This window comes from Mycobacterium sp., from assembly GCF_036490025.1.
Classification (GTDB): Bacteria; Actinomycetota; Actinomycetes; order Mycobacteriales; family Mycobacteriaceae; genus Mycobacterium.
Genome location: NZ_DASXEP010000128.1, coordinates 55,738 through 101,494, shown reverse-complemented (window position 1 = coordinate 101,494; position 45,757 = coordinate 55,738). Strand labels below are relative to the sequence as shown.

The following is a 45,757-nucleotide window of genomic DNA, read 5'->3' as shown; positions in this document are numbered from 1 at the left end:
CGGTTGATCTGGTCGTACACCATCGCCACTCCGCCGGCACGGACCGTGACGCCGTCGCGGTCGTGCACGACCTTGGCCGCGATGCTCTTGGCGTAGTTCTGCGCGTTGTTCTCGCCGCCTTCGAGGTTTGCCACGATCAGCCCCGATTTGCCGTCCTTACTCACCAGGTCGGCGGCCAGCTGCGACGGGCCGGCAGTGGGTCGGTTCCAGGCCGATACCACGTTGTAAACCCCGGGCGAGGCGCGCACCTGCGTGACGATGTCGGAGGCAGCGCGGCGGGCTTGACCGCTTTGCGCGCCGTCCGGGGCGGTCACCATGATCACCAACTGCTGATCGCTCTGTCCGAACTTGTCGGCCAACAGCTTGATGGCCTGCGCCGACTCGGCGGCCGGATCTTGAAAGCCGCCGGCGGACAGGCTTTTTGCGACCGGAAGCCCGAAGATTGCGGCGGCCACCAGAACCAGCACGGCCGCCGCGAGAATACGCCGAGGCCCCGCGATGGCCAGGCGCGCAATCCGCTGCAGCATGGATGTCCTTCCGCTGTGCTACCGCTGGTAACTTACCAGCGGTAAGTTACAGACGCAACGTTGCGATGCATGATCGGCGCCTCACCAATAAGTACGAGTCCGGAACCCGCAATGGTTCAGCGCAGCAGCCAGCAACCAGGACATTTTGCGAGCTTATGCGGTTGGACGTCTGCCCAATAGGCCAGTTCCAACCATCCGGACATAGCATCCGGACCAGGCGGCCCTACTCGGCGGTAACAATTGCCACGATTTTCCGAACCGTGACTCAATAATTCCTTAAACGCGACCCATACGCTCATGAACATGTGGATCGACGACTCCAGTGCCGACGTGATCAAAGCTGATTTCGAGGCTCTCTACCACGGCGACGTCTTGGTAGAGGGTGAGTGCTCGGAGCAGTTCGACGATTGGCAGCCGCTTCCTAACGCGAGCTAAGCCACGCCAGCGCGCTCATCGACAATGAGCGTGCCGGTGCCGAAGTTGTATCGCCCCAATCGCCTCGTCGGCATTGCCTCATTGGCCCAGCCCCCGCCACCGCGGGGGCTTTTTCGCGGAGCGCCCCGCCCGACTACCGTGGCGCCATCCGAATCGCGCCGTCGAGCCGGATGACCTCGCCGTTGAGCATCGGGTTCTCGATGATGTGCACGGCCAGGGCGCCGTACTCGTCGGGGTTGCCCAGCCGGCTAGGGTGCGGTACCTGCTTGCCAAGCGACTCCCGGGCCGGCTCGGGGAGGCCGGCCAGCAGCGGCGTGTCGAACAGACCGGGAGCGATCGTCACGACGCGGATGGCTTTACTGGCCAGATCACGCGCGATCGGCAGCGTCATGCCGACGACGCCGCCCTTCGACGCCGAGTACGCGGCCTGACCGATCTGGCCGTCGAAGGCCGCCACCGACGCGGTGTTGATGATGACGCCGCGCTCTTCGCCGATCAGGTCGGTTTGAGCGATGCGCTCGGCACCCAGCCGCAACACGTTGAATGTGCCGATCAAGTTGATGTCCACAACCTTGCGGAACGCGTCGAGCGGGAACACGCCGTCCTTGCTCAGCACTCGGACGGCGTTACCGGTACCGGCGCAGTTCACCACAATTCGCAGTGGGCCCAGCGATTCGGCGATGTCCAGCGCCGCGGTCACCGCTATCTCGTCGGTGACGTCGGCCGGCGCGAAACGCGCGCGGTCGCCCAGCTCGCGGACCACCTCTTCGCCTCTGAGGTCGAGCACGACCACCTGCGCGCCAACATCGAGCAGCCGCCGGGTAGTGGCCAGGCCCAGACCGGACGCCCCTCCGGTCACGAGTGCTACCGCATCGGTGATCTCCACGCATATTCCTTTCGGTCCGGTCGGGCCTCTCCCCTGCGGCGAGCCGACCTACTGGTTGGCGGACTATACCCAGTCGTTCAGAACGGCTTCGGTGTCGGCTCCCGGCTGTTTGGCCGGGCGCGGCTCATCCGGAGTCGACCGGGAGAACCGCGGCGCCGGCAGCGGCTGCAGCCCGCCGCCGGCCCGGTGGAAAGTGTTCCGCTCGGTGATGTGCGCCTCGGTCTCGACCTCGCCGAACGCCAGCACGGGCGTCACGCAGGCGTCGGAGTCGGCGAACACCTTGGCCCAGTGGTCGCGGTCGCGGCTGGCGAACACCTCGGCGAACTTCGCCCGCAGCTCGGGCCAGCGGCTGCGGTCGTTCTGCTCCGGCAAGTCCGCGCCGTCCAGGCCGAGACCGGCCAGCATCGCCGCGTAGAACTGTGACTCGATGGCGCCCACCGAAACATAGCGGCCATCGGCGCACTCATAGGTGTCGTAGTAGGGCGCTCCGGTGTCGAGCATGTTGGTGCCACGCTCGTCGGTCCACATCCCCATTGCGCGCATGCCCCACATCATCTGCACCAGCACCGAGGACCCGTCGATCATCGCCGCGTCGACGACCTGGCCCTTACCGGACGTCTGCCGCTCGAACAGCGCCGAAAGGATCCCGAGCAGCAGGAACATCGATCCGCCGCCGAAGTCGCCGACCAGGTTCAGCGGCGGCACCGGGCGCTCGTTGGCCCGGCCGATGGCATGCAGCACGCCGTTGAGCGATATGTAGTTGATGTCGTGACCGGCCTGCTGACTGCGTGGGCCGGTCTGCCCCCATCCGGTCATCCGGCCGTAGATCAGGCGATCGTTGACCTGGGCGCAGTCTTCCGGCCCGAGCCCCAGCCGTTCGGTGACGCCCGGCCGGTAGCCCTCGATCAGCACGTCGGCCTTGGCGACGAGCTTGAGCACCAGCGAACGGCCCTCATCGGACTTCAAGTCGGCGACGACGAACCGGCGGTTGCGCAGCATCGGGTCGGTGCCGCTGGCGCCGGGCCGGTCGACGCGCACGACGTCGGCACCGAGATCACCGAGAATCATCGCGGCGTGCGGGCCCGGCCCGATTCCGGCGAGCTCGATGACTCGCAACCCTGTCAGCGGTCCCGCCATTGCAACCGACCTCCTTGTCGACACCCCTTCAGCGTGGCGATCGCAAGCGCGCCAAAGCCGGGCGCAGCGGGTCGACACTGATTCAATTGGCATCTTTGCAGTCGACCTCGCGGGCGCTGCACCCCGGTGGCTTACAGTCGAGCCCTTGACGTCCTCCTCTGGCTGAAGCCAGAGGATTCCAACCCACCCTCACTACCTATGCGGCAGGAGAGAAGAGTTGAGGTTCACGGTTCGTAGACCAGCCAGCGCCGAGGTCTCCCCGTGCTGTCACCGCCCGTCCGGCGGCGATGTTGCGTGCTGCGTTGAGGTCGGCGTTGCACGGTCCGGTAGTGCAGGCTTCGCACTCGAACACCGCTTGGCTCTTGCGGTTTCCGGGAGCGACATGCCCGCACACCGAGCAACGTTGCGACGTGTAGGCGGCCGGGATCTGTTCGGCGCGCGCCGCGGTCAACTGTGCGCACTGCTCGTTGTAGCCCGGCGCGCGACGGCCCGGCTGCCAATGCTGTTGCTGCTCGACCGCCAGATTCCACACATACCGGGCATGGCGGCAATGCTCAGCCAGCCCCGCCGTCTGCTCAGCAGTCGGAAGCAACCGATATCGCGACACACCGAAAACCTAGCCCCCACCACCAACACCACCCAGAAAGGAGAAGCGGCGTTTCCTACCCCGGCAAAAGCCAAGGGCTTCCACGCCGCAACAAACCCATGACCGCAATCGACTTTGGAATCGACACCCTGGTACCCGTCGACGGGCTTGCCGTCAGCCTCGATGATGGCGTGCTGTCGGTGACGATCGATCGTCCGGAGAGCCTGAACTCACTGACGTTGCCGGTGTTGGTCGGGATCGCCGACGCGATGGAGCAGGCAGCCGACGACCCGCGGGTGAAAGTCGTGCGGCTGGGCGGCTCCGGCCGCGGCTTCTGCTCCGGAGCCGGGATGAGTGCCGACGACGTGGCCGGTGCCGGCCCCGGCGACGAGCTCATCCTGGCGGCCAACCGGGTGGTCCGGGCGATCACCGCCCTGCCGCGCCCGGTCGTTGCCGTCGTTCACGGACCGGCGGCCGGCGTCGGTGTCTCGTTGGCTTTGGCCTGCGACCTGGTATTGGCTTCGGACACAGCGTTTTTCATGCTCGCCTTCACCAAGATCGGCCTGATGCCGGACGGGGGCGCCTCGGCGCTGATCGCCGCTGCGATCGGCCGGATCGGTGCGATGCGGATGGCATTGCTGGCCGAGCGGCTGCCCGCCGCCGAAGCCCTGGCTTCCGGCTTGATCAGCGCCGTCTACCCGGCCGACGACTTCCAGGCCGAGGTCGACAAGGTGGTGTCCGGACTGCTGACCGGTCCGGCGGTGGCGTTCGCCAAGACCAAGCACGCGATCAACGCGGCCACACTGACCGAGTTGGAGCCGACCCTGCAGCGCGAACTGGAGGGTCAGTCCGTTCTGTTGAAGTCACACGACTTCCGCGAGGGCGCAACGGCTTTCCAGCAGCGTCGGGCACCCAACTTCACCGACAGCTGAACTCACACTTTTTTCAGGCTCACAACCCGAACAGCGGCGGCAGCGCGAGCAGCACGACCAGGGTCCACACGAAGTGGGTCAGGATCGGCGCGAGCACCCCGCCGGTGGCGCGGCGCTCGAGTGCGCACACGGTGCCGAGGACGATCGCGGCGAAGGCGAGCATCGGATTTCCGCTGGCCAGCGTCGCGATCACGTAGATCACGGTCGAAATCAGCCATGGATAGTGCCGGCCCAGCGCGGTATACAGTGCGCCGCGGTAGAACATCTCCTCGGCGATGCCGCCCAGCAGCGCGACGGCCATGGTCAGCCGCCACGATCCCTGGTCGGTGTACTGCAGCACGCGCGTGATCAGCTCGGAGAGCGCCGGGATCGTTCTGGCGATCAACCCGCCGACAACGAAGACGCCGCCGAGCAGTAGCCCGATGACCGTGCCGCTGACCACCGGGCGCTGATTGCGGCCGCGCCAGCGGGCACCGCCGAGGTGCAACGGTCCCGAGACGAACGCTCCCAGCGCCCAGACCCCGGCCAGCGCCAACGACCACCAGTAGAAAGCCGGTTCGCCGGGATGCCGACGCAGCGCCAGACCCAGCGCCGCCGCGCCGAGTACCAGCACAATCGCGACGACGATCCGCCTGCGTCGCACGACAGCGGGCGGTTCATTGTGCGGCACAGCGACATTGACGATCCCGCGACGGACCTCTTCCAGAGCGCTGGGCTGGGGACTCACGTCAGTCATGGGCGCCGCTCCTCCTCATCGCTTCGCTACTGCATCGTCGCCGGCGCGGGTCATTCGAAGTGCACCTTCGGTGTCAGAGTGATCAGCAGGTCGAGGCCGGTCCGCAGCGCACCGGCTATCGGGCCGGGGACGACGTCCACCAAACCCAGGCCGGGTCGCGCGATCGACGGGGTAATCATGCCCGCGAGCCGTCGCAGCCGCAGCACATCACCCCCTGCCCAGGCCGGATCGCTGTCGGCCAGATGGTGCGGATCGGCCAGCTCGTCGACCGGGCGGGTCCGGCGGGTGGACACCGCGCGGGTTATCGCTTCCTCGATCGAAAGCAGGCCGCCCAGCGGATCAGCGACGAGATCCCGCAGGCCGGTGCCGCTGGCTCGCATCGGGTAATCCAGCGACTCAACCAGGTCCGCGGCCAACCCGTCGGGCACCGGTAGCGCGACCGCGGTGACCCAGGAGGCCACCGCGGTGTCGACCCCCCACACCGGCAGACCCGTGTGCCACTTGCCCGAGACACGCGCATAGGTCTTCAACAGCTCGCGGTACGACGTCGTATCCGGTCCGGCGATGTCGTAGGCGCCCGGTGGAACGATACCGGCATCGGCCGCCGCGACGAGGTAGTGCAGCACGTCGCGGATGGAGATCGGATCGATCCGGTTGTCCATCCACTTCGGGATCGGGATCACCGGGAACCGATCGCCCACGTAGCGCATCATCTCGAACGACGTCGAGCCCGCGCCGAAGATCACTGCGGCACCCAGCCACACCAGGTCCGGACCGCCGTCTACGGTCAGCGCCCTGGCCACCTCCGCGCGACTGGTCAGGTGTTCGGACAACGCGCCGTCGCCGGGGTCTGCCGGCACGAAGCCGCCGAGATAGACGATGCGACGCACACCGGCGTCCTTGGCGGCGGATACAACGTTGCCCGCGGCGGCGCGGTCGGCATCGCGAAAGTCGGGCTGGCCGATCGCATGGATCAAGTAGTAGACGACGTCTATGCGGCTGGCCCCGGTCAGCGCCGCGCGCACCGATTCGGCGTCGGAGGCATCCAGCTTCACCGTTGTGACGTCGTCAAACCACCCCAGGCGGGCAAGCCGCGCCGGGTCGCGGGTCGCGGCCAGCACCTCATGGCCGGCTTCAAGAAGCGCTGTGACGAGCCGCGATCCCACGTAGCCGGTCGCGCCCGTCACCAGTATCCGCACACCCCTCAACGTAGACGGAACGTGTGCGCCTCAAACCGGTAACCGGCTCCCCCAATCAAGTCAGTTAAACAGATGTCGAATTAGCAGTGATTGCAGCGGTATTGAACCAAGGCCGAACGAGATCCGTATTCCCAGTGTGGGAAACCTGACGCCTGACGCGCATCCGATGACAGCTGATGTCAAACTGACCGACATCACGAGGGGAACCCCATCGGTTGCGTCGGTGGCCGTCGAGTTTCCGCCGCACCGACACAACCAAGACGAAGTGATCGGGGCATTGGCCGACTTCGCCGGGCCAGAGTTTCGACGGTTTGCCGCCACCAGCGGAGTTGACACACGCCAACTTGCGCTGCCCCTGTCACGATACCGCCAGCTCAGCGGTTTCACCGAAGCGAACGATGCGTACCTCGACATCGCACTCGAGCTCGGTGAACGGGCATTGTTGTCGGCATTCGCTGCAGCCGAAATCGAGCCGTCCGAGGTCGATATCGTGTTTTCGACGACGGTCACCGGGCTCACCGTTCCGTCCCTGGAAGCGCGGCTGGCGAATCGGCTGGGTCTTCGACGCGATGTCAAGCGCGTTCCGCTGTTCGGCCTGGGCTGCGTCGCCGGCGCCGCCGGAATGGCGCGAGTGCACGACTATCTGCGGGCCTTCCCCGATCAGGTAGCGGCCCTGCTCGCGGTCGAACTGTGCTCGTTGACCATTCAACGCGAGGACCGTTCGATCGCGAATCTGGTCGCCTCCAGCCTATTTGGTGATGGTGCAGCCGCCGTCATCGCGACTGGAGCCGACCGGCCGGCGACCGGACCGAAGCTACTCGCCACGCGCAGCTGCACCTACCCGGACACCGAAGAAGTGCTGGGCTGGGACATCGGCAGCGACGGGTTCCGGATCGTCCTGTCCGTCGAGATCGCCACCGTCGTCGAGAAATATCTGGGTGAAGACGTCCGCAACTTCCTCGACGACTACGGTCTGAATACGGCGGACATCTCGAGATGGGTCTTGCACGCGGCCGGCCCAAAGGTGATCGACGCGGTCGAAAATGTGCTCGACCTGCCCGCAGACGCGTTCGATCTCACGCGAAAGTCATTGCGCGACAATGGAAACCTGTCATCTGTTTCCGTGCTGGACATACTCCGGGACACTATGACCGACCCACCGCCACCGGGTTCTCTCGGACTGATGATCGCCATGGGCCCGGGCTTCTCCGCCGAGCTCGTGCTGCTCAGCTGGTAGGCCATGTACTACCTGCTGATCCTGGCCGTCGCGATTGAACGGCTGATAGAACTGGTGGTGGCCAAACGCAATGCGCGATGGTCTTTCAGCCACGGCGGCAAGGAATTTGGGCACGAGCACTATCCGGTAATGGTCAGTCTCCACACGGCGTTGCTACTGGGCTGTGTCATCGAGGTGTGGGCACTGGACCGGCCCTTTATCGGCTGGCTCGGTTGGCCGATGCTCGCCGTGGTGGCGGCCAGCCAAGCGCTGCGCTGGTGGTGTGTGGCCACATTGGGCCGACGCTGGAACACGTTGGTCATCGTGCTGCCGGAAGCCCCGTTGGTACGACGCGGCCCGTACCGGTGGCTGCACCACCCCAACTATGTTGCCGTAGTGGCCGAGGGGCTGGCTCTACCCCTGGTGCATACCGCGTGGTTGACCGCGATCGGTTTTACATTGGCCAACTGGCTGCTGCTGACGGTGCGGATCAGGGTTGAGAACTCGGCGCTGGGCTACGCAGAGCGCAACGATGCTGAGGAGCGGCGCCCATGACCTATGACGCCGACCTGCTGATCGTCGGGGGCGGCCCGGCCGGGCTCGCTTCGGCGATAAATGCTCGCCAACAAGGGCTTTCGGTGATCGTGGCAGAGCCGCGAGACAATCCGATCGACAAGGCGTGCGGCGAGGGCCTGATGCCGGGCGGCTTGGCCGAACTGGTGTCGCTGGGCGTCGACCCTGCCGGGATGCCATTGCGGGGTATCGCCTATTTGAACGAACACCGCCGAGCCGAAGCCGCGTTCCGCAGCGGCCCCGGCCGCGGTGTGCGACGAACCACCTTGCATGCCGCGCTCGCATCACGCGCCAAAGAACAAGACACCGAATGGATCTCGACGCGCATCAGCAGCGTCGACCAGGATGCCCACGGTGTCACGGCAGCCGGGATCCGCGCGAGATGGCTGATCGCCGCGGACGGATTGCATTCAGCGGTCCGCCGTGCCGTCGGAATCAACGCCATGCCTGGAACACCCCGGCGATACGGGATGCGCTGGCACTACCAGGTGCCGGCGTGGTCGGAGTTCGTCGAAGTGCACTGGTCACGATGGGGTGAAGCGTATGTGACGCCGGTCGAGCCAGATCTTGTCGGCGTGGCGATCCTGTCCCGTGAGCGCCCGGAATTTGCCTGGTTCCCGCGGCTGGCACACCATTTGCAAGGTGCCAGCCGCGGACGGGCACGAGGCTGCGGACCCATGCGGCAGGTGGTGTCCCGCCGCGTGGCAGGACGGGTGCTGTTGGTGGGGGATGCGGCCGGATACGAGGACGCGCTCACCGGTGAGGGCGTCAGCCTGGCCGTAAAGCAGGCCGCCGCCGCGGTGAGCGCCATCACCAACGACACGCCCTCGTCATACGAAACGGCCTGGCAAAGGATCACCCGCGACTACCGGCTGCTCACCCGTGGACTGGTACTCACAACTGTTGCCGCCCCGGCACGCCGCGCCATCGTGCCCGCCTGCACACTGCTACCCGCGGTCTTCGAGCGAGCGGTGCACATACTGGCGCGCTGAGTCCCCGGCCTGCCCGGAAGCCCCGACACACTAACCCTGCGCGCTGCGCCGGCTATCCAATATGCTGTAGTTTGCTTCCAATAGTCGGATTGAACCAACGACGCGGCTCAATCGTGACCCAGCACATGGACACGATCGCCAAGCGCGCGTCGTCAGCCCCGGTCGGCAGGGGGTGAAAGGCAATATGGCGCTTACTCCATCCCTCGCGGCCGTGGCAGTCGAATTCCCGCCGTATCAGGTCGGTCAGCAAGAAGCGTTGTCCGGCCTGACCGGCTTCGGTGGCCCGCAATTCGAACGTTTCGGCGCCAGCGCGGGTGTGCAGAAGCGCCGCATTGCGTTGCCGTTGGCGGAATACGGCACGTTGAGCGGTTTCACCGAAGCCAACAACACCTTCATCGAGGTCGCCCTGACGCTGGGCGAGCGCGCGATAGTGGCGGCCCTGGATGCCGCCAACGTCAAGCCCGCCGACGTCGATGTCGTCTTCTCCACGACGGTGACGGGTCTGGCGGTGCCCACCCTGGAGGCCCGGCTGGCGACGCGGCTCGGCTTGCGGCCCGACGTCAAGCGGGTACCGCTGTTCGGTCTCGGTTGTGTCGCCGGTGCGGCCGGCGTTGCTCGCATGCACGACTATCTGCTCGCGTTCCCCGACCACGTGTCGGTGCTGCTGGCCGTCGAACTGTGTTCTTTGACGCTGCAGCGCGACGACTCCTCGATGGCCAACCTGGTGGCCGCCAGCCTGTTTGGTGACGGGGCGGCGGCCGTGGTCGGCAAGGGTTCGGCTCGCGTACCGGCCGGGCCCAGGGTGTTGGCCACCCGTAGCCGGATCTACCCGGATACCGAGGACGTGATGGGCTGGGACATCGGCACCAGCGGCTTCAAGATCAAGCTGTCTACCGAAGTCGCGACCGTCGCCGAGAAGTATGTGGGCGACGACGTCCGAAAGTTCCTGAGCGAGCACGGGTTGACCCCCGACGACATCTCCACGTGGGTCTGCCACCCCGGCGGTCCCAAGGTGATCGAGGCGATCGAGAACACCCTGGATCTGCCGTCGAATGCCATGGACCATACCCGGAAGTCATTGCGTGACAACGGGAATCTTTCGTCAGTATCGGTGCTGGACGTGCTGCGGGCGAACATGGCCGATCCACCGGCACCGGGATCGTTCGGGCTGATGATCGCCATGGGTCCGGCGTTCTGCTCGGAACTCGTCCTGCTCGGCTGGTAGCCGGTGTATTACCTGCTGATCCTGGCGATCGGCATCGAGCGAATAGCCGAGCTGATCGTCTCCAAGCGCAATGCCCGGTGGTCTTTCGCCCACGGCGGCAAGGAATTCGGCCACAACCACTACCCGGTAATGGTCGCCATCCACACGGCGTTGCTGCTCGGCTGCGTCGTCGAGGTGTGGGCGTTGCACCGACCGTTCCTGCCGTGGCTGGGCTGGCCGATGCTCGTCCTGGTCGCCCTGAGCCAGGTTCTGCGGTGGTGGTGCGTGAGGACGCTGGGGACCCGGTGGAACACATTGGTAATCGTGGCCCCGGAAGCGCCGTTGGTGCGACGGGGCCCTTACCGGTGGCTGCATCACCCGAATTACGTGGCGGTCGTCGCCGAAGGCGTCGCGCTGCCGCTGGTGCACACCGCCTGGCTGACCGCTGCCTGCTTCACGGTGGCCAACGCGCTGTTGCTCTCGGTGCGAATCCGGGTGGAAAACGCGGCGCTGGGCTACGCGTGAGTGCCTACGACGCCGATCTGTTGGTTGTCGGCGGCGGTCCCGGTGGGCTCGCCACCGCGTTACACGCTCGCCGGCAAGGACTTTCGGTGATCGTGGCCGAGCCGCGGGCGACGCCGGTCGACAAGGCCTGCGGTGAGGGTCTGATGCCCGGCGGCCTGGCCGAGCTGACCTCGCTCGGTGTCGACCCGGCGGGTCTGCCGTTCCGCGGCGTCGCCTATCTGGATGAGCACCGACGTGCCGAAGCATGTTTTCGCGTCAGCCCGGGCCGCGGCATACGACGCACCACGTTGCACGCCGCGCTGGCCGCACGCGCCAAAGAGCAAGACACCGAATGGGTTTCGACGCGTGTCAGCAGCGTCGAACAAGACGCGACCGGGGTCACGGCCGCCGGTGTGCGCGCGAGATGGCTGGTGGCAGCCGATGGATTGCACTCGTCGGTGCGTTCGGCTGTCGGAATCAGCGCGTTGGCCGGAACGCCGCGGCGTTACGGTGTGCGGTGGCACTTTTCGGTACCCCCATGGTCTGAGTTCGTCGAGGTGTACTGGTCGCCGTGGGGTGAGGCCTACGTGACGCCGGTCGAGCCAGACTTGGTCGGCGTAGCCGTGCTGTCCCGTCATCGGCCCGACCTCGCCTGGTTCCCGCGCCTGGCACAGCAACTGGGCGATGCCGGCCGCGGTCGGGCGCGCGGCTGCGGCCCACTGCGACAAGTGGTTTCGCGTCGCGTCGCCGGACGCGTGCTGTTGGTCGGCGACGCCGCCGGATACGAGGATGCCCTGACCGGCGAAGGCATCAGCCTCGCCGTCAAGCAAGCCAGCGCAGCGGTGGCCGCCATCGTCGACAACGATCCATTGTCGTACGAGGCGGCATGGCGCCGGATCACCCGCGACTACCGACTGCTCACCCGGGGGCTGGTGTTGGCGACGGCGTCACGCGCGGGCCGGCGCGTCGTCGTCCCGGCGGCCGGCCTAGTTCCACGTGTTTTCGGCCGCGCGGTGAACACACTGGCGCGTTGAAGTGCAGGCCTGCGATCACGAGTGTGGTTGTGCTCCAGCGGGTTTCTCTGCGGCTCCAACGTATTCGCCCAAATATCGGCCGCCGAGCCAGTTTCGGGCATCGGTCAGCTCGATGGTGAAGTCGGAGAGGTTGCGTTTGTGGAATGAGCGGCGTGAAGCGAACAGGTTCATGCTGGTCGTGTACTCGAGCCCGGCCACGGCCGGCCGCTGGGACGCCCCGTGCTTCGGCAACGGCCGGTAACCGACATCTTCAAGAAGTCTGGAAAGTTCGGTGGGTCTGGGGAAGCGGCGGAAGTCGTGGTTTGACTTGTACAGGCCGGACACGAACGACGGGCCGACGCTGACAAAGGCTAACCAGGTGTACAGATTCCGGTCTGGCGCCACATAGAACACCCGCCCGCCAGGCTTGAGCGCACGATGGACATTGGCCAGCACCGCCCGGTGCTCCCCACAGTGGTCGAATATTCCGTGCATGTAGACCACATCGAACTGTTCGCTGGGTAGCACGTTCCGATCGCGGATGTCCCCGACATGGAATCGAACATTCGCGATGTCGGCGAAGGATCGCCGTGCTGCCCGGATGGCTTTGTAGTCGACGTCGAAGCCATCGATTTCCCACTCCCGTAGCCGGGGGTCCAGCTCGAGCAAACCATGGATGGCCCTACCACTGCCGCAGCCGGCCACCGCCATGCGCGGACGATCAGTTCCCGCAAACTGGGGTAAATAGTCGCGCAGGAATCGCCAAGCGGCGCAATCGATTTTGCCGACCAGCTGTTCGGTGAACCGCCAGTGCGCGCTGGCCTGAGCTTGGGCGAAGTAGCGCACACCGCGTTCGATCGTGCCGTTGTGGACTCTGGTGAGGAGCTTGTCCAGCCAGGAATAGCCGTAATCTGGCTCGCCGTCGGCTTGGTTGCGCCGCTCGCGATGTAGGAAGTCGAAGTATGTCCGCTCTTCGACGTCGAGCGGCGCGGTCCACGAGTTCGCCCCGGCTAAGACACGCTCGCGGATCCACGAGTCGACGACCCGGCTGTACACCTCGGTCTCGAAGAGCATGAGCTGGTGTCCACCGCCCGGCATCACAAAGAGGTCTTTGGGCCCGCCGATCCGCTCGAAGCAGGCCCGGACATGGTTGGAGCCGACGATCTCGTCGTTCTCGCCGCAGGCAATCAGGACGGGCTTGGCATTGGCCGCGGCGGGCTGCGTCGGTCGGTAGTTGAAGACGGAGTGGTAGCTCTTGAAGCCATACGACCACACATAGAGCGGGTCAGCCAGCTTCTCGGGCAACAGATCTGGGTCTTCTTGATAGGCAGCTTTGAAGTCGATGAACCGGCGCAGCGGTACCCGAACCCGGTCGCCAAGAGCTCGGGCCACCCGAGTCATGACCGTCGAACGCATCAATCGAATCGCACGGTTCATCTGTAGTTCGTCGTTCAGCAAGATGTTCATGCAGACGGCTCCGGCGACGCGTGGGCAGCGGGCGAGCGCATGGAACGCAACTTCCCCGCCCTGGCTGGCCCCGTGCAGCACCACCGGAAGGCCGGTGCTTTCGGCCGCGTAATCGCAGGCCGCGCGGACGTCGTCGAGGAAGTCTTCGAAGGTGAAGACGCCTCGAGGGCCGGGAGTGCGCCCATGACCAGTCAGGTCGAAAGCCCAGACCGATGCCGGAAAGTGTCGCCGGAATTGCTCGGCGAAAGCGTGGTAGACCGCGCTGTAGCCCGCGGTGCCGTGCACCAGGACCAGCACGTACTCGGCGTTGGGATGCTCGTAGCGTTTCAGGAAGAGCGGCTTGCCTTTGCTTCCTGCAACCCAGCCGTCGACTGGGGCCGCAACCGCACCTTCGGGGTTGACGATGGTCATGGCGCTGAGTGCTCCGTTCCTTGAGCGAGGAGATGGTTGATCAACAGTCGGACATGAACGTCGAAGCCGGCCCGGAACGCGGATTGGTCAGTGGTGAACGGGCGGCGCATCGCCATCCCAAGGAGGAGCGTCTCGATGAGTTCAACGGATACGTCGCTCTCGGCTCCGGGGGCCAACTCTTCGATGAACCGGACAACGTTGCGCCGTTGGGTTTGCTGGTAGTCCGAATAGGCTCGTCGAAGCGGCTCGTTGTGGTTTGCCGCCGCAGCGAATTCCACCACGAACGTCGCCGCGCGCAGATTGTTGACAAAGAGCGCGTAGAGCAGTTCGGCCGCGGCATCGAGTCGCTGCGCGGCAGTTCCCTGTTGCGGTAGTTGGTCGAATGCCGTCGAGAACATGTCCGCGGCCATCTGTTCGATCGCCGATTGGATCAGCCGTTCTTTGGTGTCGAAGTGGTGGTGAAGCAGGGGTTGTGAGACACCGGCGCGCGCCGCGATCCGCTTCATCGAGGATTTCTCGTAGCCGAACTCGCAGAAGCACTCCAAAGCCGCCGCGAGGATGCGCGGTCGGGCGTTCGTCGCAGCCGGCGGACCCAGCGCCGCTGTTGTCAACGAGACCTCCATTGTCTCTTGTCGCTGGTCCACGCTACCGTAGCTGACTGATCGATCAGTTAGCGCAAGGCCCGACGGGGAAAGGTCCTACGACGCTGTGACGGCAGATAGACGGGTCACGCTCACCTTCGACAACGGACCCACACCCGGTGTGACCGATCGGGTTCTCGACTTACTCGCGGAGAGGTCACTTCGCGCGGTCTTTTTCGTGGTCGCCGACCGCGTAGACGTAGACCCAGCCGCGCACGCGCAGCTCACCAGAATGGTTCGGGATTGCCACCGGGTGGGCAATCACTCGCTGACCCACGGCCGGCCGCTGGGCGAACTGCGTGAACAGGAAACCATCACCGAAATCGCCACGGCGCACGACATTCTGCGGGAATTTAGCGGCGAGCACTTCCTCTTCCGCCCGTGGGGCACCGAAGGGCAACTAGACCGACGGTGCCTTAACCGCACTGCGGTCAATTATCTGGTGAGCGGGAAGCACACCTGCGTGCTGTGGAACAGCGTGCCGCGCGACTGGGTGGATCCGGTCGGGTGGGTCGACCGGGCGCTAGCCGATGTCCGGGCGCGAGAACACACCGTGGTGGTAGTTCACGACCTGCCGACCGGGGCCATGGACCATCTCCCACGCTTTCTCGATGAACTGGACCGCACCGGGGCGGCAGTGACGGCCGAGCTGCCCGACGAGTGCGTGCCGATCGTCGATGGGCGCATCGTTGGTCCCTTAGACCACCTGATGCCGTGACGTAATTGCTTCAGCGCGCCTTCCAGACTGGCTGACGCTTCTCCGCGAACGCCAACGGCCCTTCCTTGGCGTCCTCGGTTTTCAACAGCACGCCGAATTCGCGTGCGGTGCGGGCCCAGCCGGGTTCCTCGTCGGGGATGACGCCGTCGTCGGCGCCGTAGGCGATCCGCTTGCTGGCCTGCACCGACAGCGGCGCGTTCACGGTCACCCGCTTGGCCAGCGCGAGTGCGGCCTCCAACACCGTCCCGTCCGGGACGACCTCGTTGATCAGCCCCCAGTTGGCGGCCTCGGCGGCGCCGATCGGCTCACCGGTGAGCAGCATCTGCATGCCCACCTTGCGGGGCAGCTGCTGGGCGATGCGGAACACGCCACCGGCGCCGGCGAGCAGACCGACCTTGACCTCGGGCAGACCGAATTGCGCGCGCTCCTCGGCCACCACCAGGTCACTGGCCAGGGCCAGCTCGGTGCCGCCACCGAACGCGGTGCCGTTGACCGCGGCGATCGTCGGCTTGTCGATGAAGTGGCGGACGTATCCGGCGAAGCCCCACTCACCGTGGTCGGGGTGATACAGATTCTCCCGGCGCGAAATCGCCTTGAGATCCGCTCCGGCACAGAAGGATTTGTCGCCGGCACCGGTGATCACCACCGTCCGGACGTCGGCGTCGTGCTGCGCCTGCTCGAGAGCATCACCGACGCCGATGCTGACGGCACCGTTGACGCAGTTGCGCGCCTGCGGCCGGTTGATCGTGATGACCAGGACGTCGCCCCGGCGCTCAGTGAGCACCGCGGCGTCGGTCACAGCAGCTCCACGATGGTGGCGTTGGCCTGGCCGCCGCCCTCACACATCGTCTGCAGACCGTAACGAATTCCCTTGTCCCGCATGTGGTAGAGCATCGTCGTCATGATCCGCGCGCCGGACCCGCCGAGCGGGTGGCCGAGCGCGATCGCGCCGCCGTTGGGGTTGAGCTTCTTCTCGTCGGCGCCGATGTCCTTCAGCCAGGCCAGCGGCACCGGCGCAAAGGCCTCGTTGACCTCGAACACCCCGATGTCATCCAGCTTCAAACCGCTGCGCTTCAGCGCCTTCTGGGTGGCCGGGATCGGCGCGGTCAGCATGATCACCGGGTCGGCCCCGGCCAGCACGGCGGTGAGCACCCTGGCGATCGGGGTGAGCTTCAGCTCCTTGGCCTTCTCCGCCGTCATGAACAGCAGCGCCGCCGACCCGTCGGAGATCTGGCTGGAGTTGCCGGCGTGAATCACGCCGTCTTCCTTGAAGGCGGGTTTCAGCTGTGCCATCTTCTCGATCGGCGTGCCGCGGCGAATGCCCTCATCCTTGAGCACGACGTTTCCGTCCTGATCTTCGATGCCGACGATCTGGTCCTCGAACGCACCGGAATCCTGTGCGGCCGCGGCCTTTTCGTGTGAGCCGAGCGAGTATTCGTCGACCTTGGTGCGGTCGAATCCCCACTGCTCGGCGATCATCTCCGCGCCGATGCCCTGGTTGGGGATCGCGCCGTGGTAGCGGTCCAGGAAGGCCTGCGAGAACGGGCGGCCGCCGTTTGCCAGCGAAGAACCCATCGGAGTCCGCGACATCGACTCCACCCCGCCGGCGACGACGACGTCGTAGTGGCCGGCAACCACGCCGGCGGCGGCGAAGTGGATGGACTGCTGGCTGGATCCGCACTGGCGGTCGACGGTGACACCGGGCACGGTCTCCGGCCAGCCCGCGGTCAGCAGCGCGGTGCGGGCGATGTCGAGGGCCTGCTCGCCGGCCTGCATCACACATCCCCAGATCACGTCGTCGACGAGTCCGGGATCAATACCGGCCTTCTCCACCAGGCCGTTGAGCACCTGCGCGGACAGGTCGGCGGCGTGGACGCCGGACAAGCCGCCGTTGCGTTTGCCGACCGGTGAACGAACTGCCTCGACGATGACGGCTTCAACCATGACCTATATCTCCTTTGACATGAGTTACTTTGTCGATTGTTGACCAACCCGTTAGTCGGCTCGCCGCGGGGGTGCTCAGCCGCCCGGTAGCGTCGGTAGATATGTCGCGCATTGTCATCATCGGCGGCCACGGCAAGATCGCTTTGCACCTGGCTCGCATCCTCTCCGACCGCGGCGATCAAGTGACGTCGGTCTTCCGCAACCCCGACCAAGCCGACGACGTCAGCGCCACGGGGGCTCATCCCGTCGTCGCCGACATCGAGAAGCTGCACACCGATGCCCTGGCCGATCTGCTCGAAGGCCACGACGCGGTGGTGTTCTCGGCCGGTTCCGGCGGCGGCGACCCGGCCCGCACCTATGCCGTCGACCGCGACGCCGCGAACCGGACGATCGATGCCGCGAGCCAGGCCGGGGTACGACGGTTCGTCATGGTGTCCTACTTCGGTGCGGGACCTGACCACGGTGTGCCGGAAGACAACTCGTTCTATCCGTACGCCCAGGCCAAAGCAGCGGCCGACGCTCACCTTCGGGCCAGCAGCCTGGACTGGACCGTGCTGCGGCCCGGCCGTCTCACGCTGGAACCGGCGACCGGCCGGATTGCGGTAGGCGCCGATGCCGCCGAAAAAGCGGAGGTCTCCCGTGAGGACGTGGCACTGGTAGCGGCCGCCGCATTGCACGACGATTCGACGATCCGCCGGACCATCGACTTCAACAGCGGTGAGTTGCCCATTCCTGAAGCGCTGAGCACCAGCGGCGATCGCAAGCGCGGCGCAGCCGGGCACGGCGGGTGACGCCGTCTATCAGGTAATCTGCACTACGCAGTTGGTCTGTCGATTACGTCAACGGCGACGACGTCGGCATCGAACGGAGCACGTTAGACGTGCTTCGCAAGAGGGAACCCGGTGAAAGTCCGGGACTGTCCCGCAGCGGTATGCAGGAACGAAAGCCGTTACAAGCACTGGTCACCCGACCGGGAAGCGACGGCCGGTAGGAGCACCAGCCGGTGCACGCCTGTGAGTCCGAAGACCTGCCGGCTGTGTCGGGCGCGCCGCGCCTGGCGGCTCACCGCCTCGAGGAATGGGCGTCCGGCCGTACCGGTTGCAGTGGCTGTGTGCGCTGCGCCGGATCGGTTGTGCGTCCGTCGGCGGTGACCACCCCGTCGATTTAAGGACCAGACCATCGTGACCGCTACACCGTTTACCGCCACCATCACCGGCTCTCCACGTATCGGCCCCAAACGCGAACTCAAGCGAGCCACCGAGGGCTACTGGGCAGGCCGTACCAGCCGCGGCGACCTGGAGAAGGTCGCCGCGGCGTTGCGCCGCGACACCTGGTCTCAGCTGGCCGCTGCCGGCCTGGACTCGGTGCCGGTGAACACCTTCTCCTACTACGACCAGGTGCTCGACACCGCGGTTTTGCTCGGCGCGCTGCCGGAGCGGGTTCAGGCCGTCTCCGACGACCTCGATCGCTACTTCGCGGCCGCCCGTGGCACCGGGGACATCGCGCCGCTGGAAATGACCAAGTGGTTCGACACCAACTACCACTACATCGTCCCGGAGATCGGCACGAAGACGAACTTCTCGCTGCACCCTGAAAAGGTGTTGTCAGAGCTCAAAGAGGCTCAGGATCAAGGCATTCCGGCTCGCCCGGTAGTCATCGGACCAATCACGTTCTTGCTGCTGAGCAAGGCGGTCGACGGCGCGGGCGCACCGATCGGGCGCCTCGACGAACTGGTCCCGCTGTACGCCGACCTGTTGGGCCGGCTCGCCGACAACGGCGTGGCGTGGGTTCAGATCGACGAGCCGGCGCTGGTGACCGACATCTCTGCCGACGGGGCCGCCCTCGCCGAGCGGGTGTACAACACGCTGGGAGCACTGGACAACCGGCCCGCGATCCACGTCGCCACCTACTTCGGCAACCCGGGTACGGCGCTGGCCGCGCTGGCCCGCACACCCATCGAGGCAATCGGGGTCGACCTGGTTTACGGCCCCGACGTCGCCATCGGGTCCGTTCCCGAACTGGCCAACAAGACGCTGGTGGCCGGGGTCGTGGACGGCCGCAACATCTGGCGCACCGACCTGGAATCCGCGCTGGGCCGGTTGGCCGGCCTGCTCGGTTCTGTGGGCTCGCTGGCCGTTTCTACCTCATGCTCGACGCTGCACGTGCCGTACTCGCTGGACCCCGAAACCGACCTGGACGACGCGCTGCGCAGCTGGCTGGCATTCGGGGCCGAGAAAGTGCACGAGGTCGCCACGTTGGCACGAGCGCTGAAAGACGGTCGTGACGCGGTGGCCGACGAGATCGCGCAATCCAACGCGGCCGTCGCCTCACGCAAAAAGGACCCACGGCTGAACAACAGCCAGGTGCGTGCCCGCCTCGACTCGATCGCGAAGTCCGGCGGCAACGAGCGTGGCCCGGCCGCCAAGCGCCGGGAAGCACAGAACGATCGCCTGCACCTGCCGCCGCTGCCGACGACCACCATCGGGTCGTTCCCGCAGACCGTCGAGATCCGCAAGGCCCGCGCCGCGCTGGTCGCCGGTGAGATCGACGAGGCGGAATACACCCGCCGGATGCAGTCCGAGATCGCCGACGTGATCACGTTGCAGGAGCAGCTCGGTCTGGACGTCCTGGTGCACGGCGAGCCGGAGCGCAACGACATGGTGCAGTACTTCGCCGAGCAGCTGGACGGCTTCTTCGCCACCAAGAACGGCTGGGTGCAGTCCTACGGCAGCCGGTGTGTGCGCCCGCCGGTTCTCTACGGCGACGTGACCCGCCAGCACCCGATGACGGTGGAGTGGGCCAAATATGCGCAGTCGCTGACCGACAAGCCGGTCAAGGGCATGCTCACCGGTCCGGTGACGATCCTGGCGTGGTCGTTCGTCCGCGACGACCAGCCGCTGGCCGACACCGCCTACCAGGTGGCGCTGGCCATCCGCGACGAGACGGTGGACTTGCAGTCCGCCGGCATCGCGGTGATCCAGGTCGACGAGCCCGCGCTGCGAGAGCTGCTGCCGTTACGCGACGCCGACAAGCAGGCCTACCTGGACTGGGCGGTCGGCTCGTTCCGGCTGGCGACATCGGGTGTCTCGGACTCCACCCAGATCCACACCCACCTGTGCTACTCGGAGTTCGGCGAGGTGATCGGTGCGATCGCCGACCTGGACGCCGACGTCACCTCGATCGAGGCGGCCCGCTCGCACATGGAGGTGCTCGACGACCTGAACTCGATCGGCTTCTCCAACAGCGTGGGACCGGGAGTCTACGACATCCACTCGCCCCGGGTGCCGAGCACCGACGAGATCGCGACGTCACTCCGCGCCGCACTGAAAGCCGTTCCGGCTGAGCGGCTTTGGGTCAACCCGGACTGCGGCTTGAAGACCCGCAACTCCGACGAGGTGAACGCGTCGCTGACCAACCTGGTCGCTGCGACCAAGGAAGTCCGCGCCAACGCGTAACTAAATTTCGCCGAGCGTGTAACTGCGGCGAAAACCTCACCCAGATTCCGCCACAGGTGCACGCTCGGCGTGCACGTGCACCGGCACGTCGTCGGCCCAGGGTTGCCGCGTCACCATGTCGGCCACCCGCACGTGGCCGCGCTCGAATTCGCCTGTGGCGGCGTCGACTAACCGGTACCGCTGGGTCTGACGATGAATGGGCTGGGCGTCGAGCATCACGATGCGCACCTCACCCGGCTCGAAGTGGCAGCGCTTGTGCAATGCGGCGACCAGTTGCTCATTGCTGAAATGCCCGTCGCCGAAATTCCAGCCGATGGCGGTGCTGGTGACTCGTTCACCGTCGGTCAGGACGTACTCGTCTTCGTTGTGGCCGGCCATCACGCGGTGCGCCAAGGTGAACAGCGCGCGGCCGTGAGTGTTGAAGGCGCGGAAGGCATATCCCATGTACATCGGGATCTGCGCGGCTTCCTTGCTGCCGTAGAACTTCTCCAGTTGGGCAGCCGGCATGCTCGCGATCGCGAGGACGCCGTTGGCGATCTTGGCCTCCGCCGACGGCTTGATGCACCACAGCGTGGTGTCCCAGTTGCCGGCGTAGTAGCGCATTCCGGGCAGGAAGGAAACCTTGCGCGGGAACAGGTTTCCGGCCGCGACCGTGCCGGCCACGACCGCGAACAGCACTAGCGGCAGCGGTGTGGTCAGATCGGCGAGCCCGATCGAGGCATGCCCGACGAACAGCGCGAGCACGCTGAACATCATGAAGACGTTCCACTCCAACGGCACTCCCATCGGGATCGACGACAGGATGCCGAAGTGGAAGCACAGCATGACGAACGCCGCGATCGCGGTGGGCCAGCCGCCGTGGCTGAAGAACAACACCAGCGGCACCAATCCCTCGATCGCGGTGCTGAAATGTGCCAGCCAGCGCGAGCGCCGACCCGGTCGCAGGTCATCCGGAAAGTGTTCGAAGAACTTGCGTTTGATGAAAGCGGGGAACACCGGGTTGTTGCTCATCATCGTCGAGATGACGAACGGGAAGTGCTTGTTGAGCTTGGAGGTCGCCGCGCCCAGCCAGATGACCAGGCACACCAATTTGGCGCCCAGAATCATGTCCACGCCGTAACCGGCGAACAGAAACGCGACCGTAAGCGAGGCATACACCTCGCCGCGGGCGGCCAGAAAGATGACCTTGTCACGCAGGCCCAACACCGCCAGGACGCCCAGCACCGCCCAGATCTGCCACGCCGGCAGGACCCCGACCGTCGTTCCCAGCGCGGGTACCGGGCCGGCGCCGTCGGAGAAGACCGCGATGAGGAGGAGCACCACCAGCGCGCCGTACACCAGCGCGTCGACCGGCGTCCGGTTATCCCCCTTGGTGAACGGGATGCGTCCCGGCCACGGTGGCAGCCGAATAGTGCCGGGCCGCAGCCAGTACAGAATCGAGCCCAGCGGCGGGAAGAACCGGTTGTTCAGCGGTCCGAAGCCGCAACCGAGGCCGACGACCTCGAACAGCATCGTGTAGAGCACGACCTTCTCGAACACGATCGGCTCGGCGTACCAGTGCGCGACATTGGTGAAGCCGTTGATGCCGGTCGTGCTCAATGCCAGCAGCCAGGCCGCCAGAATGTAGAGCACGATCTTGACGACGTAGAACAGGTGCAGCAGCACCGGGGTGCCGAAGCCGACCTCGGCCCAATGCCGGGCCATCGGGATGATCTTCTCGGCGCGGGTGCCCTTGCTCCACTCCTCGAAGTCGATCTGCGGAGTTTCCTGTTTGAGAAATCCCATGGCGGCAAGATTAGAACGTGTTCTAGCCCGATGGTCCCGGTTCGCGGGATCACGACGCACCCTTGACTACTACTTTGCGTAGTAGTAGAACAGTTATCAGGCAGGCGACTTCTCCTCATCCGTCTGCAGCTAGGACGGTGATCCGCGATGACCGATCAGATTTCGCAACGATGCGACAACGCGAACGACATCCTCCGCTGGGCCGCAATAGCATTCGTGGTCGGATTCGGTATCCACGGCTTGGACCATCTGCGCCGCGGCATGTCGGCGTCGCCGCCGTTCATTATGGTCGGCGGCATGATCCAGGGGCTGTTCGTCGCTCTCGCGGTCGTCATGGCGCTCACCCGACACCGGCGGGCACCGGAAGCGACGATCGCGGTCGGCTTCGGCAGCGCCGCGGTATTCACCTACGCGCACCTGCTACCGACTTTCCTGCCGGGCTACCAGGACAGCTTCGTCTCCGGCCCGCGCATCAACGTAACGTGGTTCTCCTGGTTTTCCGCCGTGACCGAGATCGGCACCGGCATCGTCTTCGCGATCGCGGGCACCCGGGCACGCCGATCAGTCGGCGGGGGCTCGGTCGTGCAGCTCCGGCCAGGGCAGGGGGTATCACGATGAACGCCCCGGCGGGAACGCTGTTCTTCGACGGAGCCTGCGGAATGTGCACGCGTTCCAGGGATTTACTGCTCAAGTTCAATCGAACCGGCAACGTGCAGACAGAAACCTTGCAAAGCCCGGGCGCCGCACAGCGGCTGGGCATCACGCCGACGAGCCTGCTGGAATCGGTCCGCTGGCTGGACGCCACGGGCGCGGTCTACTCCGCCGCCGAGGCAGCCAACGCGGCATTCTCGGCGGCAGTCGGCACGCGAATCCCCTTGGTGATCTATCGAATTCCCGGTATCCGCTTCATCGAGGAGGCTGTCTACCAATGGGTGGCTGCGAACCGGCACCGGTTCCCGGGCACGACGCCGTACTGCGAGTCGCATCCCGCCGCCTGCTAGGCCCGTCGCTGGAGGCTGCGCGTCTCGGCTGTCATCAGGTGCGCCTCTTCTTCCAGTGCGGACTCTTGACCGCCTCGAGGGCTTCGGTGACGTAGCAGTCGAGCGCCCGTGGCTTCTTTGTCGATTGGCGCACCCATTGTTGGAACGCGAAATCGGCTGCCGCAAAAGCAAGTTGAACCAGCAGCCCGGGTCGCATGTCGGTGTGGGGATTGGCGCCCATGCGTGCGGCGATCAGCTTCGTCGCCCGCTCCTTATCGGCGGGCAGGTGCACGGTCAGTTTGCCGAGCAGGTCGGGGACGACCAGCAGGGCTTCCCGCCACTCTTCGGTGTCCGCCACGCCGAACGAGCGGGTCCGCGTGATGATGGCGTTGATCAGCGCAAGGTCCGGCGATTCGGCGGCGGGCCGCTCTTCGAGGAGGCTGACGATGGCGGTGCCGCCGTAGCGAACCGGTGCGAGCAGCAGCTCCTCCTTCGTCGGCACATGGCGAAAGAAGGTGCGCGGCGAAACACCTGCGGCCGAGGCGATTTCCTCCGTCGTAACCGCGTCGTAGCCGCGTTCGATGAAAAGCCGGAACGCCGCCCGGCGAATGTCGGCCCGGATTTGCGCCCGCTGCCGATCGCGCAGCGACTCGGTCATCGGAAGCAGCCGATCCCGCCGTCGACGTGAATGGTCTGCCCGGTGATGAACGTCGCGTCGCTGCCGAGCAGGAACGCGACCAGCGCCCCCACGTCGTCGCGGACATCGCCGATACGTTTCATCGGAATACGTCGCACCGCCTTCGTGTAGTCGTCCGGCGCGAACTGCTTCCACAGCTTGACGCCGTCGGATTCGGCGAACGGGCAGACGACGTTGACCCGGATGTTGTCCCGGCCCCATTCCCGCGCAGCAACTTTCGACAGCCCACGGATGGCTTCTTTGGCCGCGGCATAGCCGCCCCACTTCGGTTCGCCGCCGGTGCCCGTGCCTGATCCGAGGTTGACGATCGACCCACCGCCGCCCTGGACCATCAGCGGATGCACGGCCTGCATGAGCAAGAAGCTCGCTCGCGGTCCGACGTCGTGGCCAAGGGCGAAGTCTTCGGTGGTGATGTCGACGAACGCCTTGGGTTCGTTGGTGGCGACGGCGTTGTTGACCAGGCCGTGCACAGCGCCGAAGGCGTCGACCGCTGCCGCGACGATACGTCGGGCGCTGTCCGGATCGCGCAAGTCGGCGACCAGTCGCTCGACGTGGCCCAGTGCCGAGAGCTCATCGGTTGTCGCTGCCAGCTTTTCGTCTTGGATGTCGACCAGCAGTACCGCTGCCCCACGTTCGAGCAGCGCGGCGGCGATGCCCTTGCCGACGCCCTGGGCGCCGCCGGTGATAATCGCGACGTGGCCGCGCATCGAGTCGGGATGGGCGTAGCTCATGTGACGGATGCGAGACGAGCAGCCGGGCGCCCGGCAAACATCGGCAGGTCTAGGTATGTCTTGATGCCGGGTTCGGCGGCGCAGACGTCGGGGATGGCGTTGACACAATGGTTGGCCGTGGCCACCACGCCCGGATTACGTTGCAGCCCTTCGGCAATCGACGGCGGCTGCAGGCCCTTGAAGGTGAGGCTTACCGTGGGGTCGCCGGTGACTTCCACCTCGAAGCGCTCGCCGCGCCCACCGAAATCCCAGGCGGGTTCCAAGTTGTCTTCGCCCATCAGCCAGTTGACTGCCGCGGTGATCACCGCTTCCCCGTCGGCGATAGCCTGCCAGCGGAATCGGCGCGCCGCCACGGTTCCCGCTCGGATCGGGAACGGCCCGTAGTCGATGTCCGAGGTTGCAACGGCGATGTCCTGAATGGTCTTGATGTTGGGTTCGATGCGAAACCCCATGTGGTCGGCGATCATTCGCACCGACATCTTGAATCCGTTTTCCAGCAGGCTCGCCATCGGGCCTTGGATGGCCTCCCCGGGGGTGCCACCGAAGCCCATGATGTGGCGCACCACGTCTGGCGCGTTGTAGGTACGGATGTCGGAGAACTCCTCGGCGCGCACATGGGTGACGGCGCAGGACAGTGACGAGATCATCAGCGGGAACCGCTCGGTGATGCCGCCGGGATGGATGCCCGACCCGTGCAGCGTCACCCCGCCGGCGACGGCGGCGTCGGCGATCGCCGTGACAGCGGGGTTGCCCATGTCCGGGTACACCCAGCCGACCGGCGTGACCACGTTCTTACCGGACCGCAGGATCGCGATGACCTCGTCGTCGTTGGGAATCAGCGGGCTGTACACCACGCAGTCGGCATCCAGGGCCAGCGCCTCGTCCTTGCTGGATGTCGCGGTGACGCCGAGCGATTCGATGCGGAGGATCTCCCCGACGTCGCGTGCGTTCTTGTCCGCGCTGTGCACCCAGCAACCGGCCAGCTCGAGTCGCGGGTGATTGAGCACGCATTCGATGGCGGCCTTGCCGACACCTCCGGTCGCCCACTGAATGACACGCAATTTGGCGGGGTTACCCATGGCTGGCACAGTATGACTGCCTGGCAGTCACTGTCAACGGCGATTGCCGGCCACGTGCCTGCGCGGTCCCGCCGGTCTCTCCTTACCGCCGGGACCGCGCAGAGTCTTTGTGGGATTACCGTCCGTGCTGTGCCCATAAACCGGCCGCCCGGTGATCGGCGGCAGCGACCTCATCGGCGCCGTGGCGCACGGCATTTCCGAGGTCCACCAAGATTTCGTTGAGCGCAGTGGCCGCCTGGTGCCATTTGAGCTGCTCGATGCCGTAAGCCGTGGCAGCCTCCCGGGTCCACAGTTCCTGCAGCGGTGCGACGTGCGCCTTCAGCTCCTGCAGCGCGGAATTGAACCGCGCCGAAGCGGCGTGGATTTCCTGCCGGACAGACGATTCGATCTCGTCGAAGTTGTACGACAACCGCGGATCCATGGTCGACGGCCTCACAGGTTTCCGGCGACGTTGCCGATGTGGTGTGCATGGTTGTCGGCGGCGTCGCGTAATGCGACTTCGTTAGAACGAATGGTTTCCGCGATGCTGTGCAACGCATGGTGCAGCCTCATCGACTCCGCGTTCCACCGATGCACTACGTCCCTGAAACGCGCTGCTGCCAGGCCGCCCCAAACCGAGGCCGGGACACCACTCATGCGTCCTATGAACGTTTGCAGGTCCGACCGAATCTCCTCATTACGACCGTCGACGGCCGCCGCTACCGAGCGCATCAGGTCGAAGTCAGTGCTGAGTGCGTTGCCACCCATCGGTGTGCTCACGAGTTCCCCTTCGCCGACGACCACGGCTGCCCCGCGCTGACTACAGATGAGACTCCCGCGGGTCTGATCTGGTTCCGTCGAATTCAATCCACCGCCCGGGCCGACCGGACCGCGACCTCACACTCATGGTTCACGGCGTCGTCGTGCCCGTGGCGGGTCTGGCATCCGATGCTGATCCGGACAGCTTTGTCGACCCACACGGTCCATCGGACGTCATGACCAGAGCGGATCTCCCGATAGGTCACCGCCGCTCGGCCTGCGCTACGGTCCGCCGGATTGAAGTCGACGAACACCCCGGCAGGCGCCGCGTCTATCGCGCTTTTGAGAAACTCAGCAGTGGCGTCCAACGTCGTCAAGGCGACCCGCGACTGGGTCACGTGCAGCGCCACTTCCGGATCCGCCGGCGATGTGATCTGCACCCGGGCCGAACCTGGCCCGGCCACGACACGCCGTACCAGCCACTGAGCCGGGACCTCCAGTGCGACATGGCCTTCCACGAGGAAGGTCGTCGGCAGGCTGTGGCGCACGCGCGGTGCAGGGTGTCGGAGCACTACGCCCGCACCGACTAGCGCACCGATCAGCGGTAGCATCAGCGCGACCTTCCAGAGATGACCCCGGGCATGCTCCGCCGCGCTGTCGCAACTCGAGCCGCGCGGATGGCTGCCACTCCAAACAATCGCTCCGGCAAGCTTTCTCAGCTCGATATCGCCGACTTTCAGCACCGGCACGCTGCTGAGATCCCGCAGCCCATCGGCGATCAAGGCCGCCAGCGGGCCGGCGCCGTTCACTGTTCTCGGTCCGTCGACAACCACCGCCGCCGTGGTGTCCGACGCCATCGTGACGGTAGCGCGCACCACCGCGTCAGCGACCGCTTGCTGGTCTGGACGGCGGGCCTCCGCTACCACGGTCGCGCCGGTGATGACGACGAAATCGTCGACGATTTCGACCACTAACGTCGTGAGTTCGGATTTGGCCGGGGATGCCTGAGCCAACAACCATGACCGGGGCCGCATAACGGAATCGCCCGCGAAAACCTCCGTGGCCGCATTGACCACAGCGATGCGTGCCGACGGCCACCATGATGGGTGAACGACGATCAGGTTTTCGTCGGTACCGCAGTCCACTGCCGCCAGCACCGCACGCCACACGGATTCGACGGTGACCGGGCGAAGGTCGACCAGCGTTGCCCGGTCGTCGATGCCCTCGAATGCGGCTCGCTCCGTCTCGCTGTCAGCGACCGTGGCTCCGCCGCAACATAATCGGCGGATCGCATTCGGGCCGATCTCGACGATGTGCGCTCTCACGGCGGCGGACTCCAACCGACTTGGATCAGTCGCGGGCTGTCCCGACGAGTGATCAGCGTTCCACGTCCAGGCGCCATCTGCGACTGGCGCACCGACCCGATCGTCAACCCGTCGTCCGGGTTTCCGCTCATCAGCAAGGTCATGGCACCGGCGTCGCGCAGCCCACCGAGCAATGGCTCGAACATGGCGCGGGTCGCGCCGCCGCTGCGCCGTGCCACCACCACGTGTAGCCCGACATCTCGGGCGTGCGGCAGCACCTCCACGAGCGCGGCGAGCGGGTTGCCGCCCGCGCTGCCGACGAGGTCGTAATCGTCGACGACGACGTACATCTCCGGCCCCGACCACCACGACCTGTTACGCAATTGCAGCACGGTGGCAGTCGACGGCGGCATGCGTCGACGCAGCTGTTCGATCATCTGCGGCATCAACTCACCGATTGCATTCGCGGACGCGCAGTATCCGCCGAGCTGTCCGGATTCGGGGTCCACGGCGCCGAGCAGCGAACGTCGCACATCGACGACGAACAATTGGCATTGCGCACCAGTCGTTGTCCTCAACAGCTCACGGCAGACAGTGCGCAATGTGGCAGACTTCCCGCACTCGCTATCGCCGATGATCAGCAAATGCGGCTGCTGCGTGAAATCGATTGCCACCGGCTGGAGTTCGGTCTCCTCGATGCCGATCAGCAGCCGCGAGTCGGGTGTGCTCCCGCGCTCTACAATGCTGTCGTGCTCGACCCGCGCGGGCAACAGTGGGATCGGTGGCGCAATCCACCCGTCACTATGGTCCCGCAGCAGGTCGGCGCCGGGATCCGGTAGGGCGATGACCATGTGCAGTCCATCGTGGGAAAGTCCCCGACCGGGTTGGCCCTCGGGAACGTCCTGCGCCCGCCGGCGATCTAGTTCGGAATCCGCTGGATCACCGAGTCGCAACTCGATTCGCGTCCCGATCTGATCCCGCAGCGCGGGCCTGACCTCCGCCCAACGCGATGCGGAGATCACGACATGCACCCCAAATGACAGGCCTTCGGCGGCAAGCGCCGCGATCGAGGTCTCGGTCGTTTCGAATTCCCGGTGCAGGCTTGGCCAACCGTCGACAACCAGAAAGACATCGCCGAAGCGGTCGCATCTGGGATCCCGCTTCTCCTTGAGCTGTCGGTAGTGCACCATCGATTCGATCTGGTGGTCACGAAAGAGCTTCTCACGGGCGCGAATAATGGCGTCGAACCATGTGATCATGCGGCGGGCCAACTGCGGATCGGCTCGTCCGGCGACGGAGCCGATGTGCGACCAGTCTCGCAGCGATGACAGAGCCCCACCGCCGAAGTCGAGACAGTAGAACTGCACCATCCGCGGATCGTGGGTGGCTGCCAGCGCTGTGATCAATGTGCGCAAAGCTGTCGACTTTCCCGATTGAGGTGCGCCGACGACCGCGACATTGCCCGCGGCGCCGGACATGTCGACGATCAGCGGTGTGCGACGCTGCTCGAACGGGCGGTCAACGACACCGACCGGCACCGTCAACGCGGGCGCCGGTTCGACGTCATGCAGCACGGTGCTCAACGCCGGCGCCGCGCCGAGCGGCGGCAGCCATACCTCGTGCGCCTTGGGGCCACTACCGGACAGCCGCTCGACGACGGCCTGAAGGACAGTACGACGTTCGACGACATCGGTCTCGGCGCGCCCGGCTGGGGTGACCGGCCCTACCGGCTCAGTGGTGAACAAGCGGACCGGCACTGACGTGTCGACTCGGTGCGTCGCGGCCGGCTCGTGGGCTGCGAGCCGTGCCGGCCCGGACACGTATGCGGTCTGGAAGCGGACCAACGCGTCAGTCCCGACCCGCAGATAAGCTGCGCCCGGCGTAGTTGGCAATTCATAGGCGTCGGACGTCCCCAGCATCGTCCGCGATTCGTTGACCGACAACGTCTTGAGGCACACGCGATAGGACAGATGCGATTCCAGACCGCGCAGGCGGCCCTCGTCGAGACGTTGACTGGCCAACAGAAGATGCACACCCAGCGACCGTCCGAGTCGTCCGATCGCCACGAAGACATCGGCAAAATCGGGGTGCTGACTGAGCATTTCGGAGAACTCGTCGACGATGATGAACAACGTCGGCAGCGGCGCAAGGTGAGCCGAGACGCGCCGGTAGGCCGCGATGCCGTCGAGGTTGCCCGCCTCGCGAAGCAGTTCCTGGCGCCGGGTCATTTCACCAGTGAGGGCATCACGCATTCGGGTGACCAGTGCCGCCTTGTCCGACAGGTTCGTGATGACCGCGGCGACGTGCGGTGCCGGCTCGAGGCCGGCAAATGTCGCACCGCCCTTGAAGTCGACCAGCACCAGGTTCAACTCGTCCGGCGAATGGCAGGCAATCATTCCTACGGCGATTGTTCGGAGGAACTCCGATTTGCCTGAACCGGTTGCCCCGATGCATAACCCGTGTGGCCCCATTCCATTCTCGGCGGCCTCCTTGATGTCCAGCTCGACCGGTGCGCCCACCTCCGTGGTACCGATCGGAACACGAAGCCGATCACCGGGGCTTCTCCTGCGCCACAAGTCAGTCGGCGTGCAGGAGGACACGTCGCCGATGCCGACGAGATCCTGCCAGCTCATCCCTTTCGCCCCATCATCGGAAGCATCCACACCGCCGGCCCGGTAGCCCGCCAGCCGTTGTGCGCACGCCAGCGCAGCGGCGTAACTCATTTCATCCGGGCGTGCGGTTAGTTCGCCGTCGCCGGAGGTTCTCACCACCAGCTCACTCCGATGCACTGCCAGCCGCACTGCCCCGTCGGCAGGCGGCTGGCCGTCGAGGTGCTCGACCGTCAACAGCGTGACGCCCTTGTCGGCAATGTCGTTCGCGCATTTGGTGACACCGGTGACATCACCGTCGACGACGACCAGCAGGTGTGGCGCGGACGGATCCGTGGACCGGCGGCCTGTCCCCAGGCAGGCAAGTGCCTCCTCGGCCGCCGCCAGCGACGCGTACACCATCCGAGCGGATCCCAGGTCGTCTTCGAGGCAGGGATGTCGATTGTGCGGCAACCATTTCAGCCAGTCCCAGTCGGCGCGGCTGCGATCACTGACGGCGGCGGCGATCAATACCAGTCGGGGGCTGTGCATAACGGCCAGTTGGCATATCGTCGCGCGTAGCAATGCCCGGGCTCGTGTCGCGTCGCCGCCGACGCTCACGACCGCGACGCCGCGCAGCGAGATCGCAATCGGCGCATTCGAAATCGTCGAGTGCGCACTCAGAAAATGGCGCAGTGCGGTCGCCCCAACGGGGTCCTGACGCTTCGTTGACTCGACGGTTGACGGGACCAACCGGGCGGCACGAGCCAGCGTCCCGACGCCAATGCGCACCTGGCAGAAATCCGCATCGTCAACACGGCGCTCCCACATCCGCCACCCGCCGACCAGAGACCACAACGTGTCGGGGTCTGGATGACTCCAGGCCAGCGAATACTGCTGTGCTTCAGCAGCCTTGACAGTGCGGGCCCGAACGTCGGACAGGTAGCCCAGATACTCTGCGCGTCCGGCATTGATCTCGCCGCGGCGCCGATCCGCTCCAGAAAGCGCCGTCGCCACCGCGGACACGAGCATCATCAGCGGGAACATCAGGAACGCCGGATTACGCGCCGCCGGCGACCGAGCGTAATAGGCCACCGCCATCGCCCCCACCGTGGCAATGGCCGTCACTATCGGCAGAAATCGGATCAACTGATTCGGCTGCGCGTGTCGCGCCACTTCCGGTGGCGCAGCGATAACGATGTCGGTGGTGTCGTACACCGGCGCGGGCACTCGCGCCGCCGGCAGGTATTCCACGGTCGCAGCGGTGTCGAAAGGTCCCATCCAGCCCTCCCCATGCTCGTCCGCATCGCCGCGCCGGGACGCGTTTCGGACGGTAAGCACCGACGAAATCATCGGCAAGTCAGCTGTGGATCAACGCACGCAGAGCACCGGCGCACCGGCTAGGGTCCAGGTCTGCGAAGGGAGGTCGGCGTGCACCGAGCATCGGCGGTACCCAGCCGGCACGGTGGATCCGGCGCGGGCATGCGTCGGTTGTCAATTCATGCCGACTCCCGCTCCGTCGACCTCTGTTTGTCAGCCGCCATCCCCATCGGATCGCTGATTCCATCGATCGTCGATGTCCTGGCCCGCAACGGCGATTTCCACACCGGTCCACTTGCCGTTCGATATCGGCTGTCTTTTCCGGGCGGTGTCGCACTGGATCCGTCGAAGACGTTGAGCCAAACGGGTATTCGAGATGGCGCGGTATTGCTGCTGACAAGCACGTCCACCGAATTGTTGGCGCCCCGCTTCGATGATGCGGCGGATGCGGTGTCGGCATCGGTTGCTGCGATGGAACGGCGTTGGACTCCGCGGCGGGCTCGGCTTGTCGGCTCGCTGGTCGCCACCTGGCTGGCCGGCGTAACCGCGGCGGTGCTGACCCGAACAGCGCTGGACACCAGCGATGCCCGACGGGCCGGCAGCCTGGGCGCGGCCGCTACGATCGCGCTGCTAACTCTGCTGGCGGCGGCACTCGCATATCGCGCATGCCGCGAAAACGCCGCAGGACTGACGCTGGGCATGCTGGCAACCGGGTTCGCCGCACTGGCGGGCCTACTTGCCGTGCCCGGTGAGCCGGGCGCTCCGAAGGCGCTGTTCGCGACCGTCGCGGCGGCGACGTCCGCCGCCGCCATGCGCGTGATCACCGACAACGCACTGGCATTCACCGCTTTGGCAACCTTTGCGGCCACCGAAGCCGTCGCGGCCCTGGTCGGGACGGTTGCGGCAATCCCGCTGCAGGCAATCGGCGCAGCGTCCACGGCGATATCGTTGGGGTTAGTCGAAGCGGCCCCGTGGCTGTCGATCATGCTGGCGCGGCTCTCCCCACAGCTGCCGCCGCCGTCGGAAGGCATGAACGCCAAGGTGATCCGGGCTCATACCTGGCTCACCAGCTTGGTCATCGCGTTCGCGGCCTCCGCCACGCTCGGGGCTGTCGGCGCGGCAATCGGGCCGTGCCTGACCGGCGCGCCGCGGTGGCGCGGCATCGTGTTCGCCGGCGTGACCGGTGCTGTGCTGCTGTTGCGGGCGCGCGCACACCGAGATGTTGCGATAGCCATTTCACTTGTCATCGGTGGAACGGCCACGCTCGGCGCTGTTCTCGTCGCCGCTGCCGCCGCGTACCCGTCATACACGCCTCACATCGCGGCGGCGTCGATGTTGCTGGGCACGGTCGCCCTGTGCCTCGGTATCATCGACGACGCAACGACGATCTCTCCGCTCGGACAGCGAAGTGTCGAACTCCTGGAATATCTGGCGTTCGCCGTCGTTGTGCCACTGGCCTTTTGGATCTGCGGACTTTACGGCGCTGCCCGTGCCTTGAATCTGTCATGAGCACAGCCCGACGGTGCTTGTGCCGTTATGTGGTGATGGCGGCAGTCGCTGCGTTGCCGCAGTGTGTTGCAGCGCCCGCATATGCGGTATCACCACCGCCGATCGACAACAGTCGCCTACCCCAGCCCGCACCGGCAAGGCCAACGCAACCAACCGTGCAGCGTGAGATCTGCGCGGTGCCGTCTGCGGCGCGAGGTGCCAACCTGACCGACGATGCTACTCAACTCTCCGGGCTTGATCTGCAACAGGTTTGGAAACTCACCAACGGCTCGGGACAACGAGTCGCGGTCATCGACACCGGGGTGTCGCCGCAGCGCCGGCTGTCCCATGTCGCGGCCGGCGGTGATTATGTCCACACCGGCGATGGCACCCAGGATTGCGACGGACACGGCACCGCAGTAGCCGGGATCGTCGCGGCCACCGCGGATCCCGATCATCCCGACACCTTCACCGGGGTCGCCCCGGGGGCCGGTTTGATCAGCATCCGGCAGTCCAGCACGATGTTCCGCCCCGCGGCTGATCCCGCGGCGGCCGGAGTCGGGGACGTCGACACCATGGCGCGAGCCGTACGGACGGCCGCGGACCTGGGCGCTTCGGTCATCAACATCTCCTCGGTTGCCTGCACCGCCGTCGGGTCAGCGCTCGATGACCGCCCGCTGGGTGCGGCGCTGTCCTACGCCGTCAACATCAAGAACATCGTTGTGGTGGTCGCCGCGGGAAATACCGGCGCCGGGCAGTGCCCGGCTCAACCGGCCGAAGCCACCTGGAAATCGGCGACGGTAGTCGTGAGTCCGGGCTGGTACGACGACTTGGTCCTGACCGTCGGCTCGGTGAACGCCCGCGGCGAACCGTCGGCGTTCACCCTCGCGGGCCCGTGGGTGGACGTGGCCGCCCCCGGCGAACAGGTGGTCTCGCTCAGCTCGGCGGATGGTGGATTGGTCAATACGCTTGATGGACAGCGGGATTCGACTCCGCTGTCGGGTACCAGCTATGCCGCGCCGGTGGTAAGTGGGCTGGCGGCGCTGATCCGATCCCGCTTCCCGAGCTGGTCGGCCCGTCAGGTGATGCAACGTATCAAGGCCACCGCACATCATCCCCCGGGCGGATGGGATTCGCGCGTCGGCGCCGGCCTGGTCGATTTCCTCGCCGCGGTCAGCACCGACACCCCGATTGCCCCGTCCCGTCCGCCCGCCCGGACGACGGCGCCCATTCTTCAGGCTCCGCTGCCGGCGCCGCCGGATCACCGCGCACGGCACACGGCGTTCACCGGGGCCGCGGCCTGCGGTTCGCTACTGGCAGCGATACTGGCTGTCGGCGCACTGTGGAACCGGCTATGGCGAGCGCACGTCCGACCGAGCGGGTCGACACCCGACAGCGGTAATGTCTTGGGCGACTGAAGCATTGGCCCTACTCAATTCCGGCCCGGCAGGCAGCTTGGCCAGCACCGGCCAGGGCGCCGCGATCATCATGTCCGGTAGGCCGAGATCATGTGCCGCGTCGTCGTCCCGAACGGCGTATCGGACCCCGGTGTCGGTGATCAGGTATCGCGTGCCCGCGCGAGCATTGGCGCCGGACAGGCCGGTGGCGCGGACATAGGCAGTACGTCCGGGCGGGACATAGACGGCGTCGACGGCAGACCCCTTCCCGTCGGCCTGCGTCAGGACCACCGGCTCCTGGCCGGACGAAAGGGGAAGCCCGCCAACCGAAAACGAGATCTCAGCACTGCCCGACGCGTTATGCGTCCAGCCGGTACAGAGCGTGGCACCCTCCGTTTGCGGCGGAGCCTGCGTCCGGTCGGGAAAGCCGGCCACGGGTAGCCGGGTCACCGCCGGGGCAGCGCCGATCACGTCGGGCGCAACCGAGATCGCGGAGCGGGTACCCACTGAGTCGGTGAATCGCACCAGATCGGCGGCAAGCCGTCCGACGCGCTGCACACCGTCTTCGAGCACGACGTAATACTCGTCGCCGCCGCCGCGGGCCACCCGGAGCACGCTGCCGACCAGAAAGCCCGGCAGCGAGGCCGGACCGCGAGCGCCGGCATCAGGAATCTGTGGCGCGGCGAGCGGCGGTGTCTCCGGGATGAGGTTCAGCATCAGCGGCGAGGCCGCCAACGGGACCTGGCCATCGAGTTCGAGTGCACGCACGACCGCGGCGTCATCCAGATTCACCACGGCTCGACGACCGTCGTAGAGCAGGTAGGTCGATCCACCGGACGATGGCCTGACAAGCAAGGTCTGATCCCGCGCCAGAACGTGGGACTGCGATGCTTGGGCGCGGCCAACAACGACGGTCGTGGCGTCGGGGCCGTCACAGACGGTCCACTGCAATTCGTCTTCGCCGAGTGGCATGCCCAGCGACTGCGGGCCGCCAGGGATACCCAGCAGCGGGCCTCTCTTACTGTGGCTGAGCGTCGACTCAGCCACCAGTTGCGGGTCGGCGTTTGTCTTCATGATCAACCTGGCCGAGGCGAGGTTGAGTACCGGATGCAGCGTTTCGCCTAATCGGACGTATAGCGACCCTGACTGCTTCGCCATCAGGATCGGCGCGCTCGCCGCCCCTGGTTGCGGACGCAGAAGTGCCAGCACCACGCATCCGGACAGCAGGATGATCGCGAATACCAGGCCGGCCATCAGCGACCGGGCGGGTGCGCGGATCGGCTCGGTCAGCGTGCGGACGTCGCTGCCCAGCAGTGCGCACTCGATACGGCGCCGCAGAAATCGATACCCGCTGATCTGCAGCATCGTGGTCGGTTGCCATGCCATTCGGTCCCCCAACAGGCCCCGGGTCGATTCCAGTTCACGATATGTACCGTGCGCGCGGGGCATCGTCGACGATCCACAGCCAGTGGCCAGAAAAACGTCGATGTGACCGCGGGCCCCGAACTCGGTAAAATCGCCTGGTGAGCACCGATCGCTTGACCCGTCTTGTATCCCGTCCTGCCTGGTTACGCAGCTTTCGTTGGGCCGGCCTGGCTGCCGCCGCGGTGCTGGCCGCCGGCGTTCTGACGGTCGCACCCAGCACCGTTCAGCGGGCCGTACCGGCGGCCGAAGCCGACAACTGCCCCGACGTCGCGGTGACGTTCGCCCGCGGCACCGACGAGCCGGCCGGGCTGGGCCGCGTCGGCCAGGCTCTGGTCGACAGCCTGCGCCAGAACACCGGCAAGAACATCGACGCCTACCCGGTCAACTACAAGGCCAGCCTGCTGCAGCTGCACGGTGGCGACGGCGCCAACGACGCCATCAAGCACATCAAAGAGGTGGCCGACAAGTGCCCCGCCACCCCGCAGGTGCTCGGCGGGTACTCGCAGGGTGCGTCGGTGATCGACATCGTCAGCGGGGTTCCGATCGGCGGCATCGGCTGGGGCAGCTCACTGCCGCCCCAATACGCCGACCACGTCATCGCGGTGACCACCTTCGGCAATCCGGCCGACCGAAGCGGCGGGCCGATCTCGGCGCAGAGCCAGATGTTCGGCGCCAAGGCCGTCGACTACTGCAACCCGGAGGACCCGATCTGTCACGCCGGCCCGGGTAACGAGTGGAAGGGACACACCGACGGCTACGTGCCCGTCTACACCAGCCAGGCCGCCAGCTTCGTGCAGACCCGGCTGCTGTCGCTGCTGCCCTCGACGGCACCCGAAGGACCGCTGGGCGTGCCGCCTGGATTTGGACCGGGCCCCCTGCCTGGACCTGGTCAAGGCCCGCTGCCCGGCCCCGGTTTCCCGGCTCCGGCCGTGGTCAGCCAGACTCAGCCCACCGTTTTTCGCTGAACGATCCCGCACCGCGCTGATCTTCGCCCGCACTACTATCGGGCCATGAAGCTGCGCTGGATAGGCCCGTCGCCACAATCGATTCCAGGCAGGCTCGCGCTCGCCGGCTTGCTCGCCTTGATTTTGGCGCTGGCGCCGGCCTCGATCCTGATCCCGACGGCATCGGCCGGATGCCCGGACGCCGAGCTGGTATTCGCCCGGGGACGTATGGAATCGCCCGGCGCCGGGGTTCTCGGAAACGCCCTGATCAGCGCTTTGCGATCCAGGGTGAACAAAAACGTCGGTCTCTACGCGGTGCGCTACCCCGCCGACACCGAGGTCGATGTCGGTGCCAACGACATGAGCGCGCACGTCCAGTCCACGATCAACAGCTGCCCGAACACCCGCGTGGTGTTGGGTGGCTACTCGCTCGGTGCCGCGGTCACCGACATCGTCCTGGCGGCTCCCGGCCCGATGTTCGGCTTCACCAATCCCCTGCCACCGGGCTCGGATCAGCACGTCGCGGCGGTTGCGATGTTCGGCAACGGCAGCCAGTGGGCCGGTCCGATCACCAACTTCAACCCGGCCTACAACGACCGGACCATCGACCTGTGCCACGGCGCGGACCCCATCTGCAACCCGGCCGACCCGCACACCTGGTCGGACAACTGGCCACAGCACGCAGCCAGCGCCTACATCCAGGCCGGCATGGTCAACCAGGCCGCCGACTTCGTCGCCGGCAAGCTCTAGATCGCTCAGTCGCGGGTACGCAGATCGCGGGTGATCAACGTCCGGGCCTGCAACTCGCTGTCGGGCGGATAGTCCACCCCGACCAGCGTCAGGCCCCGCGCCGGCGCGGCGGCGTAGTCGCTGGAGCGCCGGGTGTCGGTGAGCAGCTCACGGCACCAGGCCGCGGTGCGCCGGTGCTCACCGACGGCCAGTACTGCACCGATCAGCGATCGCACCATCGACCAGCAGAACGCGTCCGCGGCGACGCGCGCGGTGATCAGATCGCCGTCGCGTTCCCAGTCGAACCGTTGCAGGTCGCGAATCGTGGTCGCCCCTTCGCGGTGACGGCAGAACGCCGCGAAGTCGTTCAGCCCCAACAAAACCCGTGATGCTTCGGCCATCGCGTCGACGTCGAGCACCCGCGGCCAACTGGTGATGTAACGGGCCTGATGCGGCTCCACGCCATAGCCGGCCGTGGAAAGCCGGTAGACGTAGTGGCGGCGCAGTGCCGAAAACCGCGAGTCGAAACCCGCTGGCGCGCGGACGATCCGGCGGACCCGAACGTCAGGGGGTAGCAGTCGGCCCAGCCGCCGGACAAGTGGCTGGAACTCGGGTTGATCGGACCGTGGCGAACGCGGATAGGCATTGGGCAGATCGTCGACGGGAACGTCGACATGAGCGACTTGACCGGTGGCATGCACACCGGTGTCGGTACGACCGGCGGCGCGCAGCCGCAACGGACTGCGAAACACCGTCGACAGCGCCTCTTCGAGGACGCCGGCGACTGTGCGCTGACCCGACTGTATCGCCCACCCTGCAAAATCCGTTCCGTCGTATGCGATATCGAGCCTAAGACGAATGCGCCCGCCACCGGAGGCGATGGCGGGCACGTCGTTGAACGACGAATCGTCAGGACTCGTCAGCGTCCCCGGCTTCCGCTTCGGCGGCTTCTGGCTCGGTGGCCTCAGGCTCGGTGGCCTCAGGCTCGCCGGCCTCAGCGACAGCCTCCGGCTCAACCGCGGCCTGCGGCGCTGCCGCGGCGGCCTCAGGTGCAACCTTCTTGGCGGCGGACTTCGAAGCTCCCACCCGACGCGCGCGGTCGGCTTCGGAGGTCACCGTCTTCTCCTGCACCAGCTCGATGACCGCCATCGGGGCGTTGTCACCCTTGCGGTTCTCCACCTTGATGATGCGGGTGTAGCCGCCATTGCGGTCGGCGAAGAACGGGCCGATCTCCGCGAACAGGCTGTGCACCACATCCTTGTCGCGGATCTTCTTGAGCACCTCACGCCGGTTGTGCAGCGTGCCTTTCTTGGCATGGGTGATCAGCTTCTCTGCGTAGGGCCGCAATGCCCGAGCCTTCGGCTCGGTCGTCTTGATCCGGCCGTGCTCGAACAGCGCCGTCGCCAGGTTGGCCAGGATCGCCTTCTGGTGCGAAGACGACCCGCCGAGGCGAGGACCCTTGGTGGGCTTGGGCATTGCGACTTCTCCTAAATGGGGCCGGTCCCCGTATCAGGTAGGACCGGGACGGAATTCGTTAGAGCTGTTCGGTTTCGGCGTAGTCCGCGTCGTCGTAGTTGCCTTCGGCAGACCAGGTACCGGTCGCGACGTCGTAGCCGGCGACCTCGGACGGGTCGAAGCTGGCCGGGCTGTCCTTGAGCGACAGACCCAACTGGTGCAGCTTGACCTTCACCTCGTCGATCGACTTCTGACCGAAGTTGCGGATGTCGAGCAGATCGGACTCGGTGCGCGACACCAATTCTCCGACGGTGTGCACACCCTCACGCTTGAGGCAGTTGTAGGAGCGCACGGTCAGGTCCAGGTCATCGATCGGCAGCGCGAACGACGCGATGTGGTCGGCCTCGGCCGGCGACGGGCCGATCTCGATGCCCTCGGCCTCGACGTTGAGTTCACGTGCCAGACCGAACAATTCGACCAGCGTCTTACCCGCCGATGCCAGCGCGTCACGGGGGCCGATCGAGCTCTTGGTCTCGACGTCGAGGATCAGCTTGTCGAAGTCGGTGCGCTGCTCGACACGGGTCGCGTCCACCTTGTAGGTCACCTTCAGCACCGGCGAGTAGATGGAATCGACTGGGATACGACCGATTTCAGCACCCGACGCCTTGTTCTGCACGGCCGGGACATAGCCACGGCCGCGCTCGACGACGAGCTCGATCTCGAGCTTGCCTTTGTCGTTCAGCGTCGCGATGTGCATCTCCGGGTTGTGCACGGTGACGCCCGCCGGCGGGACGATGTCACCGGCGGTGACCTCGCCCGGGCCCTGCTTGCGCAGATACATGGTCACCGGCTCGTCCTCCTCCGAGGACACGACCAGGCTCTTGAGGTTCAAGATGATATCGGTGACGTCTTCCTTGACGCCCGGCACAGTGGTGAATTCGTGCAGCACGCCGTCGATGCGGATGCTGGTGACGGCCGCCCCCGGAATGGAGGACAGCAGCGTCCGGCGCAGCGAATTACCAAGCGTGTAGCCGAAACCCGGCTCCAGCGGCTCGATGACGAACTGCGAACGGTCGTCGCTGAGGACCTCTTCGGACAAGGTGGGTCGCTGTGAGATCAGCATGGTGTTTCTTCTTCTCCTTCTCGGCACCCGCTATTTGATGCCGACTCGGTAATCTGGTCGCCGCGTCCGCGGCGCCAGCTTCTTACTTCGAGTAGTACTCGACGATCAGCTGCTCGGTGAGCGGCACCTCGATCTGAGCGCGCTCGGGCAGTTGGTGGATCAGGACGCGCTGGCGCTCGCCGACCACCTGGATCCAGCCGGGGATCGGACGGTCGCCGGCGGTCTCGCGGGCGATCTGGAACGGCACGCTGTTGAGCGACTTCTCCTTGACATCGATGATGTCGTACTGCGACACCCGATAGCTGGGGATGGTCACCTTGACGCCGTTGACCGTGAAGTGGCCGTGGCTGACCAGCTGACGGGCCATCCGGCGGGTGCGGGCGATCCCGGACCGGTACACGACGTTGTCGAGCCGGCTCTCCAGGATCTGCAGCAGCTCGTCACCGGTCTTGCCGGGACGGCCGGCGGCCTCGGCGTAGTAGCGGCGGAACTGCTTTTCCATCACGCCATAGGTGAAGCGGGCCTTCTGCTTCTCCTGCAGCTGCTGACGGTATTCGCTCTCCTTGATCCGCGCGCGGCCGTGCTGGCCGGGCGGGTAGGGGCGCTTCTCGAAGGACTGGTCGCCGCCGACGAGGTCGACGCCGAGGCGACGCGACTTGCGGGTGATGGGTCCGGTGTAACGAGCCATTGTCTGTTCTTCTCCTAGACCCGACGACGCTTGGGCGGACGGCAGCCGTTGTGCGGCTGGGGGGTGACGTCAGAAATCGCGCCGACCTCCAGGCCGGCGGCCTGCAGCGACCGGATCGCGGTCTCGCGGCCCGAGCCCGGGCCCTTGACGAACACGTCGACCTTCTTGACGCCGTGCTCCTGGGCCTTGCGGGCGGCGTTCTCGGCGGCCAGCTGCGCGGCGAACGGCGTCGACTTACGCGACCCCTTGAAGCCGACGTGACCCGACGAAGCCCAGGCCAGGACGTTGCCCTGCAGGTCGGTGATCGTCACGATCGTGTTGTTGAACGTGCTCTTGATGTGCGCGGCACCGTGCGGCACGTTCTTCTTTTCCCGCCGCCGGGTCTTCTGACCCTTCTTGGGCGCCGCGGCAGCCTTCTTTGCTGGGGGCATGACTTACCTGGCCTTCTTCTTGCCGGCGATGGTGCGCTTGGGGCCCTTGCGGGTACGCGCATTGGTCTTGGTGCGCTGACCGCGCACCGGCAGGCCGCGGCGGTGCCGAAGGCCCTGGTAGCAGCCGATCTCAATCTTGCGGCGGATGTCGGCCTGCACTTCGCGGCGCAGATCGCCCTCGACCTTCAGGTTGCCTTCGATGTAGTCGCGCAAATGGGTCACCTGGTCGTCGGTGAGGTCCTTGGTACGCAGATCTTTGTCGATCCCGGTAGCGGCCAGGATTTCGTTGGAGCGGGTCCGGCCAACGCCGAAGATGTACGTCAACGCGACCTCCATGCGCTTGTCGCGCGGGAGGTCGACGCCCACTAGTCGAGCCATGGGTGGCATTCCTTCTCTATGCGGAGGTCTCGATCCCAGCCCGTTCCCTGGCCCAGAAAACAACTCGGGGCTCCGGGGCCCGGCCTCCGTTCCGGACGTAGCTGAGCTAACCCATCTCTAAAGATGCCAGCCGCTCAGTGGTGCTGGGAGGTCTGCATTCAGTTGTGTGCGCGCCGAGCCGATTGTCCGGCTTTTAGCCCTGGCGCTGCTTGTGGCGCGGATCAGAGCAGATCACCATCACCCGTCCATGCCGACGGATCACCCTGCATTTGTCGCAGATCGGCTTGACGCTCGGGTTCACCTTCACGGCTGTTCAGATCCTGTTCTGTCTTCTCGTCGGTTGCCTTGTTCGGGCTTTACTTGTAGCGGTACACAATGCGGCCCCGGGACAGGTCGTAGGGAGACAACTCCACCACCACCCGATCCTCGGGCAGGATGCGGATGTAGTGCTGCCGCATCTTGCCGCTGATGTGGGCGAGCACCTTGTGGCCGTTTTCCAGCTCGATGCGAAACATCGCATTGGGCAGGGGCTCGACCACGCGGCCCTCGACCTCTATGGCGCCGTCTTTCTTGGCCATAACTTTTTTCGAATCCTCGTCTTTGGTTTCGTATCATTGATGCGCCCAGATCGGCGCAGCAACGCCCGACCATCAACGTGAGCCGGTGACAGGAAATTCCTAGGACTGGGCACGCAAAAAGTCGGCAAGAGACGCCGCACCGAATGGCCACTGTACCCGCACAGCCACAGTCGGCGCAAAATGCGCCGCGGACCGACGTCCGTACCGCAGCCGTCGGGTCGAGCGGCGCCTAATTTGGTCGTAGCGCCAGGATCTTGCCGTTGCGCCCTGCGACGTAGACCGTGCCGTTGTTGTCGACCGCCAGGCCCCACGGATAATCGAGGCCGGTGAAGGGCAATACGACTTGCTCGCCCGATCCCGCAGGAAGTTTCAGCGCACGATTGTCCGCGCTATCGGTCACGTACACCGCGCCCTCGTTGTCCACCGTCACACCGCCGGGATTAGAGAGACCGACGAAGGGCAACGTGGTCTGAGTATTCGAGCCACGGGCCAACGACAGCACCCGATTGTTGCCACCATCAGCGACGTAGATAGTTCCGTTGGCACCGACCACCAAACCGGTGGGAGCGTTGAGGCCGGTGAAGGGTAGCTCGTACTGCTTGTCCGAGCCCGTGGCCAGCGCAAGCACCCGATTCTTGGCGGTGTCGGTGACATAGACGGTGCGGGCGCCGTCCACCGTCAGGCCGGTCGGATGGTCGAGGTCGGTGAAAGCGAGTTGAGTCTGCTTCCTCGAGCCGGCAGGAAGGATGAGCACCCGTTTGTTGCCGGAGTCGTTGACGTAGACAGTGCCGGTGTTGTCGGCTGTCACGCCGCTCGGATAGCTGAGGCCTTCGAACGGCAGCAAGGCCGGGTCCTGCGAGCCCGCGGACAACGCCAAGATTCGGTTCTGCATGGTGTCGGCGACGTATACCGTGCCGCCGATATCCACCGACAGCCCTTGCGGTTCGCGGAGGCCGGTGAAGGGCAGCATCGTCTGCCGGAGGCTCGGGGGTGCTGAGCCGTGATTGCCGACGACGGCCACGGCAACGATAACGGCCGTCACGGTGAGCAGAGCCGCGACCGAGACGATGAGAGGTTTGCGGCGCCACCATGGCGGGGTCGGGGGCGGCGGGGCGTGGGGCGGCCCGGGCGGGTTACTGCGTGAGATGTACGCAGGGGGTTCCGGCCGAACGAACACGCTTGCCTGGGGCACCCCGTGCTGGGCGGTGGCCGCGACGCCGGCCGGCTGCGTGGCCGGCGGCCGCCCGGCCGGCGGGCCAGGAAGGGGCATCGGCGCCGTCACGGCGTTGCGGGCGGCATGCGCCAACTCCATGGCGCTCCCGTAGCGCTCGCCGGGCCTTTTGGCCATGCCCTTGGCGATGACGGTGTCGAATGCTGGCGACAGCCCAGGGCTGGTCTGCGACGGCCGCGGCGGCGGACTGACGAGGTGGTTGCTGACCTGTTGCTCGAGGCTGTCACCAGGGAACGCGTGTTCCGCTGTCAAGCACTCATAGAGCACACACGCCAACGAATAGATATCTGAGCGGGCGTCGACTGGCGGCGCGCCGACCTCTTGGGCTGTGTACCGTTCCGGGGCCATGTAATGGAAGGTCCCGATCACATCTCCGACGCTTGTCAAGCCTCGCTCACCTACCGCAAGGGCGATTCCGAAATCGATCAGATAGGCATAGTCATCGTCGTCGATCAAAACGTTGGATGGCTTGACGTCGCGGTGCAATAGTCCCGCCTTGTGCGCCGCCTGCAATGCCTTGGCTATCTGTTCGATGATGCGCACCGCCCGTGCCGGCGGTAACGGCCCGTCGTCCAGGATCGACTGCAAGTTGGTGCCCTCGATCAGCCGCATATCGACGAACAGTCGCCCGTCGATTTCGCCGTGGGTGTGAATCGGCACCACATGCGGGCTGTTCAATCGCGCAGCGGCATGCGCTTCACGACGGAACCGCTGCTGGAACACCTCGTCTCGGGAAATTTCGGAGGGCAATATCTTGATCGCGACGATCCGGTCGATGACGGTGTCGTATGCGCGCCACACCTCGCCCATGCCGCCTCGGCCCAGCAACTCGATCAGCTGGTAGTTTCCAAACAACGTTCTTTGCAACGAAGCCCTCCTGCAGCAATCTTCAGCGCATTCTCATCGTGGCACGAGAAGATGTCGCGGCTAACCGGATTCAGGCGACTATCAGCGCGAGCCGGCGACGAGACATTTGTCAGGGTCTGACCGACCAGCTCTAGCAGAGGAATCAGGCCTGGTGGCATGGCCTGCCGCAGGGGCCGCGACGAGGGCATACTTAACGCTGATGACAGCCCCCGCAAATCCCGATACCGCACCCCGCAAACCGGTGATGCTGACCGTCGACGACGATCCGGCGGTGTCTCGGGCCGTCGCCAGGGACCTGCGTCGCCACTACGGCGACGCCCACCGGATCATGCGGGCCGAATCGGGCCCGGACGCGCTGGACACCCTCAAGCAGCTGAGGCTGCGGGGTGAGACGGTGGCGATGCTCGTCGCCGACTACCGAATGCCACAGATGACCGGTATCGAGTTCCTCGAGGCCGCGATGGACCTCTACCCGGCAGCCAAGCGGGTGTTGCTGACCGCCTACGCCGACACCCACGCCGCCATCGACGCGATCAACGTCGTCGACCTCGACCATTACCTGCTCAAGCCGTGGGATCCGCCCGAGGAGAAGCTGTACCCGGTCATCGATGCGCTGCTGGAAGCCTGGCGGGCCGCGCCCGAGCATCCGGTCCCGCACACCAAGGTGGTCGGACACCGCTGGTCGGCGCGGTCGTGGCAGGTTCGCGACTTCCTGGCCCGCAACGGGCTGCACTACAACTGGTTCATGGCCGACGAGCCCGACGGCGAGCGGCTGCTCAACGCGGCCGGCGCCGACTGCATGCGGCTGCCCGTCGTGATCACCGAACGCGGCGATCCGCTCATCGAGCCCTCCGACGCCGAGCTGGCCGACAAGCTCGGCCTGACCACCAATCCTTCGCAGGAGTTCTACGACCTGATCGTGATCGGCGGCGGGCCGGCGGGTTTGGCCGCCGCCGTCTACGGCGCATCTGAGGGCCTGCGGACGGTGCTCATCGAACACACCGCCACCGGCGGCCAGGCCGGCCAGAGCTCACGCATCGAGAACTATCTCGGCTTCCCGGACGGGGTGTCCGGCAGCCAGTTGGCTGACCGGGCGCGCAGGCAGGCAGAGAAGTTCGGCGCCGAGCTGATCACCGCGCGCAAAGCCATCGCGCTGGAAGTCAACGGCCCCAAGCGAACCGTGCGGTTCGCCGACGGCGGTGCGATCGACGCGCACGCGGTCGTC

Annotated in this window: 46 protein-coding genes and 1 riboswitch (1 of these 47 cut by a window edge); of the genes, 18 read left to right on the top strand and 28 right to left on the bottom strand. The window is 66.0% G+C overall.

Features of this window, described 5'->3' with window-relative positions:
• A partial coding sequence (locus VGG53_RS14735; RefSeq protein WP_331518795.1) for an MMPL family transporter occupies positions 1 to 527 on the bottom strand: 527 nt, incomplete at its 3' end.
• 303 nt (positions 528 to 830) lie between these two features.
• Here VGG53_RS14735 and VGG53_RS14730 point away from each other — a divergent pair.
• On the top strand, positions 831 to 962 hold the full coding sequence (locus VGG53_RS14730) for a hypothetical protein (RefSeq protein WP_331518794.1): 132 nt from the start codon (positions 831 to 833) through the stop codon (positions 960 to 962).
• A 133-nt stretch (positions 963 to 1,095) separates the two neighbouring features.
• On the opposite strand, the gene VGG53_RS14725 is transcribed toward VGG53_RS14730, so the two are convergent.
• The 3 genes from VGG53_RS14725 to VGG53_RS24045 form a co-directional block, all read right to left on the bottom strand.
• Positions 1,096 to 1,848 (bottom strand): 3-hydroxyacyl-CoA dehydrogenase, encoded by a 753-nt coding sequence (locus tag VGG53_RS14725; protein WP_331518793.1) that lies wholly within the window; start codon positions 1,846 to 1,848, stop codon positions 1,096 to 1,098.
• Between the two features lie 63 nt (positions 1,849 to 1,911).
• A complete protein-coding gene (locus VGG53_RS14720) occupies positions 1,912 to 2,985 on the bottom strand; it encodes a CaiB/BaiF CoA-transferase family protein (protein ID WP_331518792.1) in 1,074 nt (357 codons plus the stop codon).
• A 196-nt stretch (positions 2,986 to 3,181) separates the two neighbouring features.
• Positions 3,182 to 3,592, bottom strand: coding sequence for a zinc ribbon domain-containing protein (locus tag VGG53_RS24045; protein WP_331518791.1), 411 nt, complete (start codon positions 3,590 to 3,592; stop codon positions 3,182 to 3,184).
• A gap of 98 nt (positions 3,593 to 3,690) precedes the next feature.
• On the opposite strand from VGG53_RS24045, the gene VGG53_RS14710 reads away from it, so the two are divergent.
• Entirely contained in the window at positions 3,691 to 4,503 is an 813-nt protein-coding gene (locus VGG53_RS14710; protein ID WP_331518790.1) for an enoyl-CoA hydratase, read from the top strand.
• Positions 4,504 to 4,522: 19 nt separating this feature from the next.
• On the opposite strand, the gene VGG53_RS14705 is transcribed toward VGG53_RS14710, so the two are convergent.
• Together VGG53_RS14705 and VGG53_RS14700 are read right to left on the bottom strand one after the other, a co-directional pair.
• Positions 4,523 to 5,239, bottom strand: coding sequence for a CPBP family intramembrane glutamic endopeptidase (locus tag VGG53_RS14705; protein WP_331518789.1), 717 nt, complete (start codon positions 5,237 to 5,239; stop codon positions 4,523 to 4,525).
• A 50-nt stretch (positions 5,240 to 5,289) separates the two neighbouring features.
• Positions 5,290 to 6,438 (bottom strand): NAD(P)H-binding protein, encoded by a 1,149-nt coding sequence (locus VGG53_RS14700; protein ID WP_331518788.1) that lies wholly within the window; start codon positions 6,436 to 6,438, stop codon positions 5,290 to 5,292.
• A gap of 166 nt (positions 6,439 to 6,604) precedes the next feature.
• Here VGG53_RS14700 and VGG53_RS14695 point away from each other — a divergent pair, with 166 nt between their 5' ends.
• The 6 genes from VGG53_RS14695 (at position 6,605) to VGG53_RS14670 (ending at position 11,961) form a co-directional block, all read left to right on the top strand.
• A complete protein-coding gene (locus VGG53_RS14695; protein ID WP_331518787.1) occupies positions 6,605 to 7,675 on the top strand; it encodes a type III polyketide synthase in 1,071 nt (356 codons plus the stop codon).
• 3 nt (positions 7,676 to 7,678) lie between these two features.
• On the top strand, positions 7,679 to 8,209 hold the full coding sequence (locus VGG53_RS14690; protein ID WP_331518786.1) for an isoprenylcysteine carboxyl methyltransferase family protein: 531 nt from the start codon (positions 7,679 to 7,681) through the stop codon (positions 8,207 to 8,209).
• The gene (locus VGG53_RS14685; RefSeq protein ID WP_331518785.1) at positions 8,206 to 9,219 is read left to right on the top strand and encodes an NAD(P)/FAD-dependent oxidoreductase; all 1,014 of its coding nucleotides are present in this window, start codon (positions 8,206 to 8,208) and stop codon (positions 9,217 to 9,219) included. The genes VGG53_RS14690 and VGG53_RS14685 overlap by 4 nt, the downstream gene beginning before the upstream one ends.
• A gap of 184 nt (positions 9,220 to 9,403) precedes the next feature.
• The gene (locus VGG53_RS14680; protein WP_331518784.1) at positions 9,404 to 10,444 is read left to right on the top strand and encodes a type III polyketide synthase; all 1,041 of its coding nucleotides are present in this window, start codon (positions 9,404 to 9,406) and stop codon (positions 10,442 to 10,444) included.
• 3 nt (positions 10,445 to 10,447) lie between these two features.
• Positions 10,448 to 10,948, top strand: coding sequence for an isoprenylcysteine carboxyl methyltransferase family protein (locus VGG53_RS14675; protein WP_331518783.1), 501 nt, complete (start codon positions 10,448 to 10,450; stop codon positions 10,946 to 10,948).
• Complete coding sequence (locus VGG53_RS14670; RefSeq protein WP_331518782.1) at positions 10,945 to 11,961, top strand: NAD(P)/FAD-dependent oxidoreductase; 1,017 nt, start codon at positions 10,945 to 10,947, stop codon at positions 11,959 to 11,961. Before VGG53_RS14675 ends, VGG53_RS14670 begins: the two co-directional genes overlap by 4 nt.
• A gap of 15 nt (positions 11,962 to 11,976) precedes the next feature.
• On the opposite strand, the gene VGG53_RS14665 is transcribed toward VGG53_RS14670, so the two are convergent.
• On the bottom strand, positions 11,977 to 13,818 hold the full coding sequence (locus VGG53_RS14665) for an alpha/beta fold hydrolase (RefSeq protein WP_331518781.1): 1,842 nt from the start codon (positions 13,816 to 13,818) through the stop codon (positions 11,977 to 11,979).
• Complete coding sequence (locus tag VGG53_RS14660) at positions 13,815 to 14,429, bottom strand: TetR/AcrR family transcriptional regulator (RefSeq protein WP_331518780.1); 615 nt, start codon at positions 14,427 to 14,429, stop codon at positions 13,815 to 13,817. Before VGG53_RS14660 ends, VGG53_RS14665 begins: the two co-directional genes overlap by 4 nt.
• 97 nt (positions 14,430 to 14,526) lie before the next feature.
• Here VGG53_RS14660 and VGG53_RS14655 point away from each other — a divergent pair, with 97 nt between their 5' ends.
• On the top strand, positions 14,527 to 15,177 hold the full coding sequence (locus VGG53_RS14655; RefSeq protein ID WP_331518779.1) for a polysaccharide deacetylase family protein: 651 nt from the start codon (positions 14,527 to 14,529) through the stop codon (positions 15,175 to 15,177).
• 10 nt (positions 15,178 to 15,187) lie between these two features.
• On the opposite strand, the gene VGG53_RS14650 is transcribed toward VGG53_RS14655, so the two are convergent.
• Together VGG53_RS14650 and VGG53_RS14645 are read right to left on the bottom strand one after the other, a co-directional pair.
• Positions 15,188 to 15,976: an enoyl-CoA hydratase-related protein gene (locus VGG53_RS14650; RefSeq protein WP_331518778.1), complete on the bottom strand. Its 789-nt coding sequence runs from the start codon at positions 15,974 to 15,976 to the stop codon at positions 15,188 to 15,190.
• Positions 15,973 to 17,121, bottom strand: coding sequence for a thiolase family protein (locus tag VGG53_RS14645; RefSeq protein WP_331518777.1), 1,149 nt, complete (start codon positions 17,119 to 17,121; stop codon positions 15,973 to 15,975). The genes VGG53_RS14650 and VGG53_RS14645 overlap by 4 nt, the downstream gene beginning before the upstream one ends.
• 101 nt (positions 17,122 to 17,222) lie before the next feature.
• Between VGG53_RS14645 and VGG53_RS14640 the strand changes: the two genes are divergently transcribed.
• Both VGG53_RS14640 and metE read left to right on the top strand, forming a co-directional pair.
• Complete coding sequence (locus VGG53_RS14640) at positions 17,223 to 17,912, top strand: SDR family oxidoreductase (protein WP_331518776.1); 690 nt, start codon at positions 17,223 to 17,225, stop codon at positions 17,910 to 17,912.
• A 47-nt stretch (positions 17,913 to 17,959) separates the two neighbouring features.
• A riboswitch (cobalamin riboswitch) is annotated at positions 17,960 to 18,170 on the top strand.
• 132 nt (positions 18,171 to 18,302) lie between these two features.
• Positions 18,303 to 20,576, top strand: a complete 2,274-nt coding sequence (gene metE / locus VGG53_RS14635) for a 5-methyltetrahydropteroyltriglutamate--homocysteine S-methyltransferase (protein ID WP_331518775.1) — start codon at positions 18,303 to 18,305, stop codon at positions 20,574 to 20,576.
• Positions 20,577 to 20,612: 36 nt separating this feature from the next.
• Here metE and VGG53_RS14630 read toward each other — a convergent pair whose 3' ends face one another.
• Positions 20,613 to 22,361 carry a DUF3556 domain-containing protein gene (locus tag VGG53_RS14630; RefSeq protein ID WP_331518774.1) on the bottom strand — a complete coding sequence of 583 codons (1,749 nt, stop codon included), beginning with the start codon at positions 22,359 to 22,361 and terminating at the stop codon, positions 20,613 to 20,615.
• 147 nt (positions 22,362 to 22,508) lie between these two features.
• Between VGG53_RS14630 and VGG53_RS14625 the strand changes: the two genes are divergently transcribed.
• The gene (locus tag VGG53_RS14625) at positions 22,509 to 22,979 is read left to right on the top strand and encodes a hypothetical protein (protein ID WP_331518773.1); all 471 of its coding nucleotides are present in this window, start codon (positions 22,509 to 22,511) and stop codon (positions 22,977 to 22,979) included.
• Positions 22,976 to 23,362 (top strand): DUF393 domain-containing protein, encoded by a 387-nt coding sequence (locus VGG53_RS14620; RefSeq protein WP_331518772.1) that lies wholly within the window; start codon positions 22,976 to 22,978, stop codon positions 23,360 to 23,362. The genes VGG53_RS14625 and VGG53_RS14620 overlap by 4 nt, the downstream gene beginning before the upstream one ends.
• 34 nt (positions 23,363 to 23,396) lie before the next feature.
• On the opposite strand, the gene VGG53_RS14615 is transcribed toward VGG53_RS14620, so the two are convergent.
• From VGG53_RS14615 to eccCa, 7 genes are all read right to left on the bottom strand, one after another.
• Positions 23,397 to 23,999, bottom strand: a complete 603-nt coding sequence (locus VGG53_RS14615) for a helix-turn-helix domain-containing protein (RefSeq protein WP_331518771.1) — start codon at positions 23,997 to 23,999, stop codon at positions 23,397 to 23,399.
• A complete protein-coding gene (locus VGG53_RS14610) occupies positions 23,996 to 24,769 on the bottom strand; it encodes an SDR family NAD(P)-dependent oxidoreductase (protein ID WP_331518770.1) in 774 nt (257 codons plus the stop codon). The genes VGG53_RS14615 and VGG53_RS14610 overlap by 4 nt, the downstream gene beginning before the upstream one ends.
• Positions 24,766 to 25,848, bottom strand: a complete 1,083-nt coding sequence (locus tag VGG53_RS14605) for a dihydrodipicolinate reductase (protein WP_331518769.1) — start codon at positions 25,846 to 25,848, stop codon at positions 24,766 to 24,768. The genes VGG53_RS14610 and VGG53_RS14605 overlap by 4 nt, the downstream gene beginning before the upstream one ends.
• A gap of 115 nt (positions 25,849 to 25,963) precedes the next feature.
• Entirely contained in the window at positions 25,964 to 26,269 is a 306-nt protein-coding gene (locus VGG53_RS14600; RefSeq protein ID WP_331518768.1) for a WXG100 family type VII secretion target, read from the bottom strand.
• 11 nt (positions 26,270 to 26,280) lie between these two features.
• Positions 26,281 to 26,595 (bottom strand): WXG100 family type VII secretion target, encoded by a 315-nt coding sequence (locus VGG53_RS14595; protein WP_331518800.1) that lies wholly within the window; start codon positions 26,593 to 26,595, stop codon positions 26,281 to 26,283.
• Between the two features lie 95 nt (positions 26,596 to 26,690).
• Positions 26,691 to 27,911 (bottom strand): type VII secretion-associated protein, encoded by a 1,221-nt coding sequence (locus tag VGG53_RS14590; protein WP_331518767.1) that lies wholly within the window; start codon positions 27,909 to 27,911, stop codon positions 26,691 to 26,693.
• Complete coding sequence (gene eccCa / locus VGG53_RS14585) at positions 27,908 to 31,759, bottom strand: type VII secretion protein EccCa (RefSeq protein ID WP_331518766.1); 3,852 nt, start codon at positions 31,757 to 31,759, stop codon at positions 27,908 to 27,910. Before eccCa ends, VGG53_RS14590 begins: the two co-directional genes overlap by 4 nt.
• Before the next feature lie 150 nt (positions 31,760 to 31,909).
• On the opposite strand from eccCa, the gene eccD reads away from it, so the two are divergent.
• Both eccD and mycP read left to right on the top strand, forming a co-directional pair.
• Entirely contained in the window at positions 31,910 to 33,307 is a 1,398-nt protein-coding gene (eccD, locus tag VGG53_RS14580; protein ID WP_331518765.1) for a type VII secretion integral membrane protein EccD, read from the top strand.
• Positions 33,304 to 34,704 carry a type VII secretion-associated serine protease mycosin gene (gene mycP, locus VGG53_RS14575; protein ID WP_331518764.1) on the top strand — a complete coding sequence of 467 codons (1,401 nt, stop codon included), beginning with the start codon at positions 33,304 to 33,306 and terminating at the stop codon, positions 34,702 to 34,704. Before eccD ends, mycP begins: the two co-directional genes overlap by 4 nt.
• Here the strand turns inward: mycP and eccB are convergent.
• Entirely contained in the window at positions 34,639 to 36,069 is a 1,431-nt protein-coding gene (gene eccB, locus VGG53_RS14570; RefSeq protein ID WP_331518763.1) for a type VII secretion protein EccB, read from the bottom strand. The two genes, mycP and eccB, sit on opposite strands and share 66 nt — an antisense overlap.
• Positions 36,070 to 36,290: 221 nt before the next feature.
• Here eccB and VGG53_RS14565 point away from each other — a divergent pair, with 221 nt between their 5' ends.
• Positions 36,291 to 37,073: a cutinase family protein gene (locus tag VGG53_RS14565; protein ID WP_331518799.1), complete on the top strand. Its 783-nt coding sequence runs from the start codon at positions 36,291 to 36,293 to the stop codon at positions 37,071 to 37,073.
• Positions 37,074 to 37,118: 45 nt separating this feature from the next.
• Positions 37,119 to 37,802 carry a cutinase family protein gene (locus VGG53_RS14560; protein WP_331518762.1) on the top strand — a complete coding sequence of 228 codons (684 nt, stop codon included), beginning with the start codon at positions 37,119 to 37,121 and terminating at the stop codon, positions 37,800 to 37,802.
• A gap of 5 nt (positions 37,803 to 37,807) precedes the next feature.
• On the opposite strand, the gene truA is transcribed toward VGG53_RS14560, so the two are convergent.
• From truA to VGG53_RS14515, 9 genes are all read right to left on the bottom strand, one after another.
• Complete coding sequence (gene truA, locus VGG53_RS14555; protein ID WP_414688970.1) at positions 37,808 to 38,704, bottom strand: tRNA pseudouridine(38-40) synthase TruA; 897 nt, start codon at positions 38,702 to 38,704, stop codon at positions 37,808 to 37,810.
• Positions 38,691 to 39,257, bottom strand: a complete 567-nt coding sequence (gene rplQ / locus VGG53_RS14550) for a 50S ribosomal protein L17 (RefSeq protein ID WP_331518760.1) — start codon at positions 39,255 to 39,257, stop codon at positions 38,691 to 38,693. The genes truA and rplQ overlap by 14 nt, the downstream gene beginning before the upstream one ends.
• Positions 39,258 to 39,315: 58 nt before the next feature.
• Entirely contained in the window at positions 39,316 to 40,359 is a 1,044-nt protein-coding gene (locus VGG53_RS14545; protein ID WP_331518759.1) for a DNA-directed RNA polymerase subunit alpha, read from the bottom strand.
• Positions 40,360 to 40,441: 82 nt separating this feature from the next.
• Complete coding sequence (gene rpsD, locus VGG53_RS14540) at positions 40,442 to 41,047, bottom strand: 30S ribosomal protein S4 (protein ID WP_331518758.1); 606 nt, start codon at positions 41,045 to 41,047, stop codon at positions 40,442 to 40,444.
• 14 nt (positions 41,048 to 41,061) lie between these two features.
• Positions 41,062 to 41,478: a 30S ribosomal protein S11 gene (gene rpsK, locus VGG53_RS14535; protein WP_331518757.1), complete on the bottom strand. Its 417-nt coding sequence runs from the start codon at positions 41,476 to 41,478 to the stop codon at positions 41,062 to 41,064.
• Between the two features lie 3 nt (positions 41,479 to 41,481).
• Positions 41,482 to 41,856: a 30S ribosomal protein S13 gene (gene rpsM, locus VGG53_RS14530; protein WP_331518756.1), complete on the bottom strand. Its 375-nt coding sequence runs from the start codon at positions 41,854 to 41,856 to the stop codon at positions 41,482 to 41,484.
• 193 nt (positions 41,857 to 42,049) lie between these two features.
• The gene (gene rpmJ / locus VGG53_RS14525; protein WP_003879483.1) at positions 42,050 to 42,163 is read right to left on the bottom strand and encodes a 50S ribosomal protein L36; all 114 of its coding nucleotides are present in this window, start codon (positions 42,161 to 42,163) and stop codon (positions 42,050 to 42,052) included.
• Between the two features lie 49 nt (positions 42,164 to 42,212).
• Positions 42,213 to 42,434, bottom strand: coding sequence for a translation initiation factor IF-1 (gene infA / locus VGG53_RS14520; RefSeq protein ID WP_003418601.1), 222 nt, complete (start codon positions 42,432 to 42,434; stop codon positions 42,213 to 42,215).
• 229 nt (positions 42,435 to 42,663) lie between these two features.
• Positions 42,664 to 44,532 (bottom strand): serine/threonine-protein kinase PknD, encoded by a 1,869-nt coding sequence (locus tag VGG53_RS14515; RefSeq protein ID WP_331518755.1) that lies wholly within the window; start codon positions 44,530 to 44,532, stop codon positions 42,664 to 42,666.
• A gap of 199 nt (positions 44,533 to 44,731) precedes the next feature.
• On the opposite strand from VGG53_RS14515, the gene VGG53_RS14510 reads away from it, so the two are divergent.
• On the top strand, positions 44,732 to 45,757 hold the 5' portion of the coding sequence (locus tag VGG53_RS14510) for an FAD-dependent oxidoreductase (protein ID WP_331518754.1). Its footprint extends 651 nt past the window's final position; the window shows 1,026 of its 1,677 coding nt (coding positions 1-1,026); it begins with the start codon at positions 44,732 to 44,734; its stop codon lies beyond the right edge, outside the window.

Excerpts from the sequence above, each read along its gene's own strand:
- VGG53_RS14730 (WP_331518794.1), top strand. The coding sequence starts at position 831 with ATGTGGATCGACGACTCCAGTGCCGACGTGATCAAAGCTGATTTCGAG.
- VGG53_RS14720 (WP_331518792.1), bottom strand. The coding sequence starts at position 2,985 with ATGGCGGGACCGCTGACAGGGTTGCGAGTCATCGAGCTCGCCGGAATC.
- VGG53_RS14710 (WP_331518790.1), top strand. The coding sequence starts at position 3,691 with ATGACCGCAATCGACTTTGGAATCGACACCCTGGTACCCGTCGACGGG.
- VGG53_RS14705 (WP_331518789.1), bottom strand. The coding sequence starts at position 5,239 with ATGACTGACGTGAGTCCCCAGCCCAGCGCTCTGGAAGAGGTCCGTCGC.
- VGG53_RS14695 (WP_331518787.1), top strand. The coding sequence starts at position 6,605 with ATGACAGCTGATGTCAAACTGACCGACATCACGAGGGGAACCCCATCG.
- VGG53_RS14690 (WP_331518786.1), top strand. The coding sequence starts at position 7,679 with ATGTACTACCTGCTGATCCTGGCCGTCGCGATTGAACGGCTGATAGAA.
- VGG53_RS14685 (WP_331518785.1), top strand. The coding sequence starts at position 8,206 with ATGACCTATGACGCCGACCTGCTGATCGTCGGGGGCGGCCCGGCCGGG.
- VGG53_RS14680 (WP_331518784.1), top strand. The coding sequence starts at position 9,404 with ATGGCGCTTACTCCATCCCTCGCGGCCGTGGCAGTCGAATTCCCGCCG.
- VGG53_RS14665 (WP_331518781.1), bottom strand. The coding sequence starts at position 13,818 with ATGACCATCGTCAACCCCGAAGGTGCGGTTGCGGCCCCAGTCGACGGC.
- VGG53_RS14645 (WP_331518777.1), bottom strand. The coding sequence starts at position 17,121 with ATGGTTGAAGCCGTCATCGTCGAGGCAGTTCGTTCACCGGTCGGCAAA.
- VGG53_RS14640 (WP_331518776.1), top strand. The coding sequence starts at position 17,223 with ATGTCGCGCATTGTCATCATCGGCGGCCACGGCAAGATCGCTTTGCAC.
- VGG53_RS14630 (WP_331518774.1), bottom strand. The coding sequence starts at position 22,361 with ATGGGATTTCTCAAACAGGAAACTCCGCAGATCGACTTCGAGGAGTGG.
- VGG53_RS14625 (WP_331518773.1), top strand. The coding sequence starts at position 22,509 with ATGACCGATCAGATTTCGCAACGATGCGACAACGCGAACGACATCCTC.
- VGG53_RS14620 (WP_331518772.1), top strand. The coding sequence starts at position 22,976 with ATGAACGCCCCGGCGGGAACGCTGTTCTTCGACGGAGCCTGCGGAATG.
- VGG53_RS14615 (WP_331518771.1), bottom strand. The coding sequence starts at position 23,999 with ATGACCGAGTCGCTGCGCGATCGGCAGCGGGCGCAAATCCGGGCCGAC.
- VGG53_RS14610 (WP_331518770.1), bottom strand. The coding sequence starts at position 24,769 with ATGAGCTACGCCCATCCCGACTCGATGCGCGGCCACGTCGCGATTATC.
- VGG53_RS14605 (WP_331518769.1), bottom strand. The coding sequence starts at position 25,848 with ATGGGTAACCCCGCCAAATTGCGTGTCATTCAGTGGGCGACCGGAGGT.
- VGG53_RS14600 (WP_331518768.1), bottom strand. The coding sequence starts at position 26,269 with ATGGATCCGCGGTTGTCGTACAACTTCGACGAGATCGAATCGTCTGTC.
- VGG53_RS14595 (WP_331518800.1), bottom strand. The coding sequence starts at position 26,595 with ATGGGTGGCAACGCACTCAGCACTGACTTCGACCTGATGCGCTCGGTA.
- eccCa (WP_331518766.1), bottom strand. The coding sequence starts at position 31,759 with ATGGGACCTTTCGACACCGCTGCGACCGTGGAATACCTGCCGGCGGCG.
- mycP (WP_331518764.1), top strand. The coding sequence starts at position 33,304 with ATGAGCACAGCCCGACGGTGCTTGTGCCGTTATGTGGTGATGGCGGCA.
- eccB (WP_331518763.1), bottom strand. The coding sequence starts at position 36,069 with ATGGCATGGCAACCGACCACGATGCTGCAGATCAGCGGGTATCGATTT.
- VGG53_RS14560 (WP_331518762.1), top strand. The coding sequence starts at position 37,119 with ATGAAGCTGCGCTGGATAGGCCCGTCGCCACAATCGATTCCAGGCAGG.
- rplQ (WP_331518760.1), bottom strand. The coding sequence starts at position 39,257 with ATGCCCAAGCCCACCAAGGGTCCTCGCCTCGGCGGGTCGTCTTCGCAC.
- VGG53_RS14545 (WP_331518759.1), bottom strand. The coding sequence starts at position 40,359 with ATGCTGATCTCACAGCGACCCACCTTGTCCGAAGAGGTCCTCAGCGAC.
- rpsD (WP_331518758.1), bottom strand. The coding sequence starts at position 41,047 with ATGGCTCGTTACACCGGACCCATCACCCGCAAGTCGCGTCGCCTCGGC.
- rpsK (WP_331518757.1), bottom strand. The coding sequence starts at position 41,478 with ATGCCCCCAGCAAAGAAGGCTGCCGCGGCGCCCAAGAAGGGTCAGAAG.
- rpsM (WP_331518756.1), bottom strand. The coding sequence starts at position 41,856 with ATGGCTCGACTAGTGGGCGTCGACCTCCCGCGCGACAAGCGCATGGAG.
- infA (WP_003418601.1), bottom strand. The coding sequence starts at position 42,434 with ATGGCCAAGAAAGACGGCGCCATAGAGGTCGAGGGCCGCGTGGTCGAG.